Genomic DNA, 57,671 nt, shown 5'->3' with positions numbered 1-57,671 from the left:
GACGTCTGCCTGCAACGAGGCGACTCCTGGATATTCGGACCGGAAGCACCGTATGAGCGCGGAGGAGATGTGAACGATGTCGTGTTCCCCTGCGGACAAACCATTGGTGCGGATGGAGACACGATCTACCTATATTACGGAGCGGCTGATTCTACGATGGCTTTGGCTACCGGAAGTATTCGGCGTTTGCTCTCATGGCTGGATTCAAACTCGACACCCGATGCGTCGAGCGTTCGCTGACTTGCGCACGCGCAGGCGCACGAGGAGCAAACACAATGAGTGAGACTGGCAGGACTTGGCTGAATTGGGCACCGCAATTACTTTGGAGACGGCGAGAATGTCCCCGCTGCAATTCTGTGACATTCAAACAAGCAGAGCTGCGCCCTTTCGATGGCCTTCTCAGTATGTTTGCGCTCCGTCCAGTGCGCTGCATGTTCTGCTGGCGGCGGTACTATTGGATCTCATTGCATGGCGCGCCTGCGGGATAAGCATCCCCGAACTAAGATTGGGTTAATTGAAATTGAATCTCGCGTTTGAACATGTGCAGCCTGTCATGGTTTTGTGCGATAGGTGAAGGTGGGAGAACGGTGGGGAGTGCTGTCCCACCCATGGCGCAAAAGACGCGCCATGGATGGGGCGCCGGGCGAGAGATCCGTGGCTAAAGCCCTTTCTTTTTGCCGCTTTGTTTCAGGGGCGTGAAGGCCCTGACCGCTGCGATTTCGTTCGTGCTTGTCTTATGGGATGAAGACTTTCAGGCGGACGTGCCAGTGGGTGGTGGCGCCGGGTTTGAGGGTGACCATGCCGGTGTCGAAGTTCGCTCCCTGGGCCTTCCAGAGTTTGGTGTTGAAGGGGTCGGCGAAGTTGTACTGGTGCTCGATGGCTACGAATTTCTGCGTGGGTGGGGCGTACATCTGGATGGTCTTGATCTCGGGCGAGAGGCCTTCAATGGCTACGCCGTATTTTGCCGCGGGGTCGATGACTTTGACTGTGGCTGCCGAATCTTTCCAGTCGATCTTGCTCCAGTTATCGTCATAAAAGTTTTTGCCGAGGGGGGCTCCGTTGTCGGCGCGGAGGTCGTACTGCGTGCCGCCTACGGGCGAGAGCTGGCCGGTGGGGAAGACGTTGTCGTAGTTATCGACGTGGGCGTAGTTTTCGCCGGGGATGTGGATTCTGACCTGGGTGCGGTCGCCGGAGGGAAGGTTGAAGTACGGGTGCCAGCCGATGGCGATGGGCTCGGCCTCTTTGCCGACGTTATGGGCGACGATGCTGGCGTCTACCGAGTCAGCCGTGAGCGTGATGGCGATGTCGAGGTCAGTGCTGGAGAGCCAGTGGCCGCCGAAGTTGCCGGCGTGGATGGTTCCGGTGACCTTTTCGCCGCCGGAGATTCTGGAGACCTTTACGTCTTCTGTTTTGGCCTTGAGGATGAGGCCGTGCATGGCGTGCTTTTCCGCCGTGGGCAGCTTGCCGGAGTTGTTGGCGGGAAGCGTGAGGGTGTGGCCTTGCCACGTTGTGGAGAGGGTCTTTTTGTCGGCGGAGAGCGTGCCGCGGATGCGGTTGGGATAGGGAACGAGGAAGGCTGCGCCGAGACGGTAGCCGAAGTCGCCGAAGTCGTCATCCTTTACATCGAGCATCTGCTTGGCGCCGGCGAGATCCGGTGAGGCGAGAACGTTGATATTGCCTTTGCCGGGGAAGTTGGCGGTGATCTGGATGACTTCCATGCCGCGGCCGGGGGCGAGTGTGATGCTGGTGAACTCGGGGCGCGTGGTGCTGACGGCCTTGCGGGAGATGGTGACGACCTTCTGGCCGCCGATTTCTGTGTCTGCCTGGGCGGCGATTGTGGCCGGCATGGCTGCGGAGCCGATGAGGAGTGCGAGAGCGGCAAAATTTGAAAGCAGCTTCATTCTGGAATCCATCCGTGCGAGAGAATTGCGTTTCGGTGCGTGTGAAAGCGTTTTCCGAAGGCGGAGTCATTGTACGAGGGAGAAGGGAAGAGGGACAAGGGAAGGGTACAACTTGAATCTACGATCCTGGAATGGCTACGTGTCCAGCGCTTAGGAGCGCCGATGTAAACTCGCCGCTATGAGGTTATTGGCGGCGCTGTTAGCCCTTTTTGCGATGCCTGGCATGCATGCCTATGCGGAGAGTCCGCAGTATCGTTCCGTGTCAATCGATGAAAAGGGCCAACTTCATATTCTTTTGAGTTCCGGAAGGCAAATTCTTCCCCAAAAGCTCGCCGACCAGGTGTCGTTCAGCGATCCGCGGCTCTCGCGGGACCATAGAACAGTTGGCTGGCTTGCAGATTATCCCAATCCTGACGCTTCGTATCCATATTCAGGGGACCTGGTCCTCTACCAGTCCGGCCACGTTCTCCGTAAGTTTTCTACTGGGCAAACATTCTGGTCGTGGGAGTTTGCGAACCGGGATCGTGATGTTGCCTATTGCACAGGACCTATGCACGGTGGTGCCAGCGAGTGTGAGCTGCGCAGTCTCACATCCGGTCACCTGCTTGCGCGGTGGGTTCCGGACGATAAAGCTGAGCCTCCTGCCTGGGCAAAAAGTCTGCGCTTTTGATGCCTTGGTGCAGGGTGGCTATCGAGCTAAGGTGCTGATGGGGTTGCGGACTGATTTGCGATCCAGGCATTGACGCGATCTTCGAGCATGTCGAGGGGAAGCGCGCCGGAGTCGATGACGGTGTCGTGGAAGGCGCGAATGTCGAATTTGGGTCCGAGGGCTTTCTGCGCCTTGTCGCGGAGGGCGAGGATTTTGAGCTGGCCGGTTTTGTAGGCGAGAGCCTGCGCGGGCCAGGCGATGTAGCGATCGATTTCGGCCTGGATGTTGGTCTCGTCGATGGAGGAATGAGCGTGAAAGTAGTCGACCATCTGCTGGCGTGACCAGTGCTGGGAGTGGACGCCGGTATCGACGACGAGGCGCATGGCGCGCCAGATGTCGTTTTCGAGGCGCCCGTAATCGGAATAGGGGTCCTGGTAGAAGCCGACGTCCTTGCCGAGGCGCTCGGCGTAGAGCGCCCAGCCCTCGACGAAGGCGGTGTACTGCTCATGGCGGCGGAACTCGGGGACATTCTCCTGTTCCTGGCCGATGGAAATCTGAAGATGATGGCCGGGGACGCCTTCATGATAGGCCGTGGCTTCCACGGGCAGCAGACTGCGCGTGGTGGCTTTGAAGAGGTTGATGGACAGGCGGCCTGGGCGGTTGAGGGCGGCAGCGCCCTCCATGTAGTAGGCTGCGGGGCCATTGGCGGCGAGGTAATCGGGCATGGCGACGACCTCGAAGGGCAGTTTGGGCAGGCGTCCGAAGAGGGTGGGAAGCTTGGCCTGCATGGCGACGGCATAGTTCTTGTAGGCGGCCAGCAGGGCGTCTGGCGAGGCAGGGGCGAATTTCGGGTTGTCCTTGACTGCGGCTCGGATAGCGGCGAGGTCTTTGAAGCCGAGCTTCTGCGCGATGGCGAGCATCTCGGTTTCGTCGCGCTGAACTTCATCAAGGCCAACCTGGTGGAGCTGTGCGGCGGTGAGGTTGGTGGTGGTGGTGCGGCGAATGAGGAATTCGTAGTACTTTGCGCCGTCGGGGATGGCGGAGATGCCTGGTTCGGCGCGGCCGGCGGGGATGTAGGCAACTTCGACGAATCGGGCGAGGCGCTGGTAAGCGGGCAGGTCGTGCCTGGTGATGACGTCGAGGGTTTCCGTGCGGATGCGCTCCTGCTCAGCGGCGGGGATGGATGCGGGGAATTTTTTGAGTGGAGAGGCGAGCGGGGAGTCTTCGGGCTTTTGACCGGCGAGCTGCTTGATCTGGTCGAGGGCTTTTTCGAGGAGGTATTTTGGCGGGACGCGATGGTCGTCGATGCCGGTGGACATGTTGGTGATGACCTGATCGAAGGCGGTGGGCATGGCGCGAAGGCGCGCGATCCAGTCGTCGTAGTCCTTGACGGTGGTGAAGGAGAGCTGGTTGGTGAGTTCCGGGAAATCGGCGTAGATGCCGCCCATCTGGCTGATGGGCATCTCCCACTCTTTGAAGTCCTGAGATTCGATGTCGTTGGTGAAGTCGCGGAGGAGTATCTCGCGGCTGGCCTTTTCAGTTTCGGTGAAGCCGGAGGGATCGATGGCCGCGAGGCGCATAAGGAATTCCTGTTCGCGGGCAATCCATGCGTTGAAGGCGCGCGGTGAGTAGTCGGTGATCCTGTCGTTGTAACGCTTGTCGCCGAGGCTGGAGGCGTACTCCGGGGACAACGCCATCGTGGCGTCCCAGTACTGCGCGAAGAGATCGTTGAGGGCTGTGCGGCGGTCTTCGAGGGAGCTGGGCTGAGGGGTCTGGGCGTGCGAGGCGGGCGGGGCAATGACGAGCGAGGCAGCGAGAGGCAGCGCGGCGAAGAAAACCCGGCGAAAGGCGGAAAGCTTCATGTTGATGAGTGTAGTTGATGGATGAGGCAGCGGCGATTGGTGAAAGCCCGCTGCCTGCCTTGCTATCTGCCGGTGACGGAGGTCAGCGTGTAGGCGTCGCCGCTCTTCTGGAAGTGGAAGGTTTTGGCGGTCGAGCTGTTCGAGGATTCGCCGCTTAACGGCGTGATGCCGATTGCGACGGTGCAGCGGAGCGCCGGAGCGTCAGCCGTACCGGAGACGTGGCAATCGCTTTCGCTCATGGTGATGGAGCGGGCGATGCCGCACCAGGCGTCTGCGATGTCTCTCAGGGCGCCACCGTATACGCTGTCGGCCTTGGATTTGCAGTCCTTCTTCTGAGCAAGCGCGGAGTTGAGGGTGCCGTTGTAGGGCGCGAGCAAGTGTTCCAGCGCGGAGGCATCCGGCAGCGCGGCGACAGGCGCGGCCGCGGGCGCCGGTGCAGGAGCCTGCTCCTGTTTCGGCTGCGGCGGAGGCGGAGCGGTGACGGTGACGGACTGCGATTGCAGCGTTACGCCGCTGGCTGCCAGGTCGTATCTGGTGGTTCCGGCGCTGGAGGGCGTGAAGCTCTTTGACCCCTGTGCGGGCACGCTCTGGCCGTTGATGGTGACGCTTGAGGCATTGCTGACGCGCCAGTTGAGGGTCACGGATTTGCCGACTTCAATGGAGTCAGTGTTGGTGTTGAAGTAATCGACTGACGGCGGCGGTGGTGGAGGCGGCGCATCCTTGAGGCTGACCGAAGCGTCCCCGATTCTGACGCCGTTGACGGTGAGAACGTAGTCCGTGGAGCTGGATGGGCTGACGGTCTTGGAGTCCTTTGGCTTGAGCCCCTGCCCGATGCCGTTGATGGCGATGGATGCCTTATTGTCAACGTTGTTGACCTGCCAGCTCAGGGTTACGGATTGGCCTTTTTCCACAACGGATTTGTCGGCCTGAAGAGTTCCGCTGGGCTTTGGCGCGGCCTTGTTGAGGCTTACGGTGTCAGAGATTGTCTTGTTTTCCGCGATGTTGACGGTCTTTGCCGGCGAGTCGTCGTAGCCGATCCACTTGTACTGAATGCTGTGCTGCCCGGTGGGAATCTTCACCTGCTGCGCGGGGGCGACTGCGCCTTTATTCACTCCATCGACGAAGAGGCGAAGCTGCTTCATGTCTGCCTGCGGCGCGAAGTTGACTTCGAGAGAGCCCATTGTCTGTCCGGGCTGGAGTTTGGTGAGAGGAGCGGCCTCGCCGAAGGTTTCGCCCTTGCCCAGCTTGACGGTGTCGTTGAATGGATCGAAGCCATCTTTCGCGATGGAGACTGTGTGATCGACGCCGGGAGCTACGACTATCATCAGCGAGCCTGCCTGGTCGATTACTCCTTGCGGCTTGCCGTCAATGGAGACACTGGCTCCGGGCTGCGACTTGGTGATGCTGATCCGGGTTGCAACCACGGGAGCGGGCTTGATTGCCTGCCATACGGCGACGCCAACTGCGGCGAGCACCACGAGGATGCCCGCGACGATGGCCGGGATGGGCAGCTTGCGATGCCCGCCGGCGAGTGCGGCAAGCTGATCGTCGACCTTGGCGCCGGATTTTTCGAGGGCTTCCTTGACAGATTGCGCGATGCGCTGCCAATCGCCCTGATTCTTTTCGCCGGCGAAGGGCAGAAGCTGCGTGGTGGCCTTGAGAGCTTCGTAGGCGGCCTGCGGGTCCTTATTGACGAGCGCGGCACGGGCGGTTTCGACGGACTGCTCGACGGCGGAGGCGGCGTGCGCGTTGCGCTGGGCTTCGATTTCCTTTGTGGCGGCTTCGAGCTCCGCAGATTGGCCGTAAGCCCCGGCGACGGCCTGAAGCGACTCAATGGCGCCGGCAAAGTCCTTTTGCGCAGCGGCTTCACGCGCGGATGCGATGGAGCGGACGGTGGCGTGCTTCTGGGTGCGCTCAGCCTGTAGAGCTTTCAACTGTTCCTGAAGCGCGGTACGGCCCGGCGTAGCGGAAATCTGCTCTTGCAGGAGCTGAATGGCTTCTTCATATTGGCTGTGCCGGCGCAGGTTTTCTATGCGTATCTGCAAGGCCTCGATTTTGCGCGAGAGCGCGTTCTGCCTCTCTCTCGCCTGCTCGACGAGCAGGGTGAGCGATTGATCCCCGGTCTGCTGCACGCCCTGCTCGATGACGCGGATGGCTTCGTCGAGGCGGCCTTCTTCGATCAATGCGCGGCCTTGCGTGGAGCAGCGCTCGATGATAGCGGCGCGCTCGATGCGGGTCTGCTCGGAGCGGGCAAAGTTGAGCAGGTTGTCGGCGTCCGGATTGTTGCCGTACTCGACCTGGAAGGACTCAAGAACAGAGATGGCCTTGGCGTAATCGCGGGAGTTGATCAGCTCGCGGGAGTTGGCCATGGTGCTGGCCAGAATCTTCTCGGTGCGGACGGTTTCGAGGTCCTTGCGGAGCGCGCGCTCGTAGGCGATGAGGCGCTCGTCGCCGGCGGCGCGCGTCATGGCCTCCTGCAGGACCGAGAGCGCTTCCATGGGCGAGGTGGTGAAGAGATCGCGGCACTGCGTGATGGTGGTATCGACGAGCTTGCGGGTCTGGTACTTGCGCGACTCGGTTTCGACTTCCACCTGAAGGCGGTGCAGGACGGGCTCGTTGGGAAGTTTTTCGATTGCGCGATTGATCAGGTCCGTGGCCTGATCGTATTGCTCTTTGTGAAGAAAATCCGTGATGCGGGCTTGAATCTGCTCAAGCGCGGCGCGGCGCTGCTCCTGGTCGCGAATGCGATTGAGTTCGCCGCGAAGCGCATCGACTTCAGCGTTGGAAGAATCGATGGCTTCGGCCTGCTGGAGAGCGGCATCGGCGGCGGCAAAGTCCCGGGAGGCAAGCTGGCGGCGCGCGGTGGAGAGAAACTCCGCCATGCGGCTGCGGTTGGCGTCCGCCTGCAACTGGCGCGTGAGAGCTTCGACGGCGGCCTGGAGCTTTTTGTTCTCCGGGTCTTCCTGCGCGGCGATGGTAACGGCGCGGAGGGCGCCGGTGATGTCGCCGCGGGCCATGATGGCTTCCGCTTCGGCAAGGGCGCGAGCGGCAAGTTCGTTGCGGCGCTTCCTATCTTCAGCCCACTTGAGCTTCTGGTGAACGTCAGTGGAGTTGGCGTCGAACTGCAGCGCCTCATTGAAGCCGATGATGGCCTCGTCGAAGCGTCCGGCGGCAAGCGCTTCTTCCGCCTTGATGACGGTGTCCTGGAAGCGCTGACCTTTTTCGACTTCGCGCACGCGCTCGCGGACAAGGCGCTGCAGCTTGCGGACCTGCGTGTTGTCAGGATCGAGGCGGCGGGCTTCATCGAGCAGTTCAAGCGCGGGGGCGAAGCGGCTTTCGGAAGCGAGGCGCTCGGCGTCGCCGAAGAGCTCGCCGATGCGGCTCTTCTTCAGGCTTTCGATAATGTCGTGCAGCGCGTCGGCAAAGTCCTCGCCGGTCTGGTAGCGGTCCTCGGGATTTTTGGCGAGCGACTTGGTGACGACTTCATCCAACGACGCCGGGTAGTTGCGAAGGTAGCTGCTCAGCGGCGTGTGCGCTTCATTGAGGATCTTGTAGGAGGCTGTGGCTTCGCCGCCGGTAAAAGGCTCTGTGCCGGTGAGCAGCTTGAAGAGCATGACGCCGACGGAGAAGAGATCGCTGCGGCCGTCTACCTTCATGCCCTTGAAGCGCTCCGGGGCAATGTAATGGAGCGAGCCGATGACCTGGCTGGTGGCGGTCAGGTTGGTTTTGGTGGAGTCAGCTTCTTTTGCGATGCCGAAGTCGATGATCTTGGCCACGCCGTCGGGCTGGACGATGATGTTGGCGGGCTTGATGTCGCGGTGAACAATGCGAAGCTCGTGCGCGTAGTTGAGGCCGAGGCAGACCTGCTCGATGATTCTGAGCTTGGTGATCAACTCGACAGGCTTGTTGGTGGCGATGATCTTGTCGAGCGCATCGCCCTCGACGAACTCCATCGCGAGATAGGGAAGATCCTCGAAGAGCCCCTTGTCGTAGACGGCGGGGATGTTGGGGTGCTTGAGCGCGGCGGCGATACGCGCTTCACGCTCGAAGCGAGCCAGACCCTCTTCGCCGGAGGACTTCAACGGCCGCTTGATGGCGACTTTGCGGGCGAGGACATCGTCTTGAGCGAGCAGAACTTCGCCCATGCCTCCGCGGCCGAGGACACTTAGAATCTCGTATTTGCCGATCCTGCTCGCGGTGACCTTATCCATGCGGCGTCAACACCTGATCCATACGCCTGAAGCGTGATCTGTTGGTTAGAGTGAACTTTTGCGATGCCGGGGATTCCAGGATTCCACGGTATCACGAATGCCAAGCGATTGTGAATGTTACGTATGGGGCAAGTCACCGAGGTACTCAGGGCGCGGCGCGAGTCGAAGTTTCTGGTCCCTTTCGGGACGGTTTTCTGGCAAATTCCATGCGGCGGACGAACTCGTACAGGACTTCCGGGCCGGTTCCGCTGAAGGCTGTTCCGGGATGCGCGCCGTTCTCCATCCAGGCGAAGAGAAAGACGAGGGGAATCCAGCCGCGCGAGCCTGGCTCCAACTTCGCGCCCATGTGGTTGAGGACGCGCGAAAAGTTGAGGGGCAGGGGAACCGGATCTGCCTGGAGGGTTTTGGGGTCGGCGCAATGGCGCGGGTCGGAGGTTACGAGATACTCGCGGCAGATCAGCGGACGAATGGGATGGATGGAACAGGACTCATCCTGCAGAAACGGGCAGGGAACGCCCTGGTAGAAGTAGTCGAGCGTGAGCTGGGTGGCGGATTCGTTATCAGCGAGCCAGTCCTCGGATGTGAGGCGATCGATGAGTCCTGCGGAGGCGAGTTTGAGCAGGGCTTGATGGAAGCGCTGGGCGAGGATCTGGCGGGTGTTGGGGTCGAGAGTGGCGATCCAGACGGCGAGAGCTTCGGCCTCAAAGATGCTGAGGGGAACCATCTGACGGCAGCATGCGCCGCACCCGGCTTTGCAGGAGATGGAGAGACCTGCCTCATCGAGTTGTTCTGTTACGGCGCTGAGCAGCGAGCCGTCGAGAGACTGGAGGACGGGAAGGATTTCCGTGAGATTGCACTGGCCTTCAGGCACGGTTGCGCTTGCGTCGAAGATGCCATCTCCGAGCGCGAGTTTGAAGTTTACCGTGACTGTTTGCGTCGTTGTATCGGTCATCTGCCTACTCAGGCTGCAGGTTGCGGATCCTGTGTTGCGGCGGATTCCGGGGGCAAGACGAGCAGTAAGACGCAGGTGATGTTGTCGTGGCCACCGCGGCGCTTGGCCAGATCAATAAGATTGGCGCAGGTGCTCTCGAACGGCGTGGCCTGGACGATGGTGGCAATCTCTTCCTCGTTGAGGTAACGGGTGAGACCGTCCGTGGCGAGGAGGATCTGGGTGCCGGGCGTGAGGTCGATGGCGTAGTAGTCCGGCTCGACCGTTTCTGAGACGCCGATGGCGCGGGTGATGACGGATTCGTAACCGTGGAGGTCGGCGAGGTGCGCGTTTTCCTTGGTGAGCGTGCCGTTGCGGATCAGTTCATTGATATAGGAGTGATCGACGGTGATCTGGGTGGCAACGCCGTTCTGGACGGCATAGGCGCGGCTGTCGCCGACATTGGCGATGACGAGCTTGTGGCCGTCGAGCGCGGAGGCGACGGAGGTGGTTCCCATTCCTTTATGCTCGGGCTGCTTGCCCATCTCCCAGACGGTGGAGTTGGCGGTGTGGACGGCCTGCTGGAGGCGGGTGCCGATGGGCAGACCGGTGCCGGCGGATTCGGCGAAGGTGTTGACGAGCGCGGCGACGGCGTTGGAGCTGGCGACTTCGCCGGCGGCCATGCCTCCCATGCCGTCGCAGATGACGAAGATGCCCAGCTCGGAGTCGTAGCCGTAGGCGTCCTCATTATTGGTGCGGACGCAGCCAACGTCACTGAGCGCGCTGACGGCGAGGTTGGGACGGGATGTGGCTGAAAGCGTGGGTGCGGATTCTGCAACTGGCGCAGGTTCTGATTCCACGGGTATGGCGGGAGCTATCGGCGCCAGATCATCGGCGGAGAGATCCGAAGCGGAGGGCTCGGGCAGGAAAGATTCGGGATTGACGGACTCGATCAATGGCGGAGCTTCCGATTCCGGGGTATGCGTGGACTTGAGCGTGTCTTCGTCCGAAGGCGTGGCAACGGAGGGAATGGCGTCCGCATGATTTGTCGAAGTGTGCTCGTCGCGCGCTTCGGCGGCGGTAAGGTTTTGTATCTCTTCTGTCATCTCTGCCTCTTCTTTGTGAGGGGCTAATGTGTTTGCTAACCAAATTACACCATCCTCAGAGAGGATTTTGGTCGCGACTGTTATTGTGCCGGATTGGTCATGCAGCGGAATCCGCGCATGAAATCCGGATTGAGGAGCGGTGCGCCGGGCCCGGTTGCGTCGTAAATGACCACTCCCAAAGTGCGGTTGTTGACCTGGAAATTGTTTTTGAGGCGATTGGCGCTGGGATGTTCGGCGTCGTAGGCAAAGCGGAGCACAGACCACGTGCCCTGATAGGGCGGCGGGTTGATGGGGCCGGTGAGCGTGACTTTGCTGGCAGCCTGCGGAACCCAGTGGAAGGTGACAGGGCCGCCGGTGGCGGCGGCCTGCTGGCCGTCGATATTGAGGACGGCGTTGGGTATGCTGTCGGCTTTATCCGGCGCGAGGGTGAAGTTGAGCTGAGCCTGAGTGCCGGTGGGGAAGAGCGCGGCGGAGATTGTGGCGGCGCGATTGAGGAAGCTGAGAAAGCCTTTGCCGAGTTTGACCGCTGAGCCGGGCATGGGCGAGAAGCTGGTGCCGTTCTGCTGGACCATGGATTTCAGCGAGCCGTTGTAGAAGGCCCAGAACGAGCCTTGCGGCTGGGCGAAGATGGCTGCGACTTCATCCGGCGTGGCATCGACGGTGGATTGCGGATTGAAGGGGAACTTGACGAAGACGGGCTCGGCCGCGGCGCAGAAGTTTTTGGCCCCGCCACCGGCTGCTGCTGCCGGAGCCTGTGCTGCGAGGGATTTGGCCGATTCGATGGGCGCTTGCAGCAGGCGGAAGGATGTCTGGTCGAGATTGGCGGTGCGGTCGGGTGTGAAGCCGTTGCGGAGGTTCTCCGCGGCCTGCTCGGCGCTGATGGCTGCCTGATTCACGGGAGCCGTAGCGGCGGGATCGTTCGGATTTGGCGAAGTGGCGATGTTCTTGACGGCGCCTTCGAGGTTTTGAAGACCTGCGATGTAGGGCTGGTTCTGCTGGCCGAGAAGTTTGGTGTCAGAGCTTGACGGCTGAACGACGGATTGCGGGGCCTGGAACTGGCTTGCGATCTCCGGAGCGGTGACGGTGGTGTTGAAGGAGATGACCCAGAAGAGCTCCAGCATGGGCGAGGTGTTCGAGTCGAGCACGCTCAGGCGGCTGCCTGCGTCGCCGTAGTTTTTGTAGGGGACGAAGGTGGATTTTGCGAGATAGGTGCGCCAGGTCTGGATGAAGTCAGCGTAATAGACCTGCTTGAGCTGCGCGGTGAGCGCGGCGCGATCAATCTGCTGGCCGGTGCTGGGACCGAGAACCCATTCTTCGCCACGGAAGTAGGGATCGGGATGCAGGATTGCATTCTCCATGAAGGCGAAGCCGGCCTTGGTGAAGGCTCCCTGGATGGGGAATGAATTGACGATGTGGGCCGAGGAACTGGGGTACTTGCTGTTGAAGGTGAAGCCGGGGACTTTGCGGCCTGCGGCGGAGAGCATGGACTGATAGACGTGCTGAAATCCCTGGAAGCCGTTGAGGTATGCGCGCGCCTGGGCGATGGCGGGCTGATCGGGCGAACCGCCGATGCCTGCAATGCAGGAGTTGGGTTGTGCGAGCAGGCGGGCGTAGGTTGCGAACTGCGTCTGTGCGAGCGCTGAGACGCTGGGATCGACTGCATTCTTGCCCTGCCAGGCGGAGAGCAGCGCGGCGGGGAGAAAATCCACGGTGTCTGCGGCTGAATCCGGATTGGGATTCGTGGTGGTGATGATGTATGCCTTCAGGGGCCGGTAGCTGGCGCTATAGTCGTCTTCCGGTTTGGGCACGGAGGGTACGGCGCGGAGGCCGGCGACTATATTGCGCTGCGTGGGCGTGAGCAGCAGCGAGCGAAGGTGCGCGCCATAGGCTTTGCAGGCGATGGGATAGAGTCTGGCGCTCTGGTCGAGGCCCATGCGATTGAGCATCGGCGCGCCGTCTGTGCGGTAGTTGTCGAGCTGATCGAGAACTTCACGCTGCTTGTCGAGAGCCTGCAGATCCGGCAGCGCGGGAAACGATCCCGCGGGCACGGCGGCGAGTGGGGCTGCGGCGGCTTCTGCTACCTGAGCGGTGAGTGTGCGGTTGCGGAAGAAGGAGATGGTGGCGAAGCCGAGGATGACGAGCAGGATCAGGCTGACTGTGCCGAGCAGGAGCTTCTTGAGGCCGCCGGTGTGGGTGCTGGCGCGGCTGGCTTCGAGGGCGGACTTGTCCGCGAGAAGAATGTTTGAGAAGAGGTGCGGTAGAAAGACCCACTGCGGAACTTTGCGCGTTCCGCCTGAGCGTGGCGCGGCAGCGGGTGCGGAGGCCTTTGCGCCGGAGAACGAAAAGACGCGCGTTGCGCCGTCTGCCGGCGCGGGAGCCTGGGGCTGAGCCTGCTGTGCCGCGACATCGAGAACATTGTTGACGATGTGCGCGCGCATGCCGGTGAAGAAGAAGCCGCGGAGGAAGGGATTGACGCCGATCTGGGTGGGACGCGCGACTTCCACGAGGAAAGAGACGATGCCGGCGCGGAGCTTGCGCACGTCGCGTGGGAACTCGTAGGCACGAGCCTGTTGCTGGATTTCGGTGCCGCGCGAGAGAACGTCGAGGCGGAACTCGGAGAGCGCGAAGACGAGCTGATCGAATTTGAGGCCGATGGCTCCGGCGGCGCGCTCGGTGTAGAGGCCGGAGCCTGCGCCGATGGAGGAGACCAGCGAGCCGATGGGCTGCTTGACTTCTTCTTCCGAGAGGCGCGTGGCGAATTCGCCGAAGGAGCCGATGGTGTCGAACTTGGTGAAGAGAACGTAGACGGGCAGGGAGACGCCGAGAATCTGCGAGAGCTCGCGGAGGCGCTCATTGAGAGTCTGTGCGAGGGCGCGAATCTGCTCAGCGGTGCTGGGCGCGAGGATGCGCTCCACGCTGACGCAGAGGACGACGGCGCGCGCGGGAATTTTTTTGCCGCTGGAGAGAGCGGAGCCAAGCTGCGGCGGGACTGTGGCTTTGACGAGGCGCTGCCAGAGGCCGGGCTGCTTGAGCAGCGGGCCGCCCGCTTCGACGAGTGCGGCGTTGCTGGTGAGCCAGACATTGGCCAGTGAGGTGGGTACGACGCCGCCATCCTGATAGACATTGCCGGCGAGAAGTTCGGGATCGAGTCCGGCCTGGAGGATGGTCTGGGTCTTGGCGGAGTTTTCGTCGCCCACGATGTAGAGGAGCGGCAGTGCGGCCAGAGACTTGGCTCCGCCGCGATTTGCTTTGCGGACCTTGGCGTCGGCGTCGCGAAGGAGCGCGGCGAGATTGGCTGCATCGGTGGCATTCGCGTCGGCCGTGATGGCGGCTCCGCGCGGCCGCAGATACCAGACGACGAAGCCGATGATGGCCGCGCCGAGCAGGCCGAGAATGGCGCAGAAGAGAATCAGCTTGGAGCCTGTGAAGTGCAGCGCAAAGGCGAGCCAGATCACGAGTGCGATATAGACAACGAAGGCAAGAATGCCGAGCAAAAAGCGAATCATGAGAGTCTCCGGGAATCAACCAACGACGGAGGTGGCTGCCGAGGATACAGATTGTCCGAGAAAGAAAATGTATCCGGCGTAGGCAAGCACAGTAAAGACAACAATCAGGATGGCAGCGATTTTTAACAGTGCGACAAATGGATCGGCAGCTTTTGCGGTGGGCGCCGCCGGTGCTTCCAGCGGACGGAAGAGCGTCCAGGAGCCGCGGATGCGAACGATCTTGTCGCGAATGCGCTGAAGAACGGTTTGAATCTCGGAGGCATCGCCGAAGGCGAATTTGCCGCGGTAGCCGAGCATGAGGCAGAGGGCGTGGAGCTCAAGCGCGTCGGCAACTTCAGAGGAATCGGGGCGATTGAGCAGGTCGGTGAGGTTCTTGAAGAACATTTCGCCGGCGACGTGGGCTCCGAACATCTCTTCCTGCAAGGGGCGGCGCGCCCAGTCGGCGAATACGGGATCTTTGGAGTTGAGAATGCTTTCATCGACGAAGCCGATGATGGCGTAGATGGACATGCGGGTGATCTCGTCCGAGTAACCCTGCGCGGAGGCGTCTTTGACGGCGCCCGAGATCATCTGGCGGAGGCTGGTGCGGAAGTAATCCGCGCTCTCCACGCGCTGGCCGAGGACGCGCGTGCGGAGAACGACGGTGAAGACCTCCTGGAAGACGAGAGCGAGGTTGTTGGTTTTCGGCTCCGGACTGGCAGAGGCGGGGGCAGCGGTGGTCATGAGTTGGCCTCCAGAATGACGGTGAGATCGAATTGCGCATCGCCGAGATCTCCGGGCAGGTAGACTCCGACCTGTTTGGTCTGGAGAATGTGCTGCCAGCAGGGCCCGGCCATGGATACAGAGAAGTAGTGCATGTCAGCCTGTGCGCGCAGTGCGGATGGCGGAACTGGCAGGTGCGCCAGCTCCATGCCGGGCAGCGCGCGCTGAACGAGCTTTCCGACACCTTCGTTGGAACAAATTTTGATCAACTGCGGAGCCTGGCGCAGCAGCGCGGATTCCGCGATGGAGGAACGGATGCCGAAGATCCAGCGCGCCCGGCGCAGGCAGCGTTCATCGAGAACCGGCGCGGAATAAATATATTGCGCGGATTGCTTGAAGTCGAGCGTGACGGTGTTGGAGGGCGCGACGATCTCAAGATGCTTGCGGATGAGCGCATCCATTTCGCCGAAGGTAGCCGTAAGGAGGCCGTGGCGGTAGGGCGGGATCTCATTAGGGCGAGCTTGCACGGCGAATGTGCCGAGCGCTCCGGCGAGGCGGGCGAGATCGCGATAGACGTCTTCAGGATGGCTGCGGCGATCCTGCAAATGATGGCGCAGCGCGGGCAGCGAAACCGAAAGCGCGTGGATGAACCAGTAGTTGGCGACGTCGAGCGCGGAGGTGCCTAGCTCCATGCCGCGCGAGGTGCCGCGGACGGCGCGGGTGGAGGCGATTTTTTCCTCGATGGCGTGCGCGAGATTGTGCAGGAGCAGGACGAGATTTTCACAGGCGGCGATGCGCAGGCAGGGAGGGATGAAATCGGGATCGGACATGAAGCCGCCCTTGCCGTCGCGCTGAATGCGGGCGATGGGGAAGGCGACCATATCGCCGGTGACCTGCGCCTGACTGAGGAGCGCGAAGTTCTTGTGCGCGAAGGAGACGTTGTACTCGCCGTTGCCGTAGGCGTCGTCGCGAATGGTTTTTTGCGTGGCGCTGTAACGCGAGGAGCCGTTGCCGGAGAGATTGGTGTCGGTTCCGTCGTCCCGCCGTTTGGGAATTCCCAGGTACAAAAGTACCTCGCTGTCTGTGGGAGTGAAGACTTTGTCGAGCGGGAGCGGCGGCGGCGGGGCGTCGCAATCGGGCAGATCGAAGACGAGGCCGTCGGGGAGGATTCCGGAGGCGAAGCTGAGTGTGGCGACACCATTCTTGAGAGCGGCGGCGTCTATGGAGAAGTGCAGAACGCCCCACGGCTCCCGATGCAGATACGCATTCAGAAACCAAAGGGTGTCTTCAAAATACCGGCTCTGTGCCTGAAAGTGATGGGGGCCGAGGTGCATTCCTTCAGACCACACAACACGCGACAGGAATTTCATAAAGGGGACCGCCGTTACCTGTGACAGAACGATGAGCAAAGGAGAGGAACGGCGCGACAGCACAAAGGCAAGGCGGCCCTCCCAAAATAAAAACCAGAATTGCGAATGAAACCAGCCACTAAGCTATCTCATTCGTACACTATTGCCGAAAGAATTCGATACGGGACCCGTCTTAAAACGGGTCTCGTACAGAACACGGCACCGACATAGCATAGTGATGAGACAGCTCGAAGTGTAACGTCGGCTATATTAGAACGCAAATGCATTTTCCTCAAGCGATTTGGGTTAATCTTGCGTGGTGATGAAAGACGCGTGAGTTGGCAGCGATTGGAGGCTGCAGAGATGGGTACCGAGGAGAAGTGGAAGTCGGGTGAGCCGGGCAATCGGCAGGGAGCGCAAGAGGGCGATGCGGGGCAGAACTTCGGGGCTACGGCGGCGTTTGGAATCGTGAAGCCTGGAGCCGCACCCGCAACTGCCGATGACGATCTGCTGAGCCTGCTGATGGACGGAGAAAAGAAGCCTGCGGCGGAGCGTTCTGTTCCAGCGGTTCCTGCTTTTTCGGCGAATCCTGTTTCTCCAGCGGGTGCTGTGTCTTTTGATCCGGCTTTCGGTGCTCCGGCAGTTTCCCAATCCGGGCCGGTGGTGCATGAGGTTACGCCGTCCGCGTTTCATTCGGGAAATCAGGATGATATTTTGAAGCGGCTGCGCGCGGCGGACGCTACGGGCTCGTTTTCGACTTCAGCGCAGAATGCATTTGCAGCGCCTGCGCAGACTCCGCCTGTACCGCCGCCGCCCGCACCGGCTCAGCCTGCGGCTTCCTCGCCGGGCGCATTTACGCAGATGTTTCAGACACGGCCGGCTGCAGCGCCGGCGAGCTCCGGTGCTGGCGGGGCGACGGCTTCGTTTTCGGTTGCACCGGCAACACCTGCGGCTGCAACACCGGCGGCTGCGCCGGGTTCGGGATCTGGATCGGGTTCAGGCGGATCGGGTGGATTTACGGAGCTTTTCGGCAAGGTTTCCGCGCCGCCGAGCGCGCCTGTGACGCCGCCTGCGCGAGAGCCTGAGCCGGTGTTTCCGGCAGTCGCCGCGCAGCCTGTTTCGCAACAGCCGTCGCATCCGGGATCGTTCACGCAGGTTTTTGGCTCTTTTGGAGGAGCGGCTGCTGCGCCGCCCGCGTCTGTGCCGGCTGCCGCGCCGGTGATCCCGCCGGCGCCGGCTCCAGAGCCTTCAGCGGGAGGATTTACGGCGCTCTTCAGCACCGTTGCCGCTACTTCGGAGACGCCGAGGACGCCTGCGCCTTCAGCTAATCCTGAATCCGCTACGGCTGCGTTCCGGCGGTCGGCGACGGGATCGTTCGCCGCGTTTGGCGGTGCTGCGGCTAGTTCCGCGCCGGTGACACCTGTGCCTGTTTCCGCTCCGGCACCTGCGCCCCCGCCGGATCCAACAGCGACGGCATCGTTTTCGATTGCGCCGCCGACTGCGCCTGTAACTCCATCTGTGCCGATATTTCCGCCTGCTCCGGCCTCGCCGTTGGCGGCTGCCCCTGCGGCTTCCTCTGCGCCTTCTTCCGGTGGGTTCACATCGCTGTTTGCGAAGCTTCCAGCGGAGGAGCGGGATCGCGCGCTTTCCGGTGGGCCTGTTCCGTCGTCCAGCACTCCGCAGCCTTCACTGACGCAGATGTTCGGGGCGTTGAGCGGTGCGGGAAGCAGCGCGCCGAGCACGCCTGCGGCTCCGCCGTCCGATCCGGCGTCATTTACGCAGATTCTTTCGCGTTCCGCGGCTGCGCCGCCGCCAGCCAGTGCGCCGTGGGAGCCTGCGCGAGAGGCGAGTAGCTTTGCTGCGCGGCCCGATCCTTTTCCGAGCGCGTCGAGCGGGTTTGGCGTTACGCCCTCGGTGCCGTCATCTGGGCCTAATTCGGATCCGGGCATGAATGTCAGTGTTACGCGGCTGCTGAGTAGACTGGACAGCACTTCGTCTGCGCCTTATCGCGCGCCTGCTCCCCCGGAGCCAGCGCCGGCGGGGGATTCCTGGACAAAGACTTTTGAGACGCTCGGTTCGCCTTCTTCGTCCGCTCCGGCGGCGTCGAGCGGATTTGGATCTTCCGGTGGGAGTTATACGCCCGCTCCATCCAGCGGCGGCGATGCAACGCGCGCGATGTCCAGGCCGGTGAGCGCGGGCTCTGGCTCGGGTTCGCCGACTCCGGCAGCGGCTACACCACAGGAGCCTTCAGGGCCGAGCGAGGTGACGCGGATCATCAATGCTTCAAAGATGCGGGAGTCGGCATTGCGGAGCGGCGGTGGAGCGCAGGATCAGCCTGCCGCAGCGGCTGCGCCACAGCCAACCGGCGGCGCGCCGGGTATGCCAGCGATGCCGGGTGGAATGAAGTTCACTCCGGCTCAGATGCAAGCGCCGCAGATGAATCCGCAGGCGATGATGCATGCGGGCGGTATGGGAGCGCCGGGGCAGGCTGCTCCTGGCGGTATGGGCGGAGGCGGCGGAATGCAGATGCCGCATATGCAGATGCCGCAGATGAATCTGCAGCCTCCTGCGGCACCGGCGCCTGCTGCTCCAGCGGCTGCGCCTAACAAGCTGCAGCAGTTGATTCCGCTGTTTCTGGTGGTGATTATCTTCCTGCTGATTGCGTTGATCGTGACGGTAGTGTTCGTGATGAAGCACTAAGACGGATTGCCAGCTGAGCGTCCCTTTGGGGCTAAATGCGAGTTCGGGTAATGCTTCGCCAACAGCGGCTGCCATCCGATTCAAATGCTTTACTAAGCTATAAATCGTGGCGATTTCCGAAAAGGCGGTTGCACTCCTGTGAAGCACAAACTTCGCTGTTTCTCAGCAGCTTTGGTTTTCATCGCGCTGATTGCAACCTTTGCCAATGGGCAGAACCCGGGGCAATTTCATTTCGATGAAGCAAGTGTAGATGAGCCTGAGCCAGTCCACCTCAGCGATTTTTCTGAAAGTGCCCCGCTCGCTGACACGCCGACGAATGTGCCTCGATCCGATTCGAAGGCCGTCCTCATTCCTGAAGGTATGGCACTTGGCATGTTGATCCACAAGGTTGATCCGGAATACCCAAAATCAGCCAAAGCAGCCCGCATATCCGGAATTGTGACTCTTAAGGCCACAATTTCTAAGATAGGAGAGATTGTGGACCTTCAAGTCGAATGCGGCCCGGCGGCCTTACAGGAACCTTCGCTCAAGGCCATCCGAGAGTGGAAGTACCGCCCTTATCTCCTGCGCGGCGAACCCGTCGAGGTGCAAACAACGATAAAAGTTACGTTCGCCTTGGGAGGCAAGAAGAAGCTGCCGTTCAGTAAAGATTCATGCCCTGTCGAATAAGATCCCGTTCGTGAGCGAATTGTCCCCAGTGGGAGGTTTCGGTTGATGCGTGTAGCCTTTACTGTGCTTCAGGCAGCAGGATGATCAGTTCCATCGACGGGTTGAGAATCTCCGAGGGTGCGTAGCTGGCGAAGGTTCGTGAGCGCACTACGGAATCCCAGAATGTTCCGCCCTGTTCTACCGCAAAGTAGTGATGCTTGAGTTTGACCGGGATGGCGCGCGGCGGCGTGGCTACGTAGGCCAGCCTGAGGCCCGGAAGCGCATTGCGGATGAGCAACTCGATCTCGCTGGCTGAGCCGGTCTTCATCAGCTTGGGCACGCGCTCGATGAGGTCGGCGTCGCGCGTGTCCGATGCGACGGCGAGATAGAAGCGCGAGCCCTGGAAGTACGCATCCTTGTCGATGGACGTGGCGTAGATGGTGTCACGCACGAACTTGAGCGGGAGTGAGATGAAGTTGCTGGGCACCACGCTATCGAGCATGATGCGGATGAGGCGATCCATCTCTGTGAAACAGATGCCAAGCTGTTCGTGATGATAGGGCGGCAGATTTCTGGGTGCGATTTTCTGCGAGAAGGTGGTGAGCGCGCCGGCCAGTGCGCCCATCTCGGTGAAGAGCTGTTCCGGCAGCACTGTGCCTGATTCAAGATAATGCCGGAAGACTGGCAGATGGCTGTTGATGGTGTAGAGAAGCCAGAAGTTGGCGATGTCCGCGGCGGAGAAATCCGCGAGGGACTGGTTTTTTTGGCGGCGCGCGCCGGAGAGCTGGCTGGAGCGCGTGACGATGAGTTCAATGAGATTGCTCAGAATGCCTTTGAGCAGAGGGTGTGCATGAGCATTCATGAGCGGCGGAACGAAGTCGGGATCGAGCTGATAGGAGCCGGTCTGCGAGCGGAGCACGCGGGCGAAGGCGAGCGTGACGGAGCCCTCGCGGCTTTCGCCTTCCGCGAGTATCTGGAGATTCTTGCGTGCCACCTGCACAGGCTTTTCCGCGCTGCCGGAGTTTTCATCGCGGACCATGAGCACCTGCGCCTGAAAGCGCGTGCTGACGTTGCCGCGGTCTACGGAGACATTCATGCCGCCGTGCAGATATTCCGGAATGGCGAGGTAGAAGATGCAGCTTGTGATGCCCTGGCGGAAGCGCTCGTCGAGGACGCGCGCCGCGGGCGGATGTTCAGAGGCTGGGATGTCGATGGGCAGCGCGTCTGGAAACAGGCCCGATGCGCTGAGGATGGCGAGGCGGCCTTCCGAGAGGGCTTTGGTGTCGATCTGAAGCTCGCGCAGGCCCCACAGATGCGGGTTGAGCGAGTCGAGATAAAACCGCGCGCAATCTTCAACAAATCGCTCCTGGCATTGCAAATGCTGCGGTGAAAGAAACGTTCCTTTCGACCAAACGACTGGTTGAAGTTGTCTCATGTTGGGGCCTCGCCTGAGTATCGCATGATACGACAATGAGCGGAACGTCACTATGGGTGCGCAGGCGCGATGCGGGAATAAATGCGCAGATTGCGATGAGGAATTTTCAAAAAAAAATAACGGAGTTGACACAGCGACAGAGCCAGAGCATAATTTTTCTCGGTCTATCTCACTGGGGAAAATAGCACTGAAATTGAATGGCTGAACAATGACGCCAATTGGCGCCTTTTGTTACGCCCGTAGTAACCGGGTTTGTCGCTCGATTTCATTGCCCTAAAGTAATCTTCTCCAAGCAAAATCCAGTAGACAGCACGTCCGATGTTGTGTTCAGGTTAGTGTCACGGAAATCAATCGAATAGTGGAGGTTGTATGGGCAGGGAGAGCACCCAGCAAAAACTTAGTCGCGTCCGGGCTCCTCGGGTGCAGATTACTTACGACGTGGAAACGGGCGGCGCGATCGAGATGAAGGAACTGCCCTTTGTGATGGGCGTACTGGGCGATCTGACCGGTCATCCTGAACAGCCGCTGGCGGCGCTGAAGGACCGCAAGTTTGTCGAGATCAACCCCGACAACTTCGACAGCGTGCTTAAGGGCATGCAGCCCCATCTGAAATTCAAGGTTGAGAACAAGCTCAGCGACAAGGCCGGCCAGATTGCTGTGGATCTGAAGTTTGAAAGCATGGACGACTTCTCGCCCGCAAAGGTGGCTGAGCAGGTTGGACCCATCAAGGAGCTTCTGGATCTTCGCACGCGTCTTTCCAACCTGCGCGGCAGCCTGCAGGGCAACGATCAACTGGATCAGGCGCTCTTCGATGCCGTTTCCAACACCGAGGAATTGAACAAGCTGAAGACCGAGCTGGACAAGAAGTCTGAAGGGGGTAACTGATGAGCACCGCTGACCAGGCAGCCGCTCAGGCTGCTGCCACAGAAACTACGGAAGTAACGCTGCTGGATTCGATCGTCGCTCAGGGCCGGTTTGGCAAGGACAACGCTTCTCAGGAGCGCGGCAAGGACATGGTGAAGGAGTTCATCAACCAGGTTCTTGACGGGCACATGACTCTCTCGCGCGACGCCGAAGCGACCATCGGTTCTCGCATCGCGGAGATTGACAAGCTGATTTCCTTACAACTGAACGAGGTTCTGCACCACAAGGATTTCCAGAAACTGGAAGGCACGTGGCGCGGCATCAAGTACCTGATGGACAACAGCGAAACGAACGACATGCTGAAGATCAAGGTGCTCAATGTCTCGAAGAAGGACCTGCTGCGCGACTTGCAGCGCGCGCCGGAGTTCGATCAGAGCGCGCTCTTCAAGAAGGCTTATGAAGAGGAGTTCGGCATCTACGGTGGCGCTCCGTTCGGAGCACTGATCGGCGACTACGAGTTCACCCGCACGGGCGAGGATATTGAGCTGCTGGAGAAGGTAAGCCAGGTGGCCTCCGCGGCGCATGCTCCGTTCCTCTCCGCGGCTGGTCCAGAGCTGTTGAATCTTTCGCAATTTGGCCAGATTACCGGCATCCGCGATATTTCAAAGGTCTTCGATAGCACGGAGTACGCTCGCTGGAAGAGCTTCCGGGCTTCGGATGATTCGCGCTACGTGGCACTGACGATGCCGCACATCCTGATGCGCGAGCCTTACGGCGCGGAGACGCGGCCCATCGAGGAGTTTGCCTACGAAGAAGGCGTGGATGGTTCGGATCACTCCAAGTATCTTTGGGGCAATGCGGCCTATGCGCTGGGCGCGCGGTTGACGAACTCGTTTGCCAAGTACGGCTGGTGCGCCGCGATTCGCGGTGTGGAGAACGGTGGACTGGTGGAAGGATTGCCGGTACACAACTTCCGTACGGACGAAGGTGATGTTGCATTGAAGTGCCCGACAGAGGTATCGATCACTGACCGGCGCGAAAAGGAACTGGCCGATCAGGGCCTGGTTCCGCTGGTGCATTGCAAGGGTACGGACTACGCGGCGTTCTTCAGCGTGCAGACGGCCAACAAGCCGAAGAAGTACGACAAGGACGAGGCGAATGCCAACGCGAAGCTTTCGGCGCAACTGCCGTATATGCTGGCCATGTCCCGCTTTGCGCACTACCTGAAGGCGATGATGCGCGATAAGCTTGGCAGTCCGATGAGCCGGAGCCAGGCGGATCTTTATCTGAACCAGTGGATCGCGAACTACGTGATTGCCGACGACAATGCTTCGAAAGAGGCAAAGGCCGAGCGTCCGTTGCGTGAGGCGCGCATTGAAGTCATGGAAGTACCAGGCAATCCGGGCGCTCTGCGCGCGGTGGCTTTCATGCGTCCCCACTTCCAACTGGATGAACTAACCGTTTCACTTCGTCTGGTGGCGGAACTTCCCAAACCTGCGGGCAAATAAGTTGGCGTTGCTCGTTTGAGATTACCTTCAGCTCGCCTTGCGGAGGCGATAACGTGAAAGGATTCATCTTATGGCGGTAGATTTTTTTCTGAAGCTCGATAGCATTACGGGCGAGTCGGTGGCGGACGGCCACACGGATGAGATTACGCTTCTTTCCTTCAGTTGGGGCGGCAACCAGATTAGCTCCGTTGCAGGAACCGGCGGTTCGGGCGCGGGCAAGGTCACCCTGGATAACATCCATGTGATGAAGTACTACGACAAGGCCAGCCCATCACTTTTCAAGGCGCTGATCTCGGGCACGCACATCAAGACCGGCGTGCTGAGCGCTTGCAAATCCGGTGTTACAGGTGGAGGCGGCAAGCCGTTCCTGAAGGTTTCCTTCGAGGAACTGTTCGTCACCGCTCTGTCGGTCAGCGGATCGAGCGAAGTTCCGGCGGAGAGTGTTTCTTTGAGCTACAACAAGATCAAGGTGGAATACAGCACACAGGACGAGAAGGGTATCCTGACGGCTGTGGCCGCGGTTACCTACGATCTGAAGGCGAACAAGGTTTCCTGAGGACAGATGACAGCCAAAGAGCTGTACCGCGAAGGAAAACTGCGGGAAGCGATCAAGGCGCTTGGCGACGAGTTGAGATCCAATCCACTCGACGCCACGCGCCGCACGTTTCTCTTCGAGCTTCTGCTTTTTGCGGGCGAGTATGATCGCGCGGAGAAGCAACTTGACATGCTTGCCACCACCGAGGCCAAGGCCGCGGGCGGAGCATTAATGTACCGGACCGCAGTGCATGCGGAGCGGACGCGTTCGGAGATGTTTGCCAGCGGCGAAACACCGGAGGTAAAGGACAGTCCCGCGTACGGGGGCTTTCTGAATGGCAAACCATTTGACGATATTTCCGATCCGGACCCGCGCATCGGTTCGAATCTTGAAGTTTTTATTGCCGGTAGCTATACGTGGATTCCATTTCAGCATCTTCGCCGCCTCGAAATAGAGAAACCGGCGAATTTGCGCGATCTGATCTGGGCGAGGGCTCGCATCGAGACAAGCAAGGAGTTCCGGCTGCAGGATCTGGGTGAGGTTCTGATTCCGGCGATTTGCCCGCTGTCGTTCCGTTATCCGGAAGAGATTGTCGCGCTTGGCCGCGAGTCTGTCTGGGAGGCGGATGAGAAATACGACGCGATTCCGTATGGGGCAAAGACGATGCTTGTGGATGGAGCCGATGTTCCGATCCTGGAACTGTTGAGCGTGCAGTGGCTGGCGGAGGAGAAGGAATCCTGAGATGCCGCTGCGCGATGACTTGCTGACGCCGATTGAAGGCGATAATCCCTCCGGGCCGGAACTTTACTACGACCCCGTTTTTGAGCAGATCAAAGAGGCTCGACGCGAGGATGTGGACGATCTGCCCTCTGGCGGATGGGATGTAACGAACAGGAAAAAGGCCGATTTCCGCACGGCGAACAAGCTGTCCGGGGAGACGGTTGCCAAGCGCAGTAAAGACCTTCGCCTGGCCGGTTGGTACATCGAATCGAGCATCCGGCTGGAGGGTTTTTCCGTGCTGGCTCCGTCCATTGAGCTGCTGCGCGGATTGCAGGAGACCTTCTGGGACACGATCTATCCGATGATGGAGGATGGCGGCGACCTTGAGTATCGCGCCATGTCTGTGGATGCGGCCACGCGGCTGCTGACCGACGCCGTCCGCAAACTGCCGCTGACCAAGAGCGGATTGAGCTTCGATGTCTACACGGACTCCCGCATTGTTGGATACGAGAAGGATGCGACGTCGGACTCCAGGCGCGAGTCGCGCCAGGATGCGATCAATCGCGGGCGGCTTACGGCAGAGGATTTCGACCAGGCCTTCCTGGCCACTCCGAAGGCTGTTTACTCGGATGCCGATGCGGCGCTGCGGGCGACGCTCGAAGCAGTGGCAACGCTGGATAGCTATCAGCGCGAGGCGTACGGGACCGATTTCTATCCATCGATCGAGAAGTTTGTGGAATCGCTCGAAGCGGTGCATCGGGTTGTTGAGACACTTCTGAATGAGAAGCGGAAGACCGAGCCTGATCCGGTGGCGCCAAGAGCGCCGGGTGAAGGGGGCGAGGGTGAAGGAGCCGAAGGCGGAGCGCAGGCCGGCATTCCGGGATTTTCCCTGCAGATTCCGCGCATGGGGGCTCCGGGAGAGCTGGGTGCGGCCTACGGATCTGTCGTGGCAAGTGCGGAGTATTTCTTTGACGCTGACAGCCGGTCGGCTGTGCCGTATCTGATCTGCGCGGGACTTCGGCTGGGCGAGACGCTGATGCAGGGGCAGTCGCCGCAACCGGGCTTTGCCGTGGGGCCCACACCGGATGTGCGCTTTGCGCTGCGCTCGTTAGCTCAACAGGGAGCCTGGGCCCAATTGATCCGGGTGTCGCTGCCGATTCTTGCCAGTGAGTGCGCCCGTGGATGGCTCGATTTGCACCGGTATATATGGAAGGCCGCGCAGGAGATTGGCGCGGAGGGGCTTTCGGCAGCGGTGGTGGGGACCATGCGGAATCTGCTGGCCGTTCAACCGGAGCTGCGGTACTGGATTCTGGAGGACGATACAGGCGCGGCCAATCCGGAGACGCAGCGATGGATTGACTCCACGGTGCTGGGCCAGGGATAGCGCCGAGCGATTTATCGGGCTCGGGCCGGGAGCAGGACGCCACGCGAAATACGCGGGAATGCCGAACAAATCTGGAAAGGAGGAACGGTTGGCGCGGGTCAGAACAGAGACGCTTGTTACGCAGACGATCATTGACCGATTCCTCCTTTCGCAGGATGACTGGCCGAAGACGCGCAAAGAATCGATGGACAAGTACCGGGATGCTTTGCGGCGCGATCTGGAGTGGATGTTGAATACACGCAAGCCGGTGATGCCCATCCTGGAGCGATTTCCAGAGGTCGCCAAATCCGTATTCAACTATGGCTTTCCCGATTTGCAGAACTTCGATCACTCGCAGGGGAATGACAAGGATGCGGTATCGGGCGCTCTTGAGAAATGCATTCGGATCTTTGAGCCGCGCATTTCTCAGCCGCGCGTTTTTCTCACGCGATCCGACACGCTGGCCCGCAGCCTGAGATTTCACATTGAAGGACAGATTCATTACGAGGATACGAAGGAAGACATCAAGTTCGATACGGTTCTGGAGTTGATCAGCGGGGAGTACGAGGTTTCCTAGAGCAATGCGCGAAGAGCTGTTGGAGTATTACGAACGCGAGCTGACCTATCTGCGCCAGATGGGCGGCGAGTTTGCGCGCAAGTATCCCAACATTGCGGGGCGACTGCTGCTCGATCCGGAACGCTGCGAGGACCCGCATGTGAGCCGGCTGCTGGAGGGCTTTGCTCTGCTTGCGGCGCGCGTACACAAGCGCATTGACGATGACTTCCCCGAAGTCTTTGAAGCACTGACGCGCGTCATTCATCCCGGCTATCTTCGGCCCATGCCTTCCATGACGATTGTGGAGTGCCAGCGCGATCCCGCGCAGGGGAAAAAGACGGAGGTGATGCGCGTGCCGAGGGGCGCGCAGCTTGTTTCCAAAGGCACGGTGGATGGGTTGCCATGCCGCTTCCGGACGGCGTACGACGTGGACCTCTGGCCGTTTTATGTTTCCGCAGCCGAGTGGAACCAGCCTGAGCGGATGAAGCGTCCGCCGCGTTCCACGCACGGCGCGCAGGCTGGAGCCGCGGTAAGGGTAAAACTTCAGTGCCAGCGTGACGCCACCTTTGCGGGTCAACCGTTGAGCCGGCTGCGCTTCCATCTGGCCGGTGACGCGAACGTGGTTTACACCGTCTATGAGCTGCTCTTCGAGAAGTGCATCGAGATTCAGCTCCGCGATCCAAAGGATGAGAGCCGGGTTGTCGTTCTGAACAAGGATCAGATTCAGCCGGTTGGCTTTGCGCGGGATGAGAGCCTGTTGCCGTTTGTGCGCCGGTCCATCGATGGCCACCGGTTGCTGCAGGAGTACTTCGCGTTTCCGGATAAGTTTCTGTTCTTCGATGTGACGGGACTGGAACCGCTGGCTGCCGGCGGCTTTACGGATGAGGCCGAGCTGGTATTTATCATCGGGTGCTTCGAGCGCTTCGAGCGCGAGCAGGTGCTGGAGCTTGGAGTGAATGAACGCACCTTCCGGCTGGGGTGCACGCCGGCGGTCAACCTGTTTTCGCAGGGCGCGGAACCGATTCTGCTCAACCAGATGCGGCATGAGTACGCGGTCATTCCCGACAGCAGGCACTCCGAGATCATGGAGGTCTTCAGCATCGAGGACGTGGTGGCCACGAATCCCCGGCTGCGCCAATCCATAGCGCTGGAACCGTTCCATGCCTACCGGCACCAGACGCGCAACCAGCCGGATATGGCCTTCTGGGTGGCGTCGCGCAGCATGAATGAGCTGGGGCAGCGCCAGCCGTCGGCCATGTCGATCTCCATTGTTGACCTGAAGGGAAGTTTCGTCGATCCGGAAGCCGATGTGCTGATGGTGAAGACGCTGTGTACCAACTTCGATCAGCCGTCGCGCATCCGGTTCGGCAACGAGCAGGGGGATTTCGAGATCCCGGGCTATCCTGCAGCGAAAAACGTGATTGCCTTCCGCCGTCCTACGCAGAGCTGCGATCCGCCTGCGGGCAAGGGGCATGTCTGGCGGCTCGTCTCGCTGCTTTCGCTGAATTATCTGTCACTGTGTGAAGAAGGATGCGACGCGCTGCAGGAGATTCTACGGCTGCATAATATGACGGAGCAGGTGGCCACCGATAACCAGGTGGGCTCGATCCTGAACCTCAAAACGGAGCCGGGATTTGCGCTGGTCAATTCGGCATACGGACTGGTTCCGGCGCGCGGGACGCAGGTGGAGATCGATTTCGACGAGCAGCAGTTTGCTGGAGCGGGCTTGTATCTGTTTGCCGCGGTGCTGGAGAGATTTCTGGCCGGATACGCCTCAATGAACAGCTTTGCGCAACTGACGGCGCGCAGCACTTTGCGAAAGGAGGTGCTGGCAAAATGGCCACCGAGAGCGGGAACGCAAACCCTTCTATAGAAGCGCAGGCAGAAAGCGCGGTCGATCCGGTTGAGACGATCGTTGTCGACCAGCTTGAGGCGGTTGACGACCCGAAGCTGCGCGAGATTCGGCGTCTTCTGGACGTGGAGCCCTTTCGCGTGCACTTCTTTCAGGCCGTGCGGATGCTGCAGCGCATGGAGGCGCCACGCAAGCCGGTGGGATATTTTGTGACTCCGCAGGGAGAGACGATCCGCTTTGTTTCGCGCACTTCACTTGAGTTTCCGGCGAGCGAGATTCACAAGACGCGCCGCCTGGAGACAGGGCAACTGGAGATGACGGTCGAATTCATGGGCCTGAATGCGGCGATCTCCGTCATGCCCACTCCGTATACGGAGCTGCTGATTGCGCGCGCCAAGGAAAAGGATTATGCGTTGGAGGAGTTCTTCAACATCTTCAACCATCGCATGGTCTCATTCTTTTATCGCGGCTGGGAGAAATACCGGTTCTTTGTCGAATATGAACGTACGGGCAAAGACCGGCTCTCCGAAAAGCTGTACGACATATTGGGCATGGGCACCGGCGCGCTGCTTGGTCGCGCAGGGATTCCCGATGCGGCGTACCTCAATTATGCTGGGCTGCTTGGCCGGCATGTGCGTTCGGCATCTGTGCTGGAGCAATTGCTGGAAGATTACTTCGAGGTTCCGGCCAAGGTGCAGCAGTTTGCGGGCGCGTGGCGAAAGCTGCGCCGCGAGGACCAGACGTGGATGAATGGCTTTGGCGGCTCGAATGAGCGGCTGGGAGTGGGCACGATTGCGGGCGATGAAGTGTATGACCATCATGGCCGCATCGGCATTGCTCTGGGACCGATGGGTTTTGAAAAATACCGCAGCCTGCTGCCGGGACAGAGTGCGTATCATGAGCTGGCGGCGTGGGTGCGGTTTTATTCCAGTGGAAGTTATGAAGCGGAAGTGCAGTTGATTCTGGCTCGTGAGGATGTGCCGTTCTGCGAGCTTGGCGCTGCGGGGCAGGCAGGCCCGCAGTTGGGATTTGTGAGTTGGCTGCGTACCCGGGCTGTCGAACGCGATCCGGGCGACGCGAAGTATCTAGTGCAGTAACGAAAGATTGCAGCGGGGAGAGATACGGGCATGAGCACCAATCTGAAGACACTGATCAGCAAGTTAAACGATGCGACTCGCAAGGCCTTTGAGGCTTCCGCGGGGTTGTGCGTGGGGCGCACGCATTACGACATTGAAATCGAGCACTACCTTACAAAGGTGCTCGATGCGACCGATAACGATGTGGCCTCGATCCTGAAGCACTTTGAGGTAAACCGCTCGCGGCTGACGGCTGAGCTGGAGCGCGCACTTGACAACTTGAAGTCGGGAAATGCGCGGTCGCCAGCTTTCAGCCCGTACCTGGTGAAGATGCTGACCGAGGCCTGGTCCGTGGCCAGTCTTGACTTCAATGCGGGGAATATCCGCACCGGTTTTACGCTGCTGGCGCTGCTGGATAATCCGGAGCTGTCGCGGCTGGTGAAGGAAACCAGCAAGGAACTGGCGAAGGTTTCGCCGGAGGTGCTGCGCGCCAATTTCTACGACATTGTGCATGCCTCGCGTGAGAGCCAGGTGGCGCTGGCCACGGGCGCGACGCAGGAGGCGGGCGAAGCTCCAACCGGCGCTGGCGCTTCCGGCGGCAAGACGCCGCATCTCGATCAGTACACGGTGAACCTGACGGCGAATGCCAAGGCCGGCAAGATCGATCCGGTGCTGGGCCGCGATGCGGAGATTCGCCAGATGATCGACATCCTGATGCGCCGCCGCCAGAACAATCCCATCCTTACTGGTGAGGCAGGCGTGGGCAAGACGGCTGTGGTCGAAGGGCTGGCGAACCGCGTGGCGCTGGGCGATGTTCCGCCAGCGCTGCAGGGCGTGCATCTTCACACGCTCGATCTGGCGCTGTTGCAGGCCGGCGCCGGCGTGAAGGGCGAGTTTGAGAATCGCCTCAAGGGGCTCATCAACGAAGTGAAGTCTTCGACGACGAAGATCATTCTCTTTATTGACGAAGCGCATACGATGATTGGCGCGGGCGGTCAGGCTGGACAGAACGATGCCGCCAACCTGTTGAAACCGGCTCTGGCTCGCGGTGAGCTGCGGACGATTGCGGCGACGACGTGGTCCGAGTACAAGAAATACTTTGAGAAGGACCCGGCGTTGGCGCGGCGCTTCCAGGTGGTCAAGGTGGAAGAGCCGTCAGAGGATGTTGCGGCGATCATGCTGCGCGGCATTGTCGGCGCGCTTGAGAAGCACCACGGCCTGCGGATTCTGGATGAGGCTGTCACCTCCACGGTTAAGCTTTCGCACCGGTATATTGCGGGGCGTCAGCTTCCGGATAAGGCCGTGAGCGTGCTGGATACGGCTTGCGCGCGCCTGTCGCTTGGCCAGAACACGACTCCGCCGCGCATTGAGGATCTCCAGCGGAAGATTGATGCGCTGGAAGTGCAGAAGCGCGTGCTGGAGCGCGAGACCAAGGTGGGTGCGAACCACGCAGAGAGGCTGGAGCAGATTGCCGCTGAGGTTGAAACGGCTACCGCGGAGAAGGCCACTCTGAACGTGCAGTGGGAGAAGGAAAAGGAGCTGATTGGCGGCATCCGCGCGCTGAAAGAAAAGCTGGAAACAGCCGATCATACCGCTCCGGCGGACCCGGCGACGCAGGCCGAGCTGAGCAGGCTGGAGGCTGAGCTTTCGGAGCTGCAAGGCGAGAAGGGCATGATGCGCGTCTCCGTGGATTCGCAGATTGTCGGTGAAGTTATCTCGGCGTGGACGGGCATTCCGCTGGGCAAGATGGTGAAGAACGAGATCGATACGGTGCTGACGCTGGATGAGCATCTGAAGAAGCGCGTCATCGGCCAGGATCATGCGCTTGCGGCCATTGCTCGGCGTATTCTTACCTCGCGCGCCAACATGGACGATCCGGTGAAGCCGGTCGGCGTCTTCCTGCTGGTTGGACCGAGCGGCGTGGGCAAGACGGAGACCGCGATTGCGCTTGCGGATATTCTTTACGGCGGCGAGCGCAACATGATCACCATCAATATGTCGGAGTTTCAGGAGGCGCATACCGTTTCCACGCTGAAGGGCTCGCCTCCGGGATATGTGGGCTACGGCGAAGGCGGCGTGCTGACGGAAGCTGTGCGGCGGCGGCCTTATTCCGTGGTGCTGCTCGACGAAGTTGAAAAGGCGCATCCCGATGTGCTTGAGCTTTTCTTCCAGGTCTTCGATAAAGGCCGCATGGAAGACGGCGAAGGCCGCGAGATCGACTTCCGTAACACGATTATTATGCTCACCAGCAATGCGGCGACCGATCTGCTTGCGAAGCTGACATCCGACCCGGAGACGACGCCGGACCATGTGACGCTGGCCAAGGCCATGAAGCCGGAGCTTGATAAGGTCTTCAAGCCTGCGTTCCTGGGCAGGTTGATGATTATCCCGTACTATCCGGTGCGCGACGAGGCGCTGAAGCAGATTATCCGGCTCAAGCTGGGCAAGATTCAGAAGCGGCTCAAGGAAACGCACAGGATCACGCTCGACTACGGCGATGCGCTCTTGAATGAAGTGGCCGCGCGCTGCACGGAAGTTGAGAGCGGCGCAAGAAACGTGGATAACATATTGTCCAACACCATGCTTCCGGATCTTTCACGCCAGATTCTCGGGCGGCTTGCGGAAGGCACATCGGCTAACCGCGTGCAGGTTTCGGTTGCCGGCGGCGAATTAACGTATGCATGGGATTCCGAGCTCGTTGAAGCCTGAGACTGGGGCATGAGACGAGCGCGGATTCTCTGCGCGTAAGGGCGGAGCGGAATGAGCGACCTGACACAAGACGACCGGTTAATGCAGTTAACGACCCCGCTGGGCAAGGACGTGCTGCTCATCGAAGGGCTTACGGGCTCGGAGGGGATCTCGCATCTCTCCGAGTTTCGTGTGGACTTATTGGCGGATGCAAGCACGACGATTGATCCTACGGATATTGTCGGGACCAATGTCACTGTCGCCATTACGCTGACGGACAGCGCCGGCACGCGATGGATCAATGGGATTGTCACTTCCTTTGAGCAGGGCGCGGGAGACGGAGAATTCAATGAGTACTACGCCACCATCATGCCATCCATGTGGGAGCTTACGCTCTCAACCGATTGCCGCGTCTTCCAGAGCATGACGGTTCTGGATATTGTGAAGCAAATCTTCAGCAACTATGGCCTGTCTGTCAAAGACGGTACAACCGGCACTTACACCAAGCTCGATTACTGCACACAATACTCAGAATCCGATTTTCATTTCGTCTCCCGCCTGCTGCAGGAGCAAGGTATCAATTACTGGTTTGAGCACTCCGACGGTGACAATAAGATCATTCTTGCCGACGGCGCCAGGGCTTATCAGGATTGCCCTGTCGTTTCCGCGGTAAAGTTTGAAGTAAGCGGTTCCGGGGAAGAAGGCGCCTACGGATCGCGCGTCACGGAATTCATTATGGAAGCCTCAATGGTCTCCGGCACGCACATCACCGGGGATTACAGCTATCGGAGTTACAAGCGCATCGACTCATCGCAATCGAAGAGTAAAAGCGAATACGGGGTGAACTCCTATAACGTTTACCCCTATCCGGCCGGTGCTGAAGGGTACATCAAGTCCATCTCGGGGCCAAATCCCGAACCCGACGAGACCAGTCTGATCAATCTCATTTCTACGGCGCGATTCCAGGCTTCGGAGTCGGTTTTTCAAACGTATCGCGGCAACGGAACTCTCCGCACCATGCTGCCCGGATACAAATTTACGCTGAGCGAGCACCCGACATTGAACGGTACGTATCTGCTGGCTGGGGTAACGCACTCAGTCGATCAGAGTCCGTCGTATCGCACCAAAACCAGTTCCGAGAATCCCTATCGCAACCGCTTTATGGCGGTGCTGTCCACTGTCATTTACAAGCCGCCCCAGACATTTGAGAAGCCAAGAATATATGGCCCTCAAACGGCAAAGGTGGTTGTCGCGTCGGGAGAAGAGATTCATCTCGATGCTATGGGCCGCGTGAACGTCCAGTTTTTCTGGGACAAGCTGCGCAAGGACAACACGGTTGACAATACCTGGGTGCGGGTGGCGCAGCAGTGGGCCGGCAATGGCTGGGGCGCATACTTCTGGCCGCGCGTCGGCGATGAAGTTGTTGTTGAATTTCTGAATGGAGATCCCGACAATCCGTTAGTGGTTGGATCGGTTTACAACGCCACCAACATGCCGAAGTACGCGCTGCCGGATATGAGCACACGCTCCGGCTGGGTAACGCGCAGCAGCAAGGGCGGCAGTGCCAGCAACGCCAACGAGTTGCGCTTTGAGGATAAGAAAGGCTCCGAACAGATTTTTCTCAACGCGGAAATGGATATGGATCATCGCGTTGAGAAGGATCACCGGGTATTTGTCGGCGGCAAAGAATCGCTGATGGTGACTGGCAACCTGTTAGAGCAGATTGGCCAGGATCACGACTTAACCATCAAGGGTAATCGTGTAGAAAGCGTCGCCAGCAACGAGGACATCACTATCGGCTCCAACCGCACCGAGAAGGTCGGCGGAAATGAATCGCTCAACATTACCGGCAATCAGATGTTCAAGACCGGCGGGGATAATTCGCAGGATATAGGCGGCAATCTCAATGAGAAGATTGGCGGAAACAACTCGCAGAATGTCGGTGGCGGCAATGCGGTGCAGGTGGGCGGCAGTTATTCGATGACCGTGACCGGGGCGGCCTACGTACAGTCGGGTTCAACTCTGGTCATTGAGGCAGCGACCGGAATTACGCTCAGCGGTCCTGGTGGATATATCACCATCTCAGATGCCGGCATCTCGATTTCCGGAACCATGGTTCTCATCAATAGTGGTGGAATGGCTCTTCCAGGCATGGCCGGTTCGTTGACGCCTCCGACGGCGCCCACCGATCCGAAGACCCCGTCAACCCCGGACGAGGCCGACGACGGCACTGTTGGCGGAGCGTTGCAGGAGGGGAGTTAACTGGACGCATCGATCATAATGCCCGCCCGCGCCATGAGTTTCAGCGCGCGGGCGGCAAACTCATTCGAGCGATACCTTCTGCTGGCCGTCCGGAGTGAAGGCGGTCAGGCCCGGCGCCGGCTCGGTTTCAGCAAAGTAGCAGCGAACGGGACCGAAGAAATCTTTCCTCTGCGCGGGCTCGCAACTGGGAATGAAGACGCGCAGCACGCGCGGATCGTAGAAGCGGAAGATCGACTTGCTGCCTGAGTTGTTGTCCACAATCAAGAAGCGCCGCAGATGCCTTCTCGTCTCTTCAAAGGATTGATCCGAGCCGAGGAAGACTCCCCAGAACATGCCCCATGCCGCCTTGACCAGGTACGGCAGAAAAGGCCGCTCGGGCTGCAACTGGGCCACATAGGGGCCGTAGCGGGCAATGTCGGCGCTTTGCTCGCCCTCATAGAGCGATTGGTAGTACGTGCCGGACTGATTGAGCAGATCGAGGATTGCCGGGCTGATGGCGCCGTCCAGAATCGCATAGTTGCAGGTGGATCCGATCACGTCGAGAATCTGCTGCTGCCAAGGCAGCATCTCGCCGGGCGATGGCGGCAGATACTCAAGCGCCGGCTTGCCGTTGACGAGTTGTGCAAAGCGGAAGGCGGTTCGTCCAGCGAAGATGGTGTCGCACGGGCGCAGCGGAACGTTGCGCGAGCGCACGCCATTGATATAGGTGCCGTTGCTGCTGCCGGGATCGAAGAGTATGATCAGCGGTCCGTTGCATTGGAGCTGAAAATGCGCGCGAGACATGAACTGGTCGTTGACGACCAGGTCGGCGGGCGACTGCCGGCCCACCGTGATGGTGCCCGACTGCGGCAGGGAGATGATCTGTGGATCACCTAGCGCCGGTCTGATTTCGAGCACGTACTCCAAGCCTCTCTCCTTTTCCTGTTACTGCTTCCTGTTACTGCTAGCTGCAGATTTCGCAGAACGGGCTGCCGCTCTTAGCTGCCGCAGTCATTGCCGCGCCTTGTGCGCCTCCTCCGGCGGCTCCTCCGCCGCCCGACTCGCCAATCATCACAGTTGGCTCGCCGAGAATGATGACGCCGCCGTGGTCCGTGGGATCGCCCATGCGCGCGGCCATCAGAAAGTCGATGAGAACCGTCGGAGATCCCATCGCGATCAGGTCCGGTGGTCCCACGCAGGTGAGCATGTCGGTCATCCGGGCCGCCGGTAGAAAACCGATGAGCACGGTGGGACAGCCCGGCGGAAGAATCGGACCGCCGACGTGCGGGATGATCCCGGTAACCATGGGGCATGTGTGCATGTCGGTGACTCGCGCTGCTGGCGGCATTGTTCCTCCTCTTCGTTGCGTTTTCGTTGCGTTAAATGGGCAGGCCGCGCTTTGTGCCCGGCTTCACAATCAGCCGGTCATCCATGTGGTGCTGACGGCACTCTTCGGCAAAGGCGCGTAACTGCTCGATATTCCCCGGCGCGCGCGCAAAGAGCACCGGGTCGAGCGCGTAATACTCCTCGTACTCCACCAGCCCGTTGCTGACCGGGATGGAAAGGTAATGCACGCCACTCTGCTCCTCGGTGCCAATCGAGAAGCGGTCATCGCGGAAAACATAAGTGTCGACAAATTTCATAAGACCTCATCAAAAATACAAGACTCAGTGGTGCGGCTGCTGCGGCCGGGATCAGACGGGAGCCGCCTTGAAGGCTCCAGGTGGAGCTTTTCCCAGGTCGATAACGGCCTCCGAGGTGCCGCCAGGCAGCTTGCCGCCGGGAATCCAGAGATCGTTTGCGCCGGCTTCATTGCCCGAGGGTACACGCAGGCCGCAACTGCGCGGACTTGGCACATCCACGCGCACAAGGGGGTTGTTTTCGAGCGTGCCTCTGGGCAGGCCGAGTGCGTCTTCCAGCGCATTCGGATCTCCGCCGGCTTTGGCAAGCAAGGCGTCGGCCTCGCTGCCGGGCATCATGAAGGAGGTTCCATCGCGCTGCGATGGCCCGTATTTGGCAAGATTGCCTTGCGTCATGAAGCGCGCGGCTCCCTTGTCGAATTGGGCCAGGTGCGCGTCAATCTGATCCTTGCTCATGTAGGTCGAAGGATCGGGCCGCGATCCCTTGGGGATGGCCTTGATGCGATCCGTCGTAGCCTGGTCGAGCGGTGCATCGGTTGCGGCGGCAGGCGAGGCATTGGTTGTGGCGGCAGGCGATGCATTGGTCGTGGCGGCAGGCGATGCATTGGTCGCGGCGGCAGGCGAGGCTGCTGCCGTTGTGGGCGTGGAGTATACGGACTTATTCGCGCAGGGCGTCGTGGTGCTGTCAGTCGGCGTGGCGGGGAAGGTCTGCGAGGCATTGGAATACGCCTGCGTAGCGCTTGACCCGCCGCCTGGATTCGTGTTGCCGCTGCTGCTCATCCTATTCCTGCGTCCTTCCGGCTGAATCCAGATGCTCGACGGTGACCCGCTGCAGCAGATCGGCCTTTTCCGGGCCGGGTAATGGAGCAGCGAGAACGCGGCGCGCCCGCTCGTGCTTTTCGTCGAAGTCCTGTCCCAGCAGCCGGGCCGTGATCACGTAGAAGGCCGCATCCCGCTTGGTGCCGAGGCCGTATCCCTTGGCCTTATTCACCATTGCCGTGGCAAAGCTGGCCAGCTTCTCCGGTTCCTCCTCGGCCAGCTCGGGGAAGTTCTTTTTCAGAAACGCCACCACGGATGCTATATAGCGCCGTTCCGCATCTTCGCGAAACGCTGTATGCGTTCGTTCGCCGATCTTGAAGGGTTGCATGAGAGATGACATGTGCCTGAAGAAAAATACATCCTGAAATGGAAGCGTTTTAACTCTGAAATGCACGATACAGCCATAGCTTAACCGGCGCAAGAGAGGATGCCTTTTTGCGCGAGCCGCGGGTGAGCGCAAACGGGACTGCGGCGCAAAAGGTTCGTGCCAGATAGTGAAGCGGAATGGGCAGGCGCATCGAAAAATCCGCCTTGGCTGCAAGCAGCGGGACAGGACCGGAGGTACGCACATTTTATCGGCGGCCAAGAGCCGTCCCTTACGAAATTTTTGCTTGACATTCCCTTTAGGTAACGCTAGATTTCGACCACTGGTAATTCTGGGGTTTACTCCGCACTGAAATTTTTTCAGCTATCCAAGCGCGTCGCTTCCTTAGAAGCACGCCTGGCTGGCCGTCTGTGTTTTTACTTTGATTGCTTTGTACGCGAATCACAACACATCTCAACAGGCCGTTGGTTTCCGGGTGGGCTGCTGGAAACCGGAAGCGAGTTGGAGCCGCCAGATTCCGGCCAAAGTGCGGCGGCTGCGCCCTGCTCCGCGGCTGCCCTGGATAACGTAATTGCGACCTTGGAGAAATAGGATGATCTGCAATCTGTTGCCTCGCACGAGTGGACGTTCGTCTGCTGCGCCTTTTTTTTCAGCCCTGTTTTCCGGAACCGCGAAGGGGATTGCGGCGACCCGGCAGGCGGTGTGCGCGGCCCTGTTGCTTGCGCTGGGATGGGCCCTGTGCGGAGCAGCCGCGCAGGCGCAGACGGCCACCTTCGGCGGGGCGCAGATCACGCTTGCCGACGTTGGGGAGCCGCTAGTAGGCGCGGCATTGGACGCGAACGGCGACGTCTTTTTCATTCAATTGGGCGGCCAGACGCTGATAACCGAACTTCCTGCCGGATGCACATCTACAAGCTGCATCAAGACGTTCGCGGCCAACGATCTGATGGCTCCCACTGGTTTGGCAGTGGACGCCAGCGGTAACATCTACGTCGCCGAGCCAGCTACTGGCCTGATCAAATACACCGTCAGCGGCGGCAGCTTTTCTTCGGGAACCCCCATAGCGACCACTAGCTCGAACCCGGTGTTGGGCAATGCAACAGGCGTGGCTGTGGACGCAAGCTGCAATATCTATGTCTCGTCGAAATCCGCAAGCGGAAGCATCCAGGAATACAGTCCCAGCCCCAGCAGCGCAGGCTGCGCCGCCACCAGCTATACCGAGTCCACGATAGTGCCCCCCACCCCAACCCTGGACAACCCTGCGGGCCTGGCCGTAGACGCAAGCGGCAACGTCTATGTGGCAGCGAATTCCGGCAACGCGGTGTATAAATACACCCTCAATAGCGGCACTTTCACGCAAAGCACCGTGGCCAGTGTTAACTCTCCTGACTCCGTAGCCGTGGACGCGAGCGGCAACGTCTACGTCGGCGCCCTCGGCTCCGTGTTCAAGTATGTATTGAATGACGGCACTTACACCCAGGCCACATTAGGCAGCGGTTTCAGCCACCCCTTTGGCGTCGCAATTGACGGCAAAGGCGATGTCTTTGTTACCGATGAAAGCAATGACTCAATATCCGAGATTCAGACGCAGGGCGTGAATCTTGGCTCCTCGGCAGTGGGCACCGCAAGTGCGCCGCAGACGCTGATCTTCAACTTCACCAACACAACCGGCGCAAACATTGCCGCGCCCGTCGTGTTGACCGTGGGAGCTGCGGGAAAAGACTTTGCTATGACCGGCACCACGTGCAACGCAACCACCAGCTATGGCACCGGCGATGGCGCTACCAGCAGTTGCACCGTCACCGTCACCGTCAATCCCTCAGCGCCTGGCCTGCGCACCGGCGCGGTCGAGCTTACGAACCCATCCGGCACGGTCATCATTGCCACGGCCTACGTCTACGGCACGGGCACCGGTCCGCAGGTGGCCTTTGAGCCCGGCGTGCAGAGCACTCTGTTTTCGACGGGAGCCTTTGGCCTGGCCGTGGACGCCTCCGGCAACGACTACATTGCCAATGGCATCGGCCAGGTGATCAAGTTTTCGAGCAGTGGTAGTAGCACAGTGGTTAACCTTGGGAACGACGCGGATTTCACCGTGGCGTTGGACGGAGCCGGCAATCTCTATGTCCCCGATTCCACTGCCGGCACGGTGACCCAATACACGCCCAACAGCAGCGGCGGCTTCACGCAAGGCCCCGTGGTGACTACTAGCCTCATGAAGCCCTATGGCGTGGCTGTGGACGTGAGCGGCAACGTCTATGTTTCCGATTCAGAGGCCAACGAAGTTTTCGAATACACGCCGAATGGCAGCGGCGTCTATACGCAGAGCACCGTGGCGGCCAGCGGCCTCAACGGCGCCTCCGGCGTGGCGGTGGACGCGGCCGGCAACGTCTATGTCGTCAATTTAGGCGGCAACACGGTGAACGAATACACACCGAACGGCAGCGGCGGTTTCACGCAAAGCACCGTGGCCAGCGGTCTGAACGCTCCCACCGGCGTGGCGGTTGACGCGATGGGGAATGTCTATGTCGCCAATACAGGCGGCAACGAGGTGCTTGAATACCCGTCCAACGGCAGCGGCGGTTTCGCAAGCGCCGGCACGATGGTGGGCACCGGCCTGAGCAAGCCGGAGGGCCTGGCGGTGGACGCCGGCGGGAACGTCTACATCGGAGATATCGGGACGACTCCCGCGACGGCTCTTGTGATCAAGGTGGACATTTCCGACCCACCGGCTCTTACCTTTGCCACCACTGCCGTGGGCTCATCCAACGGCCCGCAGACAGTGACTGTAGCCAATATCGGCAACGAGCCACTCACGATTGAAGGCGCTCCCGCAGTTGCGAGCAGTCCTGCATCCCCTGCAAACTTCGCTTTCGGCGCAGGCGACAACTGCGGCGGGGAAGGCAGCTCGATTAACCAGGGAGCCAGTTGCATACTGGCGGTGGACTTTACGCCGCAGGTAGCCGGCACGACGCTCACCGGCACGGTGAGCCTGTTGACTAACAACCTTAACGCACCAACGCCGTTCGTCATGCAGACAATCAATCTGAGCGGCATGTCTTCTGCTTCCACTTCCACCGCAGTCACGTCCTCGGTCAATCCCTCGACTGTCAACCAGAGCGTAACCTTTGTGGTCACGGTGACGAACACTGCCAGCGGCGCATCCAGCGCACCTACCGGCACAGTGCAGCTCATGGTGGACGGGACCAACTCCGGTAGCTCGGTGTCGCTCTCAGTGGGCAGCGGCATCACGAGCACCGCTTCAATCTCGTTCGCGGGCCTGACGGCTGGGTCGCACACCATTACGGTGAACTATCCCAACTCAGATGGGGCCTTCGCGGATAGCACTGGTTCTCTGTCCGGTGGCCAGACGGTCAATGCAGCCTCCGCCACGCTGGGGTTTACTACGGTACCCTCCGGCGCAGTTGCAATCAACTCCTCGGCTGTGTTTACGGTCACGCTCACCCCATCGCTTGCAACTCCGATCAAGCCGGCCGGCACGGTGATCTTCAGCCAGGGAAGCACACAGCTCTGCAGCTCGACTCTGTCGCTGGCCTCACCGTTCATTGCTAACTGCACGACGAAGGCTCTCATTGCGCCCAGTCCCGCAACCGTGACCGCAAGCTATACGGATACGGCCAACAATTTCACGGTTGCCACCCCTGCCTCTACCACGGTCACGCTTACCCCGCTCAACACCACGGTTACGCTATTTCTGGCTTCGTCCACACCAACCGTGGATACGCCAGTCACTCTCAAGGCTGTGATCGCTCCGTCCGGCTCTCCAATTTCTCCAACGGGCACAGTCAGCTTTACAAAAACTGGCGGCACTATCCCTGTCCCTATCCCAGAATGCAGCGGCAGCTTAGCGCCTGCTGTGGGCATCGTCGGAAGCTCTCTTGAGGCTGTCTGCATCACCTCATCTCTGCCCGCTCCGTCGGTCTCAGTTGGCGCTACATATTCCGGGGACAATAACTTCAACACCTCAACGGCCACCACGCCGCTGAGTATTCCTGTCGTCAACAAGGCAACGCCCGCATACACTCTGTCCGCGGCTCCGCAGTCGCCCAGCGCAAGCATCACGGTGAATGTGCCCGTGATCTTCACCGCCGCATTTACCTCTCCGGCATCCTCATTGCCAACGCAGCCTACCGGCACCATTCCGGTCATACAGGGCGGAACGACGTTGTGCACCATCACCTTGCCTGCCACTGCCTGCACGTACACCAGCGGGTTTGCTACTGCAGCTTCCTTTATGGTGACTTCTTCCTATAGTGGGGACACTCAGTTCAATCCCGTGACCAGCGGCAGCATTTCGGTGAGTGTCAGCGCCACAGGTACTATGACCAAGGTGAGCGGGCCCAGCACCGCGAGCGTGAATACATCTGCTATTTTCACCGCAACGGTTACTCCCAACGTGGCTGGCGCGACCGTGCCGCTGGGCAGCGTTGCGTTCAAGGTGACCAACTCCAGCGGCACCACGACAACCCCATGCGCCAGCGCAACGCTCGCCGCAGGAACCGCAACATGCTCCTACGCATTCCCCGCCTCGGGCAACTACACGGTGAACGCAACCTATAACCCAAGCCCCGCTAACTTCACCACCAGCAGCTCTGCAAACCCGCAGGCTGTAGCCGTCAGCGCAAGCCCGGTTACCGTTACCGTGGCCCTCGATAGCACCAGCGTCAATCCCTCCGTCATCAATCAGCCGGTTAAGTTTGATTCCACTCTGGCTTTCCCGACCGGTACGGCCAAGCCCAGCGGCCTGGGCGATACGATCGTGTATTACGACGGCGCGAACGTACTATGCACCGCGGCGGTCAACGCAACCACCTCGCCTTATACGCCGGCCTCCTGCACGGTTTCCACACTGTCTCTGGGAGGACACAGCATTACGGCAGCCTTTGTTCCGGGAGCTGCGGACCCGAACTTCGAGGCGCAGACCTCCACTGCAGTTACGCAAACCGTGAATGCCGACCCCACCACCCTCTCGGCCAACTCGTCCGTTACGTCGCCCGTGGTCAATCAAACGTACACGCTATCGGCCACCGTCACACCGGAGTTTGTGTTCACCGGCACAGGCGGCAGGTCTCCTGCCGGCGGCAGCGTGGGATTTACCTATGTCAACGGATCATCGACCGTCAACCTTTGCACAGCCACTGTTACGGGCAATTCACAGGCGTCATGCTCTCCGGCGGCGGGCAGCCTTGCTGCTGGAAGTTACTCCATCACTGCCACCTACACAGACTCCGCATCGCCTGCGAATTTCGTCACCAGCAATGCCCCGATACCTATCACAGTCGTCAAAGGCACGCCGGCGGTGCAGATCGGCTCACTTCCCGCCTCGATTCAGGTCAATCAGGCACTGACGCTGACTGCCACGGTCAAGTCCAACTACAGCGGTCCAATCGCTCCTACAGGCACTGTGGCTTTCCTATCCGGAGCAACCACCCTCTGCACGGCTACGATAAGCAGCGGATCTGCCTCCTGCGTAGCGGCATACGCGGACCTGCCGGAATCCGCCACCGCGTACTCCATCTCGGCAACCTACACGCCGGATACGACCGGCGGCACTAACTTCCTGTCCGCCAGCACCAGCACGTCTGGATCCGTAACTGTGACGGGCGCAAACACCTCTGTAAATGTTTCGAGCACTCCCGCCACCGCCTACGCATCTCAGACTGTCACATACACGGCCACGGTGAGCGCGAGTCCCGCGATGCCCACCGGCGGCATCGCCCCCACCGGCACGGTGACCTTCGCCAACGCCTCTGCGCTGTCTTTCGCAGGAGCAAATTGCCCGAAGATCACAATTCCAGCCGGTGCAACCTTCCCATATTCGGTCAGCTGCACCGTAACCTATCCGCCGACCTACACAGGCAACCTCAACACGGACTCCATCACGGTTGCATACGCGCCGGGCAATGCCAACTTCGCTTCGAGCAATAACTCGGCAACTCCGCTGGTTGAGCCGGTGCAGAACTTCGCGCTCGGGTTCACCTCTTCTTCTTCGAGCACTGTGTCCCTCACGCAGGGTCACAACACAACAAATGATCCGTACTTCCCGGGCCAGATTGTCGCGGCGATGTCCGCATCCACCTCATCCACCGGGATCGGTACCCTGAAAGACACGTTGAACTATACCTGCACGGTGACCTCGAATGGCTCGCCTGTCACGGATCCTTCCTGCTCACCTGCTACCAGCGCGGCCATTCCAGGCGCAAGTGTTCCTTACACGCTCAGTGCATCTTCTACGGCGCAGACGGGTGTGTACACCATTGTCATCACGGCTACCGATCCGAACGCGCCAGCTCTCAGCTATACCGCTACCAAGCAGCTCAACGTTGCCAGTATTTCGGCCGCGCAACTGGTCTTCGCCGGCAGCGTTTCGCAAACGGTATCGCTCGACTTTGGCACCTTGTCTACCGGCGGCACACTCACGCTCGTCGGCTGCCCCGAGGTCCTGTTCACAACTACTTCTTCGCTGAAACAGAATCCGGACCCGACAAACAGCAATGCGCAGTACGTGTCGTGCTCGGCTTCGCCTACACAGATTACGGGGGGCACGACAGCCGTCACCGTTACGGTTACGCCATGCCAGACCGGCACGACCGGGACTGCCGGATCAACCACCAGTTGTGGCGGTTCCAGCGCGGCTCTCGCTCCGGTGAACGCGAAGGCTGGGCGTTCCGGCGGCTCGTACATCGCGGCTGCTCTTGGCGTTCCAGTGCTTGCATTCTTCGGCTGGTTCGGCCGCAACCGCGCGCGCAGGAATCTCTTCCGCATGATGACTATCCTGCTGCTCGGATGGGGCGCTCTCACCGTAAGCGGCTGCGGCGGCGGATATAAGGTGACCTCCACAGGAAGTTCCAGCCCTGCAACGAGTCTCGCTCCAGGCATCTACGACGTCCTGGTCCAGGCAAAGGATGCCAGTACTCCGGCTAACACCTACTATTCCCTCGTACAAATCACGGTGAACTAATGGCAGAGGCGACTATGAAGCGGCATTTCGCGTTAACGTCAATTTTTCGTCAACCGCGCAGATTGCGCCGGAGTCAAACTGTGAAAGTCAAAATTGCGCTGTTATGTGTCGCGTTTGCATCGGCTTCGCTTCTGTCAGCACAGGTAAACTGCCCGACTGCATCCACAAAGACCTCAGCTCCCCTGGTCTGCCAGTATCCTTACAGCGGCTCGGTTCTGGCGCTGATCTATTACGGCGGCAACCTGCCCGCAAATACCGCCACGGACCAGGTCTATCAGCAGCTGTACGCCGCCGGGTCGCAGACCGCGACACCGATCAACGCCTCGATTGCAACTCAGTTGGCCCAGCTGCCCATGCCGAGCGCGGCTGCGGGAACGGTCACCCTGAGACTGCCCGGCAGCGACGTCGGTTCGCCATTCAACAATCTCGGTCCGATTCTTTCTGACCGGCCCGATACCTTTCCCAGGAGAAAGTTTTTTCTCAGCTTCGCCTATCAGCATTTCAACTTCACTGAGATTGATGGGTTGCAACTCAACAGCTTCGTTCTGGGTGCGCAGGTGCAGAATGTAAACCTGGCGGGGAACACAGGCACCTTTTACGGCGGCCTGCAGAGCAAAGTCGGTCTACAGATGGATCAATACATCGGCTTGCTGACCTATGGCCTGACCAAAAGCACGGATGTCACTATCGCGGTTCCCGTCAATGACGTCACCATGAACGTTACCAGCAACAACTACCAGGGCTACTTCTATTCGCCCACTACGGGTATCTATACTCTGCTCACCTCACCAGGCCTCACTACGCAGGCGCCCCTGATCACAAAAGGCAGCGCTTCCGGCGTTGGTGACGTGACGGTGAATGTCAAGCAGCAATTGTTTGGTCAGGAAGGCCGCTACGCCGGAGCGGTTGGCGCGCAGGTGCGCGTTCCCACCGGCGATGCGAACAACTATCTTGGCTCCGGTGCGTACGGCGTCAATGCGTACGGCCTGGTTGAATATCGCGGCGCTTTCAAGCATCACGGAATTGCTCCGCACGTAAAGATCGGTTATCAGTGGAACGGCGCGTCTCAACTCCTGGACATCCAGCATCCCCCGCATGAAAATCTCCCCGGAGGTCTGAATTACGCCGTCGGCGCAGACTTCGGACTTCTCCGCACAGTTACCCTCGTCGCAGACGTTGTGGGCAATCAGTATGTGAATGCACCCTCGCTGAGTGCCGGTCTTATCATGCTGCCGACTTCGAAGCAGGCGGGGCTCGCAATTCCACCCACCCTTCCCTATTCCATCCCTGGCAATACCACCTACACCACCTTCAACTTCAGCGGCGGAGTGAAATGGATAGTACCCAAAACCAGGGAGCATATTCTGCTCTATGCCAACGTCCTGGTTCCGGCAAACGACGTCGGCCTGCATAGCGATCTTGTTCCGCTGGTCGGCATTGCCTTCAAGAGATAGGCGCTTCAACAATTCCGCAATCCCCAGGGAGCTTTGCCGCCCTGGGGATTTGTTTTTAAACCTTCGCTGAACCTCTCCGCACCCTATGTATGGCAAAATCGGAACAAGGGAAGAGTGCATTTCCCAACTGACCGGAACGCCACCTATATGACCTCATCAGAGCCTGTTATCTCCGCCGACTTCGCCCCGTTCCTCATTCAGCCTCACTTTGACCCGCGCATCTGGGGCTACCGCGATCTTCGCCCCTGGTTTGACGTCACTGCCGGCGCCGAACCGATCGGCGAGGTCTGGCTTACGGGCGATCAATGCCGCATCGCTTCAGGGCATCATGCCGGCAAGCCGCTTGGCCAGCTCTTTGCCGAGGCTCCCGCCGAGCTTATGGGATACACGGAGCATCCCGGATCGCCTCTGCTCATGAAGATCATCTTCGCCAAGGAAAAACTCAGCGTACAGGTACACCCGGACGATGCCATGGCGCACAAGTACGGCGAGCCGCGCGGAAAGACCGAGTGCTGGTATACCCTCGCCGCGGATCCGGGAGCAGCGGTTGCTCTTGGCCTCAAGCCCGGCGTCAGCATGGATGAAGTGCGGGCCGGGATTCAGAACGGCACACTGGAAAACTTTCTCAATGCGGTTCCCGTCGCAAAGGGCGACATGGTCTTTGTCGATGCGGGCACGGTCCATGCCATCTGGCCCGGCGCCATCCTCTTCGAGACGCAGCAATACTCAGACACCACGTATCGCATGTACGACTATGGCCGCCCGCGTGAGCTGCACATTGAGAAATCCCTTGAAGCAACCAAGCTTGCAACGCGCTCCGGCAAAATTCCCGTGCAGCCGCTCAGTGATCGGACGGTCCTCATCGACGTGGAATACTTTCGCATCGAGCGGATTGCCGTCGAGGGATCCCGTTCCAGCTCTGCTCTGCGCCGCGACGGCGAGCCTGAGCGTGGTCTTTCCTACCTCTTTGCCGCTGAGGGGTCGGCACGCCTTGTGAGCGATGCATTTGAGCCGATCGAGATACCGGCGCGCAACATCGCCATAGTTCCCGCGGCCTCGCCGGAGTTTACCGTGGAGAATTCCGGCGGTCTCGATCTGATCCGGATCGTACCGCGCTGGCCTGGGGCCGCCGCATGAACGCAGCCAACTGGCGGGAGTCTGTGGTCGAATATATCCGCGCCGAGGCCCAGCCGGTGGACAAGTTCGGTCATCAACCCCGTCTCTACGCTCTCGCCACGCAAATCGGCAACGGCATGGATTACGACGACGATATCGTCTTTGCTGCCGCCTGGATGCACGATCTTGGCGTCTTCCTGGGTCACCGGCCCAGCGACCCGGCCCAACTGGCGCGCTGGGATCACGTGCCGTATACAATCGCCCGCTCGCGAGAATTACTGTCCACCTGGGGATTTCCTGCATCCAAACTTAATGCGGTCACGGAAGCTATCCGAACGCATCAGCCGCAGGACGATCCGGCCTTGATAGAGGCGGTAATTCTTCGTGATGCGGATATTTTGGAGCAGCTTGGCGCCATCGGCGGGTTGCGTGCCCTGGTAAAAATTGGGCGCGATACGCGCTACATTACCTATTCGGACGTGTTACCAGTACTGGAAAGGTTCGTCGAATACTTGCCGGGTAAGTTACGGCTTGTACAATCGAAAGCGCTGGCCGCTGAGCGAGTCGATAGCCTGCGAGCCCTGCTTGCAGCAATAAAAAATGAAGCAGGCGCATTCCTTTATTGATTTATTTACCCTGTCGCAGTTACTCGCGATATACTTTTTCCCGGATAACCTACAGATCGCGTCAGACCGTTCGAATTATAAGGAGATAGAGAAACATGCGAAGTAAATCGCTATTATGGTTCATCCCTGCATTGCTGCTCATTCTCGTGGCAGGGCCTGCTTCCGCACAGGCTGTGTACTCGGCAAGCGAAGATCATCCTCGTCTGTCCATCGGTGCGGGCTTCTCCATGTTTAGCCAGGATTGGGGCGACAATGTACATCCCATTGGTATTGCCTATACTGGCGATTACCATGCGCCGCTCCCGAGTTTCTTAGATGATTTGAACATTGAAGTACAGGGGCGCAATCTGATGTGGCATCGTGGTTCCGTAGCGGTAACGGGCGCCCCCATCGTTCCTCGTACGTTCACGCTCGGAGGCGGACTGGTCTATCATCCGCACTGGTTCAGGTTCCATAGGTTCGAGCCGTTTGCGAAAGGCCTTATATCCTATGGCAGCATTAACTTCGCACCAGATAACGTCCCTTACAACCATGACACCCGTACCGTTCCCTCAATTGGAGGCGGTGTCGACTATCGCCTGATCCATCGAATTACCCTTCGCGCGGACTACGAATACCAGTGGTGGCCTCAGTTTCTAGGCCCCAATGCGCTTACTCCAAATGGATTCACCATCAGCGCGCTCTACAACCTGGGCCACCGCTGAGGAATCGCCGGAGCCGTTCATTTCACGGCAGTCAATATCACGTGGCTTTTTCCGCACCAGGAATCCCAACGACAGGTTTCGTCGTTGGGGTGAAAGAAAAAGCCACTTTGCTCCATGTCCACTGAGAGCAATCGCTCAGCCTCAGCCACGCTGCTTTTTATAGAAATTGATCAGCGTGTTGGTGGAGCTGTCATGCGTGGTGATTTCGCCCGCGCCTTCCAGCTCTCCACCGATCTTTTTCGCCAGCACCTTGCCCAGTTCCACGCCCCACTGGTCGAAAGAGTTGATCTGCCAGATTGTTCCCTGCGTAAACACAGAGTGCTCATACAGCGCCACCAGCTTGCCCAGTGTTTCAGGCGTTAACTTCTCCACCAGAATCGTGTTGGATGGGCGGTTGCCCTCAAAGACGCGGTGCGGTACCAGCCAGTCCGGCGTGCCTTCGGCTTTTACCTCTTCCGCAGTCTTGCCAAAGGCGAGAGCCTCGGCCTGAGCAAATACATTCGCCATCAGCAGGTCATGATGCTCGCCAAGCTTGTTCAGTGTCTTTGAGAAGCCGATGAAGTCGCTCGGGATAAGGTGCGTTCCCTGGTGGATGAGCTGGTAGAAGGAATGTTGTCCGTTCGTTCCCGGCTCACCCCAGAAGATCGGGCCTGTTTCGTAGTTCACATGATCGCCGGAGAGAGTCACGTGCTTGCCATTGCTCTCCATCGTTAGCTGCTGCAGATAAGCAGGGAAGCGCTTGAGGTACTGGTCGTAGGGCAGCACGGCCACAGTCTGTGCGCCAAAGAAGTCCGCGTACCAGACAGACAAAAGCCCGAGCAGCACCGGCAGGTTCTTCTCAAACGGAGCTGTGCGAAAGTGCTCGTCAATACTGTGGAAGCCGGCAAGCATCTTGCGGAAGTTCTCCGGACCAACGGCCAGCATGGTCGAAAGTCCAATTGCCGAATCCATGGAGTAGCGCCCGCCAACCCAGTCCCAGAAGCCGAACATGTTCGCTGTATCGATACCGAACTTCGACACCTCGGCAGCATTGGTGGACACCGCGACAAAGTGCTTCGCGATAGCCGCCTGATGCTCCAGCGTCTTGAGCGCCCACGTACGCGCCGAGTGCGCATTGGTCATGGTCTCAAGCGTGGTAAAGGTCTTGGACGAAATGATGAAGAGTGTCTCTTCGGCATCGAGATCGCGCGTGGCTTCGGCAAAGTCGGTGCCGTCGATATTTGAGACAAAACGGAAGACCAAGTCGCGCTGACTGTAGTGACGCAGCGCCTCGTAGGCCATCACCGGGCCAAGATCGGATCCACCGATGCCGATGTTGATGATGTTCTTGATCGGCTTGTCGGTATAGCCAAGCCACTCGCCGCTGCGCACGCGGTCTGCAAAGGCGGACATGCGATCCAGCACTTCATGCACGCCGGGAACCACGTCTTCGCCGTCAACGACAATCTTTTCGCTCTTGGGCGCACGCAAGGCCACATGCAGCACAGCGCGCTTTTCCGTGGTGTTGATCTTTTCACCGCTGAACATGGCGTCAATGCGCGCCTTGAGTCCGCTCTCTTCCGCCAACTGGAGCAGCAGCTTCAACGTCTCTTCCGTAATACGGTGCTTGGAATAATCGAGGTAGATGCCTTCGGCCTCGACAGCGAATCGCGTACCGCGCTGGGGATCGTTCTTGAACAGGTCGTGCAGATGTTCGGTGTGAATCTTTTCGTAATGGGCGGCAAGCGCCTTCCATGCGGGGAGTTGAGTCAGTGGCGTCTGAGTAGCGGCGGAAGAAGTGCTCATAGGGGGTGCCTCGACCTTTCCGGAATAAGCTCAGTTGTAAGCCTAATACACCCCGCTTGATGCGCGATAAAAGATGGAAAATTTCAATTCTGCGTTTGGATCGCGCTTACGCAGGCATGGGCCGATTGTGAACAATCATCCATGACGTGCCGAACTTGTCCCGCAGCGATGCAAAGCGTGTGGCGAAAAACGTTTCCTGGATTGGCATGAATACTTCGCCGCCTTCTTCTAACAGCTTATAAATACGCTCCGCCTCATCGTCGCTATCGACGGACAAGGAGAGATAGGCGCTCCGAATAGGCTGAAACCGCTCCGACTGCACATCGCTCGCCATAATTACTGTCTCGCCAAGATGCATCGATACATGAAGAACGCCATTCTCCAGCCCCGGCGGAATTTGTTTCGGGTCGGGCATCTGCGCAAAGGTCATCATAAAGTTGATCTTGCCGCCAAGATGTTTTTCATAGAAGCGAAATGCTTCAGCGCAGTTCCCGCCGTAATTCAGATACGGATGCAGTTTCATCGTGAACTCTCCTTTTCCTGTGTTTCAAAATGAGGATCGGAAATGCGCCGTTACTTTATGCGTTTTTGCTTGCCTTTCGCAACCATCTCAGTGTTAAGATGAGCAACGTTGATAACAACCTATCTGGCCGGCCCTCTTTTACGCAAGGAGGATTAACTGGAAACTCTCAAAATGCAGGTGATTGCTTATGAGTCTGTTTGAAAACTTTTCTCGCATCACACCGTTTCTCTGGTTCGACAACAATGCGGAAGAGGCAGTCGATTTTTATGTGTCCATCTTCAGGAACTCGCGCCGTCTCAGTGAAATGCGCAGCGCCGCCGACAACCCTTCAGGCCTCGCAGGCGCCGTTCTGACAGTCAGCTTTGAGCTGGACGGCCAGCGGTTCACAGCTATGAACGGCGGGCCGGGCCACAGCTTCACGGATGCAATTTCGCTTGTCGTGCTTTGTGAATCGCAGGAAGAAATCGACCACTACTGGTCCAGGCTCATGGAGGGCGGCGGTGAAGTAGCCTGCGGCTGGCTGAAGGACAAATTCGGCCTGAGCTGGCAGGTTGTGCCCGCCAATATGGGCGAGCTGATCAAGCACCCCAAGGCATTCCAGGCGATGATGCAGATGAAGAAGCTCGACATCGCCGCGCTCAGACGTGCCGCTCAATAACAATTGACGCCGGGCCATCTCAAGCGTACAAAGAATGCAATCGATTTTGATTCTCGCGGGACGGCCCACTACGTCTCCATTCCCATCGGGGGCATTCATGACCGTTATCCAGCCGAAGCCCCGGCGCAGCATTGCCGCTGCAGTCGGGCTCTTCTTTCTTGCTCCGCTCATCGCCGAATATCTCCTCGGCGATCTTCCGATCACGTTACTTATTGCGCTTGTGCTCATGGCGCCCATGTATGGCGGCGGAGCCTTGCTCATTCGTGAGCTTGTGCGCCGCACCGGCCGCGGCTGGCCCAGTATTTTCCTCCTCGCTATCGCCTACGGAATTCTCGAAGAAGCCTTCACCACGCAAACGTTCTTCAATCCCAACTATCTCGGCATGAACTTCCACCTGCTCGATGCCGCTAACATTCCAGCGCTTGGTATCGGCGCATGGTGGACTCTTTTCGTGCTTACACTGCACGTTGCCTGGAGCATCTGCACCTCCATCGCGCTCGCGGAAGCGCTTGTTCCCAGCCGCAGCACAACTCCGTGGCTCGGCTCCATCGGGCTTTCCATCGTTACTCTGCTTTTCGTTATCGGCGTGGTGGTTATGACGCGCATGGGATATGCCAAGGATCACTATCTCGCTTCACGCGCACAGTTCATTACGGCGGCCATCTTTGTTGTCCTGTTCGCTGTAGCTGCTTTTCTGCTGCCGCGCGCCAAACCCGCCACAACGTCCAACTCCGTGCCGAATCCATGGCTCACAGGAGCGATCGCACTAGCCCTTGCATCTGGAGTTTTGCTTGTTCCGCAAAATTGGAACTGGTGGGCTGCTGCCGCTGTCTTCGCGCTGGATGCAGTGGCACTCATCTTGATTCTCTTCTGGTCTAAAAGCACTGCATGGACGCCGCTGCATAAGCTATCTCTGGCTGCAGGCGCAGCACTCGCCTACGGATGGCACAGCTTCACCCGGCCGCCACTTGCCGGGAATGTGAGCTTACCTGTAGCGCGACTCAGCAACGCCGCCTTTACGCTCTTCGCCATTGCGCTCTTAGTGCTTGCGGCCAGTCGCAATACGCGCATCAGAACAGAGGGATCTTAATCCGCGGATCAAGCGGCATAGTCTCGTCACCTGGTTTTGCCATGCACTTCCGTGCCGGACCGGCAGTCATGTACGACCGCGTCACATGCAGCCGGTCCATCACAACGTACCGCGTCCGCACTCCATCCATCGTCTGCGGCAGGTCCTTCAGCAGCCTGCTGCGGTCCACGTAGATCACCACAGCGGCCTCGCGCGGATTATCCAGGCTCTGGCCTACGCCAACACCGAAGATCGCCGAATTCTCCTGCATCCACTGCCGCGCCGCCTGCTGTTTCGCCTGCACTGCGCGATTGAGAGCTGCAGACGTCAATCCCGTCATGGCCGCCATGTTCGCCACAGGTGCGCTGCCTGCCGCAACCGCCTGCTCCGTGGTGGGAATCACCATCGTTCGCATGCCACCCACCTGCACCGGCACATTCGGCGTCATCGTCTCATCCACGTAGACCACAATCGCAGCTTCGCCCACGCGGTCGCTACTCTTGCCCAGCGCCACGCCCAGAATCCCCTGGCTGGGATTCACCAGCAACCGCGCGGCAAAGAGCGCCTGCGCCGCGCGCGCCATCTCTACCGTGCTCAGCGGCTCGCGCTGCGCCGCCGCCACCGTGCTGTCGCCATAGCTCAGGCAGCTTACCGCATGATCCGCGCCGCCCACAAAGCTGTAGCTCGTTCCCGTTCCGGCTTGCGCGCTCAGTTCATACAGAACCTCAGGCGCCGGCGTCGCCATTGCCTGCACCACACCGCTCGCATCCACGCCGCCCGCAAAGAACAGCCCCACCGGCTCGGCATTCGCCGCATCCACCACCAGCGCACCGGAGTCGCCCGCATCGGAGAACCGATCCCCGCTCAGCGCCATCTGGTGCGTAAACAGCTTCGTCAGATAAGGCTGCGTCTCCGCGCAATCGGCAAAGTAATCCACATTCACATCTACGTCGACCGCCGTAACTGCGCCGCAGGTCAGCCCCGTGGTGCGTCCGCTCTTCGCTACCTTCATCGTCAGCTTTCCGGTCTCGCCCTTGCCATCCGTCGAACTGACTCCCGGAGCCGCCGCACTCAGCGTGCCATCCGCCTGCTTGCTGCCAAGCTCCAGAATCGCGCCGCTCTGGTCCACCGTGCGCGTGCCAATCAGCGCAATCGCCGCATCGGCATTTGTCTGCGCGGATTTCAGCGGCAGCCATGCGCTCAGTGATGCTATCGGAGTTGTGCCCGGCCCATCGCCATACGGCGTGCAGTTGTTGTCAATCAGCCCAGGCTGCACAACTGCGTCGCCCGCAGCCGCATGATCGCTGCGCGCCAGCACATGGTTGTTGCTCAGCAGATACTGATGCCCGTTCGAGTCCGCAAGCAGCGCACCCAGCGTGCCGCCGCAGCAATCCGCCACCGTGCTTCCATGCGCATCCAGGTCGCCGTTGTTTCCACCCGATCCGCCCAGCGCCACCGGCCAGCTCAGCGCCTCGCGGTGCCGCGCCGGATTGCTCGTCACCCCCGCCGCACTCAGCAGAATCGCCGTCTCCGTCTTAGCAGCTCCGGCCCGCGCCTCAACGTATGTCACGCTGCCTGCGGCATCGACTGTCGTGGGTGCCGTATATGTCACAGTGCATGTTGTAAATGTGTCACGCGCGTGCGTGCATTCCACCGGCCCCAGCGTGCCGGCAGCGCTTTCGCGCGTGCCCGCGGCCACGGCAAAGCGAATCGCCGTATTCCCACCCGCCTGCGCCAGCCGTCCGCTCAGCGTAATCGTGCCTCCCGGAGCCACAGCCGCATTCTCCGGCGCAAGCGGTTCCAGAAATCCAGGTGTGATGGAAAGATGCGTCGTCGCGGTAATTGAGGGATCGCTCTTGAGCTGCGCCGTTAGTGTGACCTCCACGCGGTCAGCCGTCAAAAATCCCGGCGGCGTGTACTCGCCCGCACTGTTCATGCTGCCCGCGCCGGCCTTGGTATCGCCGCCGCTTAGCGTCCAGGTCACATCGGCCGGCCCGCCATCGGCCTGCATCGAGGTGATCCGGTTAACAGCCCCGCCGCCCGCGTGCGTCGCGTTACAGCCGGTGCAGTTGGTGTCGATGCTCGTTTCGCCGCCCGCCAGCGTCAGCGCCGTGTTAATCGGCTGCATCGTCCGGGCCGATCCAACCCCGCATCCCGCCAGAACAAACGGCAGCGCAGCAGCCGCCATCAGCGTCAGCAACCGCCCAAAGCTACACGCGCGGCTTCCCATCCGCATGCCAGCCGCGGGAAGGGAGCAAACCGGTTGTAAATCGCTTAGATTCAAGCTCTTCAGACACTTTCAAGACGGATTTCAGGACAAAGCCGCTGCGCCGATGCAGTTTTCATCGGCATCTTCAGCAAAATTCTGCTGCCTTGGGTAGTGTAATCCGCCCGGAGAGCGCTGCAAACGCTTTTAAACAACCTTCGCGCCGGTCTCGACCGTTTTGGAAATCTCGCCCACGCGCCGGAAAGAATCCAACCGATCCTCGTGCCGGTAAGTATCCGTGACTACAATCACTTCGTTTGCGCCGGTCGCGCTCACCAGCCGCTCCAATCCGGCCTTCACCGTTGCGTCCGATCCCACAATCGCCGCGCCCAGTTTGCTCTCCACTGCCGCCTTCTCAGCCGGATTCCATAGCCCGTCCATCGAGTCCACCGGAGGCAGCAGCTCCACCGCCTGACCGCGAATCAGCCGCAGAAACCGCTGCTGCGCTGTCGTAAAGAGCCTGCGCGCCTCCACATCCGTCTCTGCCGCAATCACCTGCACGCCCACCATCATGTATGGTTGCGCCAGTGTCTCGCTTGGCCGGAACTGCCTGTGATACATCTCCGCTGCCGCGTATAAGGACTCCGGCGCAAAGTGCGCCGCAAACGCAAATGGTAGCCCCAGTCGAGCCGCCAACTGCGCGCTGAAGCCGCTCGACCCAAGCAAAGTAATCGGCACATTCGTATTCTGACCCGGAGTCGCCTTTACCAGTTGCCCCGGTCGTTCCGGTCCAAGGTACGTCCGCAGCTCCTCCAGCAGTTCCGGAAAGTCATCGCCGCTCTGCGCCATGCTTCTGCGCAGCGCGCGCATCGTCTGGTAGTCGCCGCCCGGCGCGCGTCCCAGGCCCAGGTCAATGCGCCCCGGATACATCGCCTCCAGCGTTCCAAACTGCTCGGCCACAATCAGCGGCGCATGGTTCGGCAGCATCACGCCGCCTGAGCCCACGCGAATCGTCTTCGTTGCGTCCGCCACATGCCCAATCAGAACCGCAGTTGCCGCAGATGCAATGCCCGCAATCGAATGATGCTCCGCCAGCCAGAAACGCTTGTAACCCCAAGCCTCCACGTGCTGCGCCAGGTCTACCGAGCGCGCAATCGCCGCCCCCGGCGTTTCATTCGGGTGCATCGCTACCAGATCGAGAACAGAAACCGCCAATTCGCCTTCGCCCTTTGCCATATTTATTCGATTCACCGCAGCCTTCCCAAGATGCGAACCGTAGAAACGCGGGCGTATTCTCAATCCGAGGCGCACATGGCTCAGCTCACCGCAGTTTCAGGAGACATCACTCAGCTCACCGTCGATGCCATCGTCAACGCTGCCAACGAATCTCTCCTCGGCGGCGGAGGCGTAGATGGAGCCATCCATCGCGCGGCTGGTCCGGAGCTGCTCGAAGCCTGCCGCAAACTCAATGGCTGCGCCACCGGCGAGGCCAAAGCCACGCCCGGCTTCCGCCTGCCCGCCAGATGGGTCTTTCATGCCGTCGGCCCTGTATGGCATGGCGGCTCACAAGGCGAAGACGAACTTCTCGCCGGCTGCTATCGGCGCTGTCTTGAGCTCGCGCTTGAAGTTGGAGCCAGGTCGGTAGCCTTTCCCGCCATCAGCACCGGCGTTTATCGCTTCCCACCGGAGCGCGCCGCAAAAATCGCCATCGCAACCGTGCGCTCGCGCATCGAATCAAGCGGCGTTAAAGAGCTTTCTTTCGTCTGTTTCAACAGCGAGACTCTGCGCATCTATCAGCACCTGCTCTCCGACACGCGTCTCTGACATCAGCTCCAGAACTCGTTTGAACTCTTCTTCAAACTCAACCAGGAGAAGCAATGGAATACGTCAATCTCGGCAAGACCGGACTCAAAGTCTCCCGCATCTGTCTTGGCTGTATGACTTATGGCTCGCCCGCCGGTGCCGAGCCCAAACCGGGCCGCCACGCCTGGGCGCTCAATGAAGCCGACAGCCAGCCGTTTCTCAAGCAGGCGCTCGATCTCGGCATCAATTTCTTCGATACAGCCAACGTCTACTCCAGCGGCGACAGCGAAGTTGTTCTTGGCAACTTCCTCAAGGCCAATGTGCGCCGCGAGTCCGTCGTCATCGCCACCAAGGTCCACGGCCTCATGCGCGACGAGCCCAATGGCAAAGGCCTCTCACGCAAAGCCATCTTGTTTGAGCTTGATCAAAGCCTTCAGCGCCTCAAGACCGATTACGTCGATCTCTTTCAGATTCACCGCTGGGATTATGAAGTCCCGATCGAAGAAACACTCGAAGCCCTGCACGACGCCGTAAAGGCCGGCAAGGTCCGTTACATCGGCGCGTCCTCCATGTTTGCGTGGCAGTTCGCCAAGTCGCTTTATCTGGCCGATCTGCGCAATTGGACGCGCTTCGTTTCCATGCAGAACCACTACAACCTGCTCTACCGCGAAGAAGAGCGCGAGATGACCGGCCTCTGCGTCGATCAGGGTATCGGAATCATCCCCTGGAGCCCGCTCGCACGCGGCCGTCTTGCCCGCCCGTGGAACTCCGAAAGCACCAAACGCTTCGAGACCGACCGCTTTGGCACAACCATGTACTCACGTACAGAAGAGGACGACCACAAAGTCGTCGATCGACTCGTTGAAGTCGCATCCAAACGCGGCGTGGCGCCGGCGCAGGTCGCGCTCGCCTGGCTGCTCGCCAAACCGGCAGTCACAGCGCCAATCGTAGGCGCAACCAAACCGCATCATCTTGAAGACGCCGCAGCCTCACTCTCCATCAAGCTAACGCCGGAGGAGATCAAAGCCCTGGAAGAGCCCTACGCACCACATCCCGTGCTCGGCTTCAGTTAGCGTTGGTTTGGTCGGATTCAGGCGGAAGAGGCGTACGTCCCATGCGTTCGAAATCTTCCATCGTAAGGCCGAAATCTGCAAGTACTTCTTCCATCGACACGAATTCTCCGCGAGCGATTTGGGCGCGAGCCTCTGCAACATCGCGCTCTTCTTCCTCGCTTATTGGCTCATCGTCGATAGGCGCATTAGAGCATTTCTCCTCTTGCTGTAGAGCGACCCCTGGCGCAAAAACAAATACGCGGCGAGGGTGGGGTGCCCGAACTGTATACCTTGGGGAGAGATGCTCTGATGTTGCGGCCTGGGGCTGCGGCGTCTGAGGATTTGCTGGAACAACTTTCGCTTTTTGTTTTCCCTGCAAGGCTGTTTTTCGAAGAGTGGGGAATTATGCCGCTATGTGATTGTTTTTGTGTAATTTATCGGTGATTTACAGTGTTTACTAATTGATTATCATGAGTGGTTACTTTTGAGGGGACACCCTCGAAAAAAAATTT

42 protein-coding genes (1 of these 42 running past the window's edge) are annotated in these 57,671 nt (G+C 59.7%); 22 read left to right on the top strand and 20 right to left on the bottom strand.

Annotated elements, in window-relative coordinates; all coding sequences use genetic code 11:
• A protein-coding gene (locus ABSG47_RS00210) for a glycoside hydrolase family 130 protein (RefSeq protein ID WP_424164801.1) crosses the window boundary here: on the top strand, window positions 1-240 show its 3' end. Its footprint begins 732 nt before the window's first position; 240 of the gene's 972 nt are visible here — the last part of the coding sequence; its start codon lies off the left edge, out of view; its stop codon occupies window positions 238-240.
• Window positions 241-734: 494 nt separating this feature from the next.
• On the opposite strand, the gene ABSG47_RS00205 is transcribed toward ABSG47_RS00210, so the two are convergent.
• The 8 genes from ABSG47_RS00205 to tssK (ABSG47_RS00170) form a co-directional block, all read right to left on the bottom strand.
• Window positions 735-1,901 (bottom strand): aldose 1-epimerase, encoded by a 1,167-nt coding sequence (locus ABSG47_RS00205; protein WP_424164798.1) that lies wholly within the window; start codon window positions 1,899-1,901, stop codon window positions 735-737.
• Between the two features lie 696 nt (window positions 1,902-2,597).
• A complete protein-coding gene (locus ABSG47_RS00200) occupies window positions 2,598-4,412 on the bottom strand; it encodes a DUF885 domain-containing protein (protein WP_424164795.1) in 1,815 nt (604 codons plus the stop codon).
• Window positions 4,413-4,474: 62 nt separating this feature from the next.
• The gene (locus ABSG47_RS00195) at window positions 4,475-8,623 is read right to left on the bottom strand and encodes a protein kinase domain-containing protein (protein WP_424164792.1); all 4,149 of its coding nucleotides are present in this window, start codon (window positions 8,621-8,623) and stop codon (window positions 4,475-4,477) included.
• A gap of 145 nt (window positions 8,624-8,768) precedes the next feature.
• The gene (locus ABSG47_RS00190) at window positions 8,769-9,575 is read right to left on the bottom strand and encodes a YkgJ family cysteine cluster protein (RefSeq protein ID WP_424164789.1); all 807 of its coding nucleotides are present in this window, start codon (window positions 9,573-9,575) and stop codon (window positions 8,769-8,771) included.
• A gap of 8 nt (window positions 9,576-9,583) precedes the next feature.
• On the bottom strand, window positions 9,584-10,657 hold the full coding sequence (locus ABSG47_RS00185; protein ID WP_424164786.1) for a Stp1/IreP family PP2C-type Ser/Thr phosphatase: 1,074 nt from the start codon (window positions 10,655-10,657) through the stop codon (window positions 9,584-9,586).
• An 80-nt stretch (window positions 10,658-10,737) separates the two neighbouring features.
• Complete coding sequence (locus ABSG47_RS00180) at window positions 10,738-14,163, bottom strand: ImcF-related family protein (RefSeq protein WP_424164783.1); 3,426 nt, start codon at window positions 14,161-14,163, stop codon at window positions 10,738-10,740.
• Between the two features lie 15 nt (window positions 14,164-14,178).
• The gene (locus tag ABSG47_RS00175; RefSeq protein ID WP_424164781.1) at window positions 14,179-14,886 is read right to left on the bottom strand and encodes a DotU family type IV/VI secretion system protein; all 708 of its coding nucleotides are present in this window, start codon (window positions 14,884-14,886) and stop codon (window positions 14,179-14,181) included.
• Window positions 14,883-16,235, bottom strand: a complete 1,353-nt coding sequence (tssK, locus tag ABSG47_RS00170) for a type VI secretion system baseplate subunit TssK (RefSeq protein WP_424164779.1) — start codon at window positions 16,233-16,235, stop codon at window positions 14,883-14,885. The genes ABSG47_RS00175 and tssK (ABSG47_RS00170) overlap by 4 nt, the downstream gene beginning before the upstream one ends.
• Before the next feature lie 342 nt (window positions 16,236-16,577).
• Here tssK (ABSG47_RS00170) and ABSG47_RS00165 point away from each other — a divergent pair, with 342 nt between their 5' ends.
• Both ABSG47_RS00165 and ABSG47_RS00160 read left to right on the top strand, forming a co-directional pair.
• A complete protein-coding gene (locus ABSG47_RS00165) occupies window positions 16,578-18,914 on the top strand; it encodes a hypothetical protein (protein WP_424164777.1) in 2,337 nt (778 codons plus the stop codon).
• A gap of 138 nt (window positions 18,915-19,052) precedes the next feature.
• Complete coding sequence (locus tag ABSG47_RS00160) at window positions 19,053-19,583, top strand: energy transducer TonB (protein ID WP_424164775.1); 531 nt, start codon at window positions 19,053-19,055, stop codon at window positions 19,581-19,583.
• A 58-nt stretch (window positions 19,584-19,641) separates the two neighbouring features.
• Here the strand turns inward: ABSG47_RS00160 and tssK (ABSG47_RS00155) are convergent, their stop codons facing one another.
• Window positions 19,642-20,997: a type VI secretion system baseplate subunit TssK gene (gene tssK, locus ABSG47_RS00155; RefSeq protein ID WP_424164773.1), complete on the bottom strand. Its 1,356-nt coding sequence runs from the start codon at window positions 20,995-20,997 to the stop codon at window positions 19,642-19,644.
• Between the two features lie 369 nt (window positions 20,998-21,366).
• Here tssK (ABSG47_RS00155) and tssB point away from each other — a divergent pair, with 369 nt between their 5' ends.
• The 10 genes from tssB to ABSG47_RS00105 all read left to right on the top strand — a co-directional run bounded on the left by tssB (window position 21,367) and on the right by ABSG47_RS00105 (window position 34,421).
• A complete protein-coding gene (gene tssB, locus ABSG47_RS00150; RefSeq protein WP_424164771.1) occupies window positions 21,367-21,882 on the top strand; it encodes a type VI secretion system contractile sheath small subunit in 516 nt (171 codons plus the stop codon).
• The gene (gene tssC / locus ABSG47_RS00145; protein WP_424164769.1) at window positions 21,882-23,369 is read left to right on the top strand and encodes a type VI secretion system contractile sheath large subunit; all 1,488 of its coding nucleotides are present in this window, start codon (window positions 21,882-21,884) and stop codon (window positions 23,367-23,369) included. Before tssB ends, tssC begins: the two co-directional genes overlap by 1 nt.
• A 70-nt stretch (window positions 23,370-23,439) precedes the next feature.
• Window positions 23,440-23,925, top strand: a complete 486-nt coding sequence (locus ABSG47_RS00140; RefSeq protein WP_424164767.1) for an Hcp family type VI secretion system effector — start codon at window positions 23,440-23,442, stop codon at window positions 23,923-23,925.
• Window positions 23,926-23,931: 6 nt separating this feature from the next.
• Window positions 23,932-24,645, top strand: coding sequence for a type VI secretion system accessory protein TagJ (locus tag ABSG47_RS00135; protein WP_424164765.1), 714 nt, complete (start codon window positions 23,932-23,934; stop codon window positions 24,643-24,645).
• Between the two features lies 1 nt (window position 24,646).
• Entirely contained in the window at window positions 24,647-26,008 is a 1,362-nt protein-coding gene (gene tssA / locus ABSG47_RS00130; protein WP_424164763.1) for a type VI secretion system protein TssA, read from the top strand.
• Window positions 26,009-26,096: 88 nt separating this feature from the next.
• On the top strand, window positions 26,097-26,564 hold the full coding sequence (gene tssE, locus ABSG47_RS00125) for a type VI secretion system baseplate subunit TssE (protein ID WP_424164760.1): 468 nt from the start codon (window positions 26,097-26,099) through the stop codon (window positions 26,562-26,564).
• A 4-nt stretch (window positions 26,565-26,568) separates the two neighbouring features.
• The gene (gene tssF / locus ABSG47_RS00120; RefSeq protein WP_424164757.1) at window positions 26,569-28,416 is read left to right on the top strand and encodes a type VI secretion system baseplate subunit TssF; all 1,848 of its coding nucleotides are present in this window, start codon (window positions 26,569-26,571) and stop codon (window positions 28,414-28,416) included.
• Window positions 28,380-29,492 carry a type VI secretion system baseplate subunit TssG gene (tssG, locus tag ABSG47_RS00115; protein WP_424164754.1) on the top strand — a complete coding sequence of 371 codons (1,113 nt, stop codon included), beginning with the start codon at window positions 28,380-28,382 and terminating at the stop codon, window positions 29,490-29,492. The genes tssF and tssG overlap by 37 nt, the downstream gene beginning before the upstream one ends.
• Before the next feature lie 30 nt (window positions 29,493-29,522).
• Window positions 29,523-32,180, top strand: a complete 2,658-nt coding sequence (gene tssH, locus ABSG47_RS00110) for a type VI secretion system ATPase TssH (RefSeq protein ID WP_424164752.1) — start codon at window positions 29,523-29,525, stop codon at window positions 32,178-32,180.
• A 51-nt stretch (window positions 32,181-32,231) separates the two neighbouring features.
• Window positions 32,232-34,421, top strand: a complete 2,190-nt coding sequence (locus ABSG47_RS00105) for a type VI secretion system Vgr family protein (protein ID WP_424164749.1) — start codon at window positions 32,232-32,234, stop codon at window positions 34,419-34,421.
• 60 nt (window positions 34,422-34,481) lie between these two features.
• Here ABSG47_RS00105 and ABSG47_RS00100 read toward each other — a convergent pair whose 3' ends face one another.
• The 6 genes from ABSG47_RS00100 to ABSG47_RS00075 are packed head-to-tail and all read right to left on the bottom strand — an operon-like array spanning window position 34,482 to window position 37,428.
• The gene (locus ABSG47_RS00100) at window positions 34,482-35,318 is read right to left on the bottom strand and encodes a DUF4123 domain-containing protein (RefSeq protein ID WP_424164747.1); all 837 of its coding nucleotides are present in this window, start codon (window positions 35,316-35,318) and stop codon (window positions 34,482-34,484) included.
• A 46-nt stretch (window positions 35,319-35,364) separates the two neighbouring features.
• Window positions 35,365-35,748: a PAAR domain-containing protein gene (locus ABSG47_RS00095; RefSeq protein ID WP_424164745.1), complete on the bottom strand. Its 384-nt coding sequence runs from the start codon at window positions 35,746-35,748 to the stop codon at window positions 35,365-35,367.
• 31 nt (window positions 35,749-35,779) lie between these two features.
• A complete protein-coding gene (locus tag ABSG47_RS00090; protein ID WP_424164743.1) occupies window positions 35,780-36,043 on the bottom strand; it encodes a hypothetical protein in 264 nt (87 codons plus the stop codon).
• Between the two features lie 51 nt (window positions 36,044-36,094).
• The gene (locus ABSG47_RS00085) at window positions 36,095-36,820 is read right to left on the bottom strand and encodes a hypothetical protein (protein WP_424164740.1); all 726 of its coding nucleotides are present in this window, start codon (window positions 36,818-36,820) and stop codon (window positions 36,095-36,097) included.
• A 1-nt stretch (window position 36,821) separates the two neighbouring features.
• Window positions 36,822-37,199, bottom strand: coding sequence for a hypothetical protein (locus ABSG47_RS00080; RefSeq protein WP_424164738.1), 378 nt, complete (start codon window positions 37,197-37,199; stop codon window positions 36,822-36,824).
• 37 nt (window positions 37,200-37,236) lie between these two features.
• Window positions 37,237-37,428 carry a hypothetical protein gene (locus ABSG47_RS00075; RefSeq protein WP_424164736.1) on the bottom strand — a complete coding sequence of 64 codons (192 nt, stop codon included), beginning with the start codon at window positions 37,426-37,428 and terminating at the stop codon, window positions 37,237-37,239.
• Between the two features lie 348 nt (window positions 37,429-37,776).
• Here ABSG47_RS00075 and ABSG47_RS00070 point away from each other — a divergent pair, with 348 nt between their 5' ends.
• From ABSG47_RS00070 to ABSG47_RS00050, 5 genes are all read left to right on the top strand, one after another.
• Complete coding sequence (locus ABSG47_RS00070; protein ID WP_424164734.1) at window positions 37,777-44,163, top strand: Ig-like domain repeat protein; 6,387 nt, start codon at window positions 37,777-37,779, stop codon at window positions 44,161-44,163.
• 80 nt (window positions 44,164-44,243) lie between these two features.
• Window positions 44,244-45,617 (top strand): transporter family protein, encoded by a 1,374-nt coding sequence (locus tag ABSG47_RS00065; RefSeq protein ID WP_424164732.1) that lies wholly within the window; start codon window positions 44,244-44,246, stop codon window positions 45,615-45,617.
• A 147-nt stretch (window positions 45,618-45,764) separates the two neighbouring features.
• On the top strand, window positions 45,765-46,754 hold the full coding sequence (locus ABSG47_RS00060; protein WP_424164730.1) for a type I phosphomannose isomerase catalytic subunit: 990 nt from the start codon (window positions 45,765-45,767) through the stop codon (window positions 46,752-46,754).
• Window positions 46,751-47,359: an HD domain-containing protein gene (locus ABSG47_RS00055; protein WP_424164728.1), complete on the top strand. Its 609-nt coding sequence runs from the start codon at window positions 46,751-46,753 to the stop codon at window positions 47,357-47,359. The genes ABSG47_RS00060 and ABSG47_RS00055 overlap by 4 nt, the downstream gene beginning before the upstream one ends.
• A gap of 95 nt (window positions 47,360-47,454) precedes the next feature.
• The gene (locus ABSG47_RS00050) at window positions 47,455-48,063 is read left to right on the top strand and encodes an outer membrane beta-barrel protein (protein WP_424164726.1); all 609 of its coding nucleotides are present in this window, start codon (window positions 47,455-47,457) and stop codon (window positions 48,061-48,063) included.
• Between the two features lie 141 nt (window positions 48,064-48,204).
• On the opposite strand, the gene pgi is transcribed toward ABSG47_RS00050, so the two are convergent.
• Together pgi and ABSG47_RS00040 are read right to left on the bottom strand one after the other, a co-directional pair.
• Window positions 48,205-49,848 (bottom strand): glucose-6-phosphate isomerase, encoded by a 1,644-nt coding sequence (gene pgi / locus ABSG47_RS00045; protein WP_424164724.1) that lies wholly within the window; start codon window positions 49,846-49,848, stop codon window positions 48,205-48,207.
• Window positions 49,849-49,954: 106 nt separating this feature from the next.
• Entirely contained in the window at window positions 49,955-50,371 is a 417-nt protein-coding gene (locus ABSG47_RS00040; protein WP_424164721.1) for a VOC family protein, read from the bottom strand.
• 187 nt (window positions 50,372-50,558) lie between these two features.
• Between ABSG47_RS00040 and ABSG47_RS00035 the strand changes: the two genes are divergently transcribed.
• Window positions 50,559-51,029, top strand: coding sequence for a VOC family protein (locus ABSG47_RS00035; protein WP_424164719.1), 471 nt, complete (start codon window positions 50,559-50,561; stop codon window positions 51,027-51,029).
• 97 nt (window positions 51,030-51,126) lie between these two features.
• Window positions 51,127-52,119, top strand: coding sequence for an AF_0692 family protein (locus tag ABSG47_RS00030; RefSeq protein ID WP_424164717.1), 993 nt, complete (start codon window positions 51,127-51,129; stop codon window positions 52,117-52,119).
• Here ABSG47_RS00030 and ABSG47_RS00025 read toward each other — a convergent pair.
• Both ABSG47_RS00025 and ABSG47_RS00020 read right to left on the bottom strand, forming a co-directional pair.
• Complete coding sequence (locus tag ABSG47_RS00025; protein ID WP_424164715.1) at window positions 52,100-54,328, bottom strand: chymotrypsin family serine protease; 2,229 nt, start codon at window positions 54,326-54,328, stop codon at window positions 52,100-52,102. The genes ABSG47_RS00030 and ABSG47_RS00025 overlap by 20 nt on opposite strands.
• A 183-nt stretch (window positions 54,329-54,511) precedes the next feature.
• Window positions 54,512-55,555: an LLM class flavin-dependent oxidoreductase gene (locus tag ABSG47_RS00020; protein WP_424164713.1), complete on the bottom strand. Its 1,044-nt coding sequence runs from the start codon at window positions 55,553-55,555 to the stop codon at window positions 54,512-54,514.
• A 60-nt stretch (window positions 55,556-55,615) separates the two neighbouring features.
• Here ABSG47_RS00020 and ABSG47_RS00015 point away from each other — a divergent pair, with 60 nt between their 5' ends.
• Entirely contained in the window at window positions 55,616-56,128 is a 513-nt protein-coding gene (locus ABSG47_RS00015; RefSeq protein ID WP_424164711.1) for an O-acetyl-ADP-ribose deacetylase, read from the top strand.
• A 53-nt stretch (window positions 56,129-56,181) separates the two neighbouring features.
• Entirely contained in the window at window positions 56,182-57,180 is a 999-nt protein-coding gene (locus ABSG47_RS00010; RefSeq protein ID WP_424164708.1) for an aldo/keto reductase, read from the top strand.
• Here ABSG47_RS00010 and ABSG47_RS00005 read toward each other — a convergent pair.
• Window positions 57,173-57,538, bottom strand: coding sequence for a hypothetical protein (locus tag ABSG47_RS00005; RefSeq protein WP_424164706.1), 366 nt, complete (start codon window positions 57,536-57,538; stop codon window positions 57,173-57,175). The two genes, ABSG47_RS00010 and ABSG47_RS00005, sit on opposite strands and share 8 nt — an antisense overlap.
• Window positions 57,539-57,671 lie beyond the last annotated feature (133 nt).

Origin of the sequence: Occallatibacter sp. (genome assembly GCF_049510455.1) — a bacterium.
In the GTDB taxonomy this organism is placed as follows: domain Bacteria; phylum Acidobacteriota; class Terriglobia; order Terriglobales; family Acidobacteriaceae; genus Telmatobacter.
Note: the sequence above shows the minus strand (reverse complement) of the source record. Positions and strands in the feature narration are given on the sequence as shown.

Coding starts and splice junctions, on each gene's coding strand:
- ABSG47_RS00190 (WP_424164789.1), bottom strand. CDS start 9,575: ATGACCGATACAACGACGCAAACAGTCACGGTAAACTTCAAACTCGCG.
- tssG (WP_424164754.1), top strand. CDS start 28,380: ATGGCCACCGAGAGCGGGAACGCAAACCCTTCTATAGAAGCGCAGGCA.
- tssK (WP_424164779.1), bottom strand. CDS start 16,235: ATGAAATTCCTGTCGCGTGTTGTGTGGTCTGAAGGAATGCACCTCGGC.
- tssA (WP_424164763.1), top strand. CDS start 24,647: ATGCCGCTGCGCGATGACTTGCTGACGCCGATTGAAGGCGATAATCCC.
- ABSG47_RS00080 (WP_424164738.1), bottom strand. CDS start 37,199: ATGTCATCTCTCATGCAACCCTTCAAGATCGGCGAACGAACGCATACA.
- ABSG47_RS00030 (WP_424164717.1), top strand. CDS start 51,127: ATGACCGTTATCCAGCCGAAGCCCCGGCGCAGCATTGCCGCTGCAGTC.
- ABSG47_RS00140 (WP_424164767.1), top strand. CDS start 23,440: ATGGCGGTAGATTTTTTTCTGAAGCTCGATAGCATTACGGGCGAGTCG.
- ABSG47_RS00050 (WP_424164726.1), top strand. CDS start 47,455: ATGCGAAGTAAATCGCTATTATGGTTCATCCCTGCATTGCTGCTCATT.
- ABSG47_RS00165 (WP_424164777.1), top strand. CDS start 16,578: ATGGGTACCGAGGAGAAGTGGAAGTCGGGTGAGCCGGGCAATCGGCAG.
- ABSG47_RS00025 (WP_424164715.1), bottom strand. CDS start 54,328: ATGGGAAGCCGCGCGTGTAGCTTTGGGCGGTTGCTGACGCTGATGGCG.
- ABSG47_RS00015 (WP_424164711.1), top strand. CDS start 55,616: ATGGCTCAGCTCACCGCAGTTTCAGGAGACATCACTCAGCTCACCGTC.
- ABSG47_RS00010 (WP_424164708.1), top strand. CDS start 56,182: ATGGAATACGTCAATCTCGGCAAGACCGGACTCAAAGTCTCCCGCATC.
- ABSG47_RS00200 (WP_424164795.1), bottom strand. CDS start 4,412: ATGAAGCTTTCCGCCTTTCGCCGGGTTTTCTTCGCCGCGCTGCCTCTC.
- ABSG47_RS00185 (WP_424164786.1), bottom strand. CDS start 10,657: ATGACAGAAGAGATACAAAACCTTACCGCCGCCGAAGCGCGCGACGAG.
- ABSG47_RS00205 (WP_424164798.1), bottom strand. CDS start 1,901: ATGAAGCTGCTTTCAAATTTTGCCGCTCTCGCACTCCTCATCGGCTCC.
- ABSG47_RS00085 (WP_424164740.1), bottom strand. CDS start 36,820: ATGAGCAGCAGCGGCAACACGAATCCAGGCGGCGGGTCAAGCGCTACG.
- ABSG47_RS00135 (WP_424164765.1), top strand. CDS start 23,932: ATGACAGCCAAAGAGCTGTACCGCGAAGGAAAACTGCGGGAAGCGATC.
- ABSG47_RS00195 (WP_424164792.1), bottom strand. CDS start 8,623: ATGGATAAGGTCACCGCGAGCAGGATCGGCAAATACGAGATTCTAAGT.
- ABSG47_RS00055 (WP_424164728.1), top strand. CDS start 46,751: ATGAACGCAGCCAACTGGCGGGAGTCTGTGGTCGAATATATCCGCGCC.
- tssK (WP_424164773.1), bottom strand. CDS start 20,997: ATGAGACAACTTCAACCAGTCGTTTGGTCGAAAGGAACGTTTCTTTCA.
- tssH (WP_424164752.1), top strand. CDS start 29,523: ATGAGCACCAATCTGAAGACACTGATCAGCAAGTTAAACGATGCGACT.
- ABSG47_RS00175 (WP_424164781.1), bottom strand. CDS start 14,886: ATGACCACCGCTGCCCCCGCCTCTGCCAGTCCGGAGCCGAAAACCAAC.
- ABSG47_RS00070 (WP_424164734.1), top strand. CDS start 37,777: ATGATCTGCAATCTGTTGCCTCGCACGAGTGGACGTTCGTCTGCTGCG.
- ABSG47_RS00090 (WP_424164743.1), bottom strand. CDS start 36,043: ATGAAATTTGTCGACACTTATGTTTTCCGCGATGACCGCTTCTCGATT.
- tssB (WP_424164771.1), top strand. CDS start 21,367: ATGGGCAGGGAGAGCACCCAGCAAAAACTTAGTCGCGTCCGGGCTCCT.
- ABSG47_RS00180 (WP_424164783.1), bottom strand. CDS start 14,163: ATGATTCGCTTTTTGCTCGGCATTCTTGCCTTCGTTGTCTATATCGCA.
- tssC (WP_424164769.1), top strand. CDS start 21,882: ATGAGCACCGCTGACCAGGCAGCCGCTCAGGCTGCTGCCACAGAAACT.
- pgi (WP_424164724.1), bottom strand. CDS start 49,848: ATGAGCACTTCTTCCGCCGCTACTCAGACGCCACTGACTCAACTCCCC.
- ABSG47_RS00060 (WP_424164730.1), top strand. CDS start 45,765: ATGACCTCATCAGAGCCTGTTATCTCCGCCGACTTCGCCCCGTTCCTC.
- tssF (WP_424164757.1), top strand. CDS start 26,569: ATGCGCGAAGAGCTGTTGGAGTATTACGAACGCGAGCTGACCTATCTG.
- ABSG47_RS00095 (WP_424164745.1), bottom strand. CDS start 35,748: ATGCCGCCAGCAGCGCGAGTCACCGACATGCACACATGCCCCATGGTT.
- ABSG47_RS00105 (WP_424164749.1), top strand. CDS start 32,232: ATGAGCGACCTGACACAAGACGACCGGTTAATGCAGTTAACGACCCCG.
- ABSG47_RS00035 (WP_424164719.1), top strand. CDS start 50,559: ATGAGTCTGTTTGAAAACTTTTCTCGCATCACACCGTTTCTCTGGTTC.
- ABSG47_RS00040 (WP_424164721.1), bottom strand. CDS start 50,371: ATGAAACTGCATCCGTATCTGAATTACGGCGGGAACTGCGCTGAAGCA.